General features: G+C 70.7%; 46 protein-coding genes (2 of these 46 running past the window's edge). 25 read left to right on the top strand and 21 right to left on the bottom strand.

Annotation, left to right across the window (positions count from 1 at the left end; all coding sequences use genetic code 11):
- Window positions 1–1,087 carry the 3' portion of an AMP-binding protein gene (locus AW273_RS01395; RefSeq protein ID WP_062344381.1) on the top strand. It extends 470 nt beyond the left edge of the window, so 1,087 of the gene's 1,557 nt are visible here — the last part of the coding sequence; its start codon lies off the left edge, out of view; the stop codon is at window positions 1,085–1,087.
- On the opposite strand, the gene AW273_RS01390 is transcribed toward AW273_RS01395, so the two are convergent.
- Window positions 1,060–2,424: an MFS transporter gene (locus tag AW273_RS01390; RefSeq protein ID WP_232327012.1), complete on the bottom strand. Its 1,365-nt coding sequence runs from the start codon at window positions 2,422–2,424 to the stop codon at window positions 1,060–1,062. The two genes, AW273_RS01395 and AW273_RS01390, sit on opposite strands and share 28 nt — an antisense overlap.
- Before the next feature lie 222 nt (window positions 2,425–2,646).
- Here AW273_RS01390 and AW273_RS38345 point away from each other — a divergent pair, with 222 nt between their 5' ends.
- Complete coding sequence (locus AW273_RS38345) at window positions 2,647–3,492, top strand: helix-turn-helix domain-containing protein (protein WP_062344376.1); 846 nt, start codon at window positions 2,647–2,649, stop codon at window positions 3,490–3,492.
- A complete protein-coding gene (locus AW273_RS38340) occupies window positions 3,489–3,701 on the top strand; it encodes a DUF397 domain-containing protein (RefSeq protein ID WP_062335698.1) in 213 nt (70 codons plus the stop codon). The genes AW273_RS38345 and AW273_RS38340 overlap by 4 nt, the downstream gene beginning before the upstream one ends.
- A 113-nt stretch (window positions 3,702–3,814) precedes the next feature.
- On the opposite strand, the gene AW273_RS01375 is transcribed toward AW273_RS38340, so the two are convergent.
- The 6 genes from AW273_RS01375 to AW273_RS01350 all read right to left on the bottom strand — a co-directional run bounded on the left by AW273_RS01375 (window position 3,815) and on the right by AW273_RS01350 (window position 13,612).
- Window positions 3,815–7,114, bottom strand: coding sequence for a PQQ-dependent sugar dehydrogenase (locus AW273_RS01375; protein ID WP_062344374.1), 3,300 nt, complete (start codon window positions 7,112–7,114; stop codon window positions 3,815–3,817).
- A 173-nt stretch (window positions 7,115–7,287) separates the two neighbouring features.
- Window positions 7,288–8,451: a sugar phosphate isomerase/epimerase family protein gene (locus tag AW273_RS01370; RefSeq protein ID WP_062344372.1), complete on the bottom strand. Its 1,164-nt coding sequence runs from the start codon at window positions 8,449–8,451 to the stop codon at window positions 7,288–7,290.
- A 1,374-nt stretch (window positions 8,452–9,825) separates the two neighbouring features.
- On the bottom strand, window positions 9,826–10,194 hold the full coding sequence (locus tag AW273_RS01365; RefSeq protein WP_062344370.1) for a DUF8711 family protein: 369 nt from the start codon (window positions 10,192–10,194) through the stop codon (window positions 9,826–9,828).
- A 111-nt stretch (window positions 10,195–10,305) separates the two neighbouring features.
- Window positions 10,306–10,731: a large conductance mechanosensitive channel protein MscL gene (gene mscL / locus AW273_RS01360; RefSeq protein ID WP_062344368.1), complete on the bottom strand. Its 426-nt coding sequence runs from the start codon at window positions 10,729–10,731 to the stop codon at window positions 10,306–10,308.
- 450 nt (window positions 10,732–11,181) lie between these two features.
- Window positions 11,182–12,621, bottom strand: coding sequence for a serine/threonine-protein kinase (locus AW273_RS01355; RefSeq protein WP_157555511.1), 1,440 nt, complete (start codon window positions 12,619–12,621; stop codon window positions 11,182–11,184).
- Window positions 12,608–13,612 (bottom strand): LacI family DNA-binding transcriptional regulator, encoded by a 1,005-nt coding sequence (locus AW273_RS01350; RefSeq protein WP_062335711.1) that lies wholly within the window; start codon window positions 13,610–13,612, stop codon window positions 12,608–12,610. The genes AW273_RS01355 and AW273_RS01350 overlap by 14 nt, the downstream gene beginning before the upstream one ends.
- A 286-nt stretch (window positions 13,613–13,898) precedes the next feature.
- Between AW273_RS01350 and AW273_RS01345 the strand changes: the two genes are divergently transcribed.
- Entirely contained in the window at window positions 13,899–14,564 is a 666-nt protein-coding gene (locus AW273_RS01345; RefSeq protein WP_062344364.1) for a DUF305 domain-containing protein, read from the top strand.
- Window positions 14,565–14,601: 37 nt separating this feature from the next.
- On the opposite strand, the gene AW273_RS01340 is transcribed toward AW273_RS01345, so the two are convergent.
- The gene (locus AW273_RS01340; RefSeq protein WP_062344362.1) at window positions 14,602–15,138 is read right to left on the bottom strand and encodes a hypothetical protein; all 537 of its coding nucleotides are present in this window, start codon (window positions 15,136–15,138) and stop codon (window positions 14,602–14,604) included.
- Between the two features lie 53 nt (window positions 15,139–15,191).
- Between AW273_RS01340 and AW273_RS01335 the strand changes: the two genes are divergently transcribed.
- From AW273_RS01335 to AW273_RS01320, 4 genes are all read left to right on the top strand, one after another.
- Window positions 15,192–15,872 (top strand): response regulator transcription factor, encoded by a 681-nt coding sequence (locus AW273_RS01335; protein WP_062344360.1) that lies wholly within the window; start codon window positions 15,192–15,194, stop codon window positions 15,870–15,872.
- Complete coding sequence (locus AW273_RS01330) at window positions 15,872–17,155, top strand: sensor histidine kinase (protein WP_062344357.1); 1,284 nt, start codon at window positions 15,872–15,874, stop codon at window positions 17,153–17,155. Before AW273_RS01335 ends, AW273_RS01330 begins: the two co-directional genes overlap by 1 nt.
- A gap of 24 nt (window positions 17,156–17,179) precedes the next feature.
- Window positions 17,180–20,254 (top strand): ATP-binding protein, encoded by a 3,075-nt coding sequence (locus AW273_RS01325; protein ID WP_062344355.1) that lies wholly within the window; start codon window positions 17,180–17,182, stop codon window positions 20,252–20,254.
- A gap of 62 nt (window positions 20,255–20,316) precedes the next feature.
- Window positions 20,317–21,015 carry an oxygen-binding di-iron domain-containing protein gene (locus AW273_RS01320; protein WP_062344352.1) on the top strand — a complete coding sequence of 233 codons (699 nt, stop codon included), beginning with the start codon at window positions 20,317–20,319 and terminating at the stop codon, window positions 21,013–21,015.
- On the opposite strand, the gene AW273_RS01315 is transcribed toward AW273_RS01320, so the two are convergent.
- The gene (locus AW273_RS01315) at window positions 21,012–21,926 is read right to left on the bottom strand and encodes an alpha/beta fold hydrolase (protein WP_232327010.1); all 915 of its coding nucleotides are present in this window, start codon (window positions 21,924–21,926) and stop codon (window positions 21,012–21,014) included. The genes AW273_RS01320 and AW273_RS01315 overlap by 4 nt on opposite strands.
- A 147-nt stretch (window positions 21,927–22,073) precedes the next feature.
- On the opposite strand from AW273_RS01315, the gene glgX reads away from it, so the two are divergent.
- From glgX to AW273_RS01295, 4 genes are all read left to right on the top strand, one after another.
- Complete coding sequence (gene glgX, locus AW273_RS01310) at window positions 22,074–24,170, top strand: glycogen debranching protein GlgX (protein ID WP_062345357.1); 2,097 nt, start codon at window positions 22,074–22,076, stop codon at window positions 24,168–24,170.
- A gap of 38 nt (window positions 24,171–24,208) precedes the next feature.
- Window positions 24,209–26,389 (top strand): malto-oligosyltrehalose synthase, encoded by a 2,181-nt coding sequence (gene treY, locus AW273_RS01305; protein WP_232327008.1) that lies wholly within the window; start codon window positions 24,209–24,211, stop codon window positions 26,387–26,389.
- A 3-nt stretch (window positions 26,390–26,392) separates the two neighbouring features.
- Window positions 26,393–28,075: a malto-oligosyltrehalose trehalohydrolase gene (gene treZ / locus AW273_RS01300; protein WP_062344348.1), complete on the top strand. Its 1,683-nt coding sequence runs from the start codon at window positions 26,393–26,395 to the stop codon at window positions 28,073–28,075.
- A gap of 66 nt (window positions 28,076–28,141) precedes the next feature.
- A complete protein-coding gene (locus AW273_RS01295) occupies window positions 28,142–29,149 on the top strand; it encodes an RNA-guided endonuclease InsQ/TnpB family protein (RefSeq protein ID WP_157555509.1) in 1,008 nt (335 codons plus the stop codon).
- A gap of 94 nt (window positions 29,150–29,243) precedes the next feature.
- Here the strand turns inward: AW273_RS01295 and AW273_RS01290 are convergent, their stop codons facing one another.
- The 4 genes from AW273_RS01290 to AW273_RS01275 form a co-directional block, all read right to left on the bottom strand.
- Entirely contained in the window at window positions 29,244–31,037 is a 1,794-nt protein-coding gene (locus AW273_RS01290; RefSeq protein WP_062344346.1) for an alkyl/aryl-sulfatase, read from the bottom strand.
- A gap of 38 nt (window positions 31,038–31,075) precedes the next feature.
- On the bottom strand, window positions 31,076–32,017 hold the full coding sequence (locus AW273_RS01285) for a YbgA family protein (RefSeq protein WP_062344344.1): 942 nt from the start codon (window positions 32,015–32,017) through the stop codon (window positions 31,076–31,078).
- Complete coding sequence (locus AW273_RS01280; protein ID WP_062344343.1) at window positions 32,014–32,502, bottom strand: RNA polymerase sigma factor; 489 nt, start codon at window positions 32,500–32,502, stop codon at window positions 32,014–32,016. Before AW273_RS01280 ends, AW273_RS01285 begins: the two co-directional genes overlap by 4 nt.
- Before the next feature lie 84 nt (window positions 32,503–32,586).
- Window positions 32,587–33,504 carry a MerR family transcriptional regulator gene (locus AW273_RS01275; protein WP_062344340.1) on the bottom strand — a complete coding sequence of 306 codons (918 nt, stop codon included), beginning with the start codon at window positions 33,502–33,504 and terminating at the stop codon, window positions 32,587–32,589.
- Window positions 33,505–33,588: 84 nt separating this feature from the next.
- On the opposite strand from AW273_RS01275, the gene AW273_RS01270 reads away from it, so the two are divergent.
- From AW273_RS01270 to AW273_RS01255, 4 genes are all read left to right on the top strand, one after another.
- A complete protein-coding gene (locus AW273_RS01270) occupies window positions 33,589–34,842 on the top strand; it encodes a cryptochrome/photolyase family protein (protein ID WP_062344338.1) in 1,254 nt (417 codons plus the stop codon).
- A gap of 71 nt (window positions 34,843–34,913) precedes the next feature.
- A complete protein-coding gene (locus AW273_RS01265; protein ID WP_062344337.1) occupies window positions 34,914–36,062 on the top strand; it encodes an inorganic phosphate transporter in 1,149 nt (382 codons plus the stop codon).
- Window positions 36,059–36,259: a hypothetical protein gene (locus AW273_RS01260; RefSeq protein ID WP_062344335.1), complete on the top strand. Its 201-nt coding sequence runs from the start codon at window positions 36,059–36,061 to the stop codon at window positions 36,257–36,259. Before AW273_RS01265 ends, AW273_RS01260 begins: the two co-directional genes overlap by 4 nt.
- A gap of 37 nt (window positions 36,260–36,296) precedes the next feature.
- Window positions 36,297–36,836, top strand: a complete 540-nt coding sequence (locus tag AW273_RS01255) for an MOSC domain-containing protein (protein ID WP_198167957.1) — start codon at window positions 36,297–36,299, stop codon at window positions 36,834–36,836.
- A 12-nt stretch (window positions 36,837–36,848) separates the two neighbouring features.
- Here AW273_RS01255 and AW273_RS01250 read toward each other — a convergent pair whose 3' ends face one another.
- On the bottom strand, window positions 36,849–37,136 hold the full coding sequence (locus AW273_RS01250) for a hypothetical protein (RefSeq protein WP_232327006.1): 288 nt from the start codon (window positions 37,134–37,136) through the stop codon (window positions 36,849–36,851).
- Between the two features lie 140 nt (window positions 37,137–37,276).
- On the opposite strand from AW273_RS01250, the gene AW273_RS39260 reads away from it, so the two are divergent.
- Complete coding sequence (locus AW273_RS39260) at window positions 37,277–37,384, top strand: helix-turn-helix domain-containing protein (protein ID WP_083949492.1); 108 nt, start codon at window positions 37,277–37,279, stop codon at window positions 37,382–37,384.
- Window positions 37,385–37,637: 253 nt separating this feature from the next.
- Here AW273_RS39260 and AW273_RS01245 read toward each other — a convergent pair whose 3' ends face one another.
- The 3 genes from AW273_RS01245 to AW273_RS01235 form a co-directional block, all read right to left on the bottom strand.
- Window positions 37,638–38,315 carry a uracil-DNA glycosylase gene (locus AW273_RS01245; RefSeq protein ID WP_062335744.1) on the bottom strand — a complete coding sequence of 226 codons (678 nt, stop codon included), beginning with the start codon at window positions 38,313–38,315 and terminating at the stop codon, window positions 37,638–37,640.
- A gap of 11 nt (window positions 38,316–38,326) precedes the next feature.
- The gene (treS, locus tag AW273_RS01240; RefSeq protein ID WP_062344333.1) at window positions 38,327–40,033 is read right to left on the bottom strand and encodes a maltose alpha-D-glucosyltransferase; all 1,707 of its coding nucleotides are present in this window, start codon (window positions 40,031–40,033) and stop codon (window positions 38,327–38,329) included.
- A 154-nt stretch (window positions 40,034–40,187) separates the two neighbouring features.
- Window positions 40,188–41,846, bottom strand: coding sequence for an asparagine synthetase B family protein (locus AW273_RS01235; RefSeq protein ID WP_062344331.1), 1,659 nt, complete (start codon window positions 41,844–41,846; stop codon window positions 40,188–40,190).
- Between the two features lie 145 nt (window positions 41,847–41,991).
- On the opposite strand from AW273_RS01235, the gene AW273_RS01230 reads away from it, so the two are divergent.
- Window positions 41,992–43,971, top strand: coding sequence for a CgeB family protein (locus tag AW273_RS01230; RefSeq protein ID WP_062344329.1), 1,980 nt, complete (start codon window positions 41,992–41,994; stop codon window positions 43,969–43,971).
- Here the strand turns inward: AW273_RS01230 and AW273_RS01225 are convergent.
- Window positions 43,921–44,751 carry a PP2C family protein-serine/threonine phosphatase gene (locus tag AW273_RS01225; RefSeq protein WP_063909800.1) on the bottom strand — a complete coding sequence of 277 codons (831 nt, stop codon included), beginning with the start codon at window positions 44,749–44,751 and terminating at the stop codon, window positions 43,921–43,923. The two genes, AW273_RS01230 and AW273_RS01225, sit on opposite strands and share 51 nt — an antisense overlap.
- Before the next feature lie 61 nt (window positions 44,752–44,812).
- Between AW273_RS01225 and AW273_RS01220 the strand changes: the two genes are divergently transcribed.
- The 5 genes from AW273_RS01220 to AW273_RS01200 all read left to right on the top strand — a co-directional run bounded on the left by AW273_RS01220 (window position 44,813) and on the right by AW273_RS01200 (window position 50,836).
- Entirely contained in the window at window positions 44,813–46,531 is a 1,719-nt protein-coding gene (locus AW273_RS01220) for an HsdM family class I SAM-dependent methyltransferase (protein WP_062344327.1), read from the top strand.
- Window positions 46,532–46,683: 152 nt separating this feature from the next.
- Complete coding sequence (locus AW273_RS01215) at window positions 46,684–47,571, top strand: serine/threonine-protein kinase (RefSeq protein ID WP_062344325.1); 888 nt, start codon at window positions 46,684–46,686, stop codon at window positions 47,569–47,571.
- Window positions 47,568–48,056, top strand: a complete 489-nt coding sequence (locus AW273_RS01210; protein WP_062344323.1) for a hypothetical protein — start codon at window positions 47,568–47,570, stop codon at window positions 48,054–48,056. Before AW273_RS01215 ends, AW273_RS01210 begins: the two co-directional genes overlap by 4 nt.
- Before the next feature lie 111 nt (window positions 48,057–48,167).
- Entirely contained in the window at window positions 48,168–49,550 is a 1,383-nt protein-coding gene (gene lysA / locus AW273_RS01205; RefSeq protein WP_062344321.1) for a diaminopimelate decarboxylase, read from the top strand.
- Entirely contained in the window at window positions 49,547–50,836 is a 1,290-nt protein-coding gene (locus AW273_RS01200; RefSeq protein WP_062344319.1) for a homoserine dehydrogenase, read from the top strand. Before lysA ends, AW273_RS01200 begins: the two co-directional genes overlap by 4 nt.
- On the opposite strand, the gene AW273_RS01195 is transcribed toward AW273_RS01200, so the two are convergent.
- On the bottom strand, window positions 50,805–52,061 hold the full coding sequence (locus AW273_RS01195) for a phosphotransferase family protein (protein ID WP_083949423.1): 1,257 nt from the start codon (window positions 52,059–52,061) through the stop codon (window positions 50,805–50,807). The genes AW273_RS01200 and AW273_RS01195 overlap by 32 nt on opposite strands.
- 52 nt (window positions 52,062–52,113) lie before the next feature.
- Between AW273_RS01195 and AW273_RS01190 the strand changes: the two genes are divergently transcribed.
- Window positions 52,114–53,454, top strand: coding sequence for a glycosyltransferase family protein (locus AW273_RS01190; protein WP_062344315.1), 1,341 nt, complete (start codon window positions 52,114–52,116; stop codon window positions 53,452–53,454).
- A 149-nt stretch (window positions 53,455–53,603) separates the two neighbouring features.
- Window positions 53,604–54,380, top strand: a complete 777-nt coding sequence (locus AW273_RS01185) for a polysaccharide deacetylase family protein (RefSeq protein ID WP_198167956.1) — start codon at window positions 53,604–53,606, stop codon at window positions 54,378–54,380.
- Here AW273_RS01185 and AW273_RS01180 read toward each other — a convergent pair.
- Window positions 54,377–56,779 carry an alkaline phosphatase family protein gene (locus AW273_RS01180; protein ID WP_157555508.1) on the bottom strand — a complete coding sequence of 801 codons (2,403 nt, stop codon included), beginning with the start codon at window positions 56,777–56,779 and terminating at the stop codon, window positions 54,377–54,379. The two genes, AW273_RS01185 and AW273_RS01180, sit on opposite strands and share 4 nt — an antisense overlap.
- 80 nt (window positions 56,780–56,859) lie before the next feature.
- A protein-coding gene (locus tag AW273_RS01175) for a DUF2079 domain-containing protein (RefSeq protein WP_083949421.1) crosses the window boundary here: on the bottom strand, window positions 56,860–57,671 show its 3' portion. Its footprint extends 622 nt past the window's final position; 812 of the gene's 1,434 nt are visible here — the last part of the coding sequence; its start codon lies beyond the right edge, outside the window; it ends in the stop codon at window positions 56,860–56,862.

Below are 57,671 nucleotides of genomic sequence, written 5' to 3'. Positions count from 1 at the left end.
GACCCCGTCGCCCGACGACCACCACGTCATCTACACCGGCGGCACGACCGGCATGCCCAAAGGCGTCGTCTGGCGGATCGGCGACCTGCTCGACGGCCCGGTGGGCGTGCGCCGCAGAGACGGCTCGCCGTTCCCGTCGCTGGCCGCCCTGGTCGAGCACGCCGCCGCCAGCCGCCGCCGCATCCTCCCCGCCGCGCCCCTCATGCACGGCACCGGCGTCTGGTTCACCCTCAACGGCTGGTGCCTGGGCTCGACCGTCGTCATCGCCGACCGCGTCGACCGCTTCGACGGCCCGAGCCTGCTGGCCACCCTCGAACGCGAGCGCGTCACCGGCACGGTCATCGTCGGCGACGCCTTCGCCCGACCCCTGGTGGAAGAGCTCCAGAGCCGGGTGTACGACCTGAGGCTCGGCATGATCGGCACGAGCGGGGCCTTCCTGGGAGAGGCCCTGCGCGCCCGCCTGGCCGAGCTGATCCCGGGCGTGCGGACCGTCGACACCCTCGGCTCCTCCGAGACCGGCAACTCGGCCGTGCGCATGGACGGCGGCAGCTTCGAGGCCGGCCCGTGGACGGTCGTGCTGAGCGCCGACCAGACCCGCGTCCTGTCCCCCGGCGACCCGGAGGAGGGCTGGCTGGCCCGCTCGGGCCCGATCCCGCTCGGCTACCTGGGCGACCCCGAGAAGACCGCCCGCACCTTCCGCACGGTGGACGGGGTCAGATACGCCATCCCCGGCGACCGGGCGGTCTGGCGGGCGGACGGCACCGTCGACCTGCGCGGCCGGGAGGCCACCGTCATCAACACGGCGGGGGAGAAGGTCTTCGCGGAGGAGGTGGAGGGCGTCCTGCGCGAGGTCGAGGGCGTGGTCGACGCCCTGGTGGTCGGGCGGCCCAGCGAGAGGTGGGGGCAGGAGGTCGTGGCCGTCGTACAGACGCGGGAACCCGGGGAACCGGACGACGCCGCGCTCAAGAACGCGTGCGCCGCCCGGCTCGCCGGGTTCAAGGTGCCGAAGGAGTTCATCAGAGCCGCCCAGGTGAGACGGCACGCCAACGGCAAGGCCGACTACGCCTGGGCGCGGTCGACGGTCTGAGCGCTGAGCGGCTCGGCGATGTCCTCCAGGGACCGCCGGGCCGCCTCGACGCCCAGGAACCACTGCACCAGACCGGCGGCGACCATCAGCCCCGCCCCGATCAGGTAGCCCACCGTCACCTGCCCGACCTGCTGGCTCTCCACCAGCCGGCCGAACAGCACCGGCCCGATGATGCCGCCGAGGCCGGTGCCGACCGCGTAGAACAGCGCGATCGCCAGCGCCCTCGTCTCCATCGGGAAGATCTCCGACACCGTCAGGTAGGCCGACGAGGCCCCCGCCGAGGCGAAGAAGAAGACCACCATCCAGCAGACGGTCAGCGTCGTCGCGTCGAGGACCCCGGCGTCGAACAGCAGGGCCGTGCCGACGAGCAACAGGCCCGACAACACGTAGGTGCCCGCGATCAACGGCCGACGGCCGATGGAGTCGAAGAAGTGGCCCAGCAGCAGCGGCCCCAGGAAGTTCCCGATCGCGATCGGGATCAGATACCAGGGGGTCGAGCCGTCGGGCACCCCGAAGAAGGTGGCCAGCACCAGGGCGTAGGTGAAGAAGATCGAGTTGTAGAGGAACGCCTGGCCGACGAACAGCGACAACCCGACGACGGTACGCCGCGGATAACGCCGCACCAGCGTCATCGCGACCTCCGACAGCGGGGTGTGGTCCCGCTGGTTGACCGTGATCCGCCGGTCGGCCTTCGGCAGCTCCCGGTGCACCGACCGCTCGATGCCGGCGACGATCCTCTCGGCCTCCTCGTCCTTGCCGTGGATGAACAACCAGCGCGGGCTCTCCGGCACCAGCCTGCGGATCAGCAGGATGCCGATGCCCAGGATCGCGCCCAGCCCGAACAGCACACGCCACCCGACGTCCTCGGGCAGCAGCTCCGGGTTGAGCAGCGGGATGGCCACCAGCGCGCCGAAGACCGTGCCCAGCCAGTAGGAACCGTTGATGATCAGGTCGATCCGGCCCCGGAGCCGGGCCGGGATCAGCTCGTCGATGGCCGAGTTGATGGCGGCGTACTCACCCCCGATTCCGGCGCCGGTGAAGAACCGGCACAGGAAGAAGTACCAGGGCTCGAACGAGAACGCCGTCGCCACCGTGGCGGCCAGGTAGAGGGCCAGCGTCGCCAGGAACAACTTCTTCCGCCCGAACCGGTCGGTCAGGTGGCCGAAGAAGAGCGCGCCGAGGCACGCGCCGAGCACGTAGACGCCCGCCGCGAGGCCCACTTCTGAGTCGGTCAGGTTCAGCCCGCCGGTGTCGCTCGTCAGCCGGGGCCCGATCACTCCGACGATGGTGACCTCGAGACCGTCGAGCACCCACACGGTGCCCAGCCCGAGCAGCACGAGCCAGTGGAAACGCGACCATGGCAGTCGGTCTAACCGCGCGGGAATGTCAGTCGTGATCTGCTTCATGCAAGGCCAGCTACCCCAAGAAGGACGTGGGATTCTCCGGCGGTGCAGAAATGTCCACCATCACTAATCCGCATTACCTGGAGTCCCTAACGCGGCGTGGCAGACTTCGTGACACCGGCATTACCAGGAAATCGGCTGGGGGTAATTCGTAAAATGGGAACTGGGCGACTGCCGACGATCCGGTTACGCCGCCTCGCCGGTGAGCTGACCCGCCTGCGCACCGAATCCGGCTACAGCCGCGAAGAGGTCGCGAGCCACCTCGGTGTCGCGTTCTCCACCGTCTACCGCATCGAGACCGGGCTCACCCGCCCCCGCGCCAGAACCCTTCGTGACCTGCTCGAACTGTACGATGCCGACCCCGCCCACCGGGCCGCCCTGGTCGCCCTCGCCCGTGACGCGGGGGACCGAGGCTGGTGGCACGCCTACGGTGACGTCCTCCCCGGGCCCTATGTGGGGCTCGAATGGGAGGCCGTGTCGGTGCGCAACTACGAATCGGTGGTCATCCCCGGACTCCTCCAGACCGCCGACTACGCGCGGGCCGTCATCAGCGCCGCTCTGGAGGAGACCCCGAAGGCCACCGGCCGCCGGGTCGCCCTGCGGCTTCAGCGGCAGCGCAAACTCGACCAGCCAGACTTCGCGATGTGGGTGGTGCTCGACGAGGGAGTCGTCTGGCGCCGCGTCGGCGGCCCGCAGGTGATGGCCCAGCAACTCCGCCACCTGCACGAACTGGCCAACCGCCCCAACATCACGATCCAGGTGCTCTCTCTGCGTGGTGGCGCCTATCTCGGCATGGGCAGTCCGTTCAGCATCCTCAGCTTCGCCGGGCCCGCCGACGGGGAGGTCGTGCTGCTCGAGAACCCGGGCGGCGAACTCTACCTGGAGGCTCCCGACCAGCTCAGGCGCTGCGCCCACATCTTCGACCACTTACGGGCCGCGGCACTCAGCCCGGAACGGTCGTTGGAAGTACTCGAATCCGCAGAGAAGGAGATGACCTCGTGAAGTTCACCGACCTCGACGTCTCGGCCGCGACATGGCGCAAGGCCGAGAAGTCCAACAGTCAGGGGGACCAGTGCGTGGAGGTGGCCCTGATGGGCCACGCCATCGCGCTGCGCGACTCCAAGAATCCGACCGGGCCCATCCTCGCGTTCACCCCGGGCGAATGGGACGCGTTCGTCCACGGGGTGAAGGGCGGCGAATTCGACCTGTAAATAGTGCCGCACAGGTGGTGGAAAGGCGCTTGTCCGCCTTTCCGCCGCCTGCCGGAATGGAAAAAGGTGGGGGGCCACGGGGGCCTCCCCACCTTCTTCCTGCGAGTTACCGGCTAGATCTCGGAGAGAAGCTGGTTGGCGTCCCTTTCGAGCGCCGCGCGGACTTCCGCGTCCTTGACGTAGTCACGCTGGGACAGCGTGCGGATGAAGCCGTTCAGCTCCGACCTGGCCGCGTTCGGCTTGTTCAGGCTGAGGCTGTGCTGCGCGTCGCGCAGGTGGTTCAGCAGCGCCGTGGCGCCGTTGGCGGTGATCTTGCCGGCGTCGCGGAGCCTGGGGATCAGCGTCTCCAGGTCCTCGTACGACGTCGTCACCGTGAACGTGACCTGGGCGGTCGCGGTGCGGCCGGCCTTGTCCTTCACCGTGCCGACGAGCGTGTGCTCGCCGAGCGACAACTTCCACAACTCGAACGGCTGGCCCGGGGTGATCGGGGCGCCGTCGATCGTGGCGGTCGTGGTGTCGACCCCCGAGTGGGCGTCGGTGCCGGTCACCACGGGGGTGACGACGTCGCCGGTGCCGTACTCGGTGGCGGTGACCCCGGTGACCGCGGCCGTCGGGTTGGTCTTGTCGATCCGCACCGTGAGCGTGCCGACCGGGGAGACGTTGCCGCCCGAGTCGGTGGCCCGGTAGAGGAACGTGGTCACGCCCTCGGCGGTGATGTTGACCGGGTTGTTGGCGTTGGCCCAGGTCTGGCCGCCGTTGGTGGAGTACTGGCGGCTGGAGACGGTGCCGTTGTCGGTCGCCGCGACGGTGACGCTGACGTTGCCGTCGTTCCACCCGTTGGCGTTCGGCGCCGGGTTCGGCGTCGCGGTCACGGTCGGGGCGGTGGTGTCGGCGACGCCGCCGCCGACGTAGGTGAACGAGTCCACCTCGACGCCGCCGGTGGAGGTGACGTAGAGCTGGCCGGTGCCCGTCGGGGCGTTGGCCAGCGACTGGGTGACCTCCTGCCAGCCGGCTCCGGCCGGGATGGTGACGCTGGCGAACGGCGTGGCCGTGGCCGAGTTCCAGCGCAGCGCCAGGGTGCCGGCGCCGGAGGCGCGGACCTTCACGCTGTCGATGCCGGCGAAGTTGATCGGGTCCCACGCGATGGAGTCGCCCGGGTCAAGCGAGGTGATCTTGCCGAGGCCCGAGGCGTTCGGGTCGTCGGTGTCGACCGCGCCGTTGATGATGTCGGCGTGCTCGGCCTGCTGGAGCTTGGGGTTGAGGATGACGCTGGCCTCGCCCAGCGCGGGCGGGAGGCCGTTGGCGCCGTTGTCCCGGTAGGAGATCACGATGACGCCGTAGATGTTCTCGGTCTCACCGTGCTCGGGGGCGTTGGCCGGGGTAGGCCAGGCGCCGGTGCAGCCCGTGCCCAGGGTCTCCGGGTGGGCGTGGAAGTCGTGGCCGAGACCGAAGTTCCACTGCATCCGGGAGCAGACCGCGTTCGGGCCGTCCTCGGCGTCGGTGGCCGACAGGTTGAACGGGATGGCCTGGCCCCAGTCGAAGAAGCCACCGTTCGGCGGGTTGTTGACCGACACCTCGGGGGCGGTGTTGCCGACCGAGATCTCGATCGACGTCAGCGCCGAGCGGCCGCCGGCGTCGGTGACCTTCAGCCGGGCGAAGTACAGACCCGTCTGGGTGTAGGTGTGGCTGACCTGGGCGCCGGTCTTGTCGAAGGTGCCGTCGCCGTCGACGTCCCACTCGTAGGCGAGGGCGTCGCCCTCGGGGTCACGGGAGCCCGTGCCGTCGAAGTTCACGGTCAGCGGCGGCTGGCTGGCCGACGCCTTGTCGACCTTGATCTTGGCCTGCGGGGTCTTGTTGTCCGGCGAGTAGTCGATCCGGTAGAGACCGGCGTCGGGGTTCGCGCGGAAGAAGCCGTCGCCGTAGTCGAGGACGTAGAGCGCGCCGTCGGGGCCGAACTCGATGTCGATCGGGCTGTCGGTGATCGGCATGGCCGCCTGGTTGAGCGCCCGGTTCGGGAAGAAGTGCTCGATCTTCGTCACGGGGCCGTCGGGGCCGGCGACGGTGAAGGCCGCCAGGTAGTCCTGCGAGAACTCGGCGAAGAACGCCTTGCCGTCCCAGTACTCGGGGAACTTGTAGGTCGACGGGTTCGAGGCGTCGTAGTGGTAGATCGGGCCGCCCATGGGGCCCTGGCCACCGGCGGGCTCGAAGTCCGTCAGACCGGCCCACTCGGCGGGCTGGTGGGTGTTGTTGTCGCCGTAGTAGAGGTCGGCCGGGACGGCCGGCGGCAACTGGGCCAGACCCGTGTTGTGCCGCGAGCCGCTGATCGGGCCGGCGGCGCAGTCGAAGAACTCACGCGGGGTGTTGGTCGCGAAGTTCCAGTTGTTGTAGTTGAAGTTGTTGCCGGTGCAGTACGGCCAGCCCGCGTTGATCGGCTTGTTCGTCGGCGTGGTGTTCCACTCGACGTAGCCCATCGGGCCGCGGTCGGGGTTGGGCGCGCCGGCGTCGGGGCCGTAGTCGGCCCACGAGAGGGTGCCGGTCGACGGGTCGACGTCGAGGCGGAACGGGTTCCGCACGCCGGTCACGAAGATCTCCGGACGGGTCTTCTCCGTGCCGGGCGGGAACAGGTTCCCCGGCGGGATCGTGTACGAACCGTCGGCCGCGACCTTGATGCGCAGGATCTTGCCCCGCAGGTCGTTGCTGTTGCCGGCGCCGCGACGGGTGTCCATGCCCGGGTTCACGCCGGGGGCGTCGTTGTTCGGCGCGTAGCCGTTGGCGCCGGGGGCGGAGGCGGGGGTGTTGTCGCCCGTGCCGAGGTAGAGGTTGCCGTCGGCGTCCCAGTCGACGTCGCCGGCGACGTGGCAGCACTGGCCGCGCTGGGTCTCGACCTTGATGATGACCTGCTCGGTCGTCAGGTCGAGCTTCTCGCCGTCCCACTTGAACCGGGAGAGCTGGTTGTAGCCCTTCCACTGGTCCCAGTAGGCGTCGGTCTGCCCCGCCGGCAGCGTGTTGGGCGCCGAGCCGGTCGGGGTGGTCTCGACGTAGGGCGGGGTCATCGTGCGGGGGGCGTAGTAGAGGTACACCCACTTGTTGGTCGCGAAGTCGGGGTCGATCTCGACGGTCTGGAGACCGTCCTCGGAGTTGTTGTACACCGGGATCGTGTTGATGATCTTGGTGACGCCGGTCGACGGGTCGGTCAGCCGGATGTCGCCGTTACGCGCGGTGTGCAGCACGCGGAGGTCGGGGAGCACGGCCATGTCGACGGGCTCGCCGACGTTCTTGGTGAGGGTGATCTTCTCGTAGTTCGACCAGGTGACGGCCGGGTCGTCGGCGGCCTGCGCCGGGACGCCGAGCATGCCTAACGGAAGCGCCAGGGTGGTCACGAGGACCCCCAGCGCCCTTCGGGTACGCTGCATGGAAGGTACTTCTCCTTGGACGAGGAGTATCGGTGACCGGACCGCCGTGCCCGCCGGGGCAACGGCGGATCCGCGCGGCGGTCCGGTGAGAAACTGGCCTGTGGCGGTGTTTCGAGGCAGATTCAGAGCGCGAGCCACAGCCGGCCTTCGGCCGTCCGCGTCTCGCTCAGCGGTTACTCGTAGTACCGGTCTTCACGCATGGCGGCCCAGTTGAGCCAGGCGAGCTGGGCGAGGTTCAGCGACTGCATCGGGTCGGCGCCCGGCGCGTTGTCCTGCTCGATCATCGGGTGGTGCTTGTCGCGGATCTTCACCATCTCGAAGAACTCGCGGTAGTCGATGTTGCCCTGGCCCAGCGTGGCGAACTCGTAGCCGTTCGGCACGGCCGGGTTGCTCTTGCCGTCCTTGATGTGGAACAGCGGGTAGCGCTTCTGGTTGGCGCGGATCAGCTCGAACGGCTTGAAGATGTTCTGCTGGACCGAGCCGTCGGCCGCCGTGTAGTTGCTGTACTTGTACTGCGCGACGTGCGCCCAGTACAGGTCCATCTCCAGGAAGACCAGGTGCTTGTCCGTCTGGCTGAGGAAGTACTCCAGCTTGCGGATGCCGGACGAACGGGTCGGCCGGCCGAGCGCGTCCAGCGGCCCGCTGTCGAGCAGGAAGTTGTACGCGGCGTCGTGGTTGTGCGTGTACAGCTTCAGACCGGCGGCGGTCGCCAGCTCGCCCAGGGCGTGCCACTTGGCGATGGCGACGTCCCAGTCGGCCTTGTAGTTGCTGCCGGTCGGGTCGGACCCGGTGCCGACGTGCTGCATACCGAGGGTGTTGGCGATTTCGAGGTGCAGCTTGAACCGGTCGATGTCGGCCTGGCTGAGCGGCCACGACGAGGGGATGAAGCCGTGGTTGCCCTGGGCCCGCAGGCCGTACTCGTCGAGCCAGGAGCGCAGCAGCTGGGCGCCGGCGACGGACTCGAGGGAACGGCCGCCTTCGGCGTTCGCGTGCTGGGTGTAGCCCGCGAACTCGATCTGCTTGTAACCGAACGTCGACAGGGTCTGGAGCACCTCGCGGAAGCCCGAGGGGGCGTCGTTGACGAGGGGGTCACGGCCCGTGGCGTCACGGACGGTGTAGAGGATGATGCCTCGCTGCGAGGCGGGAACCAGGGCGCTGCGGTCGTCGGGCAGCGCGGGATCTGCCGTGGGGACGGTGTCATCGGCCATGGCGGCTCCGGGCAGAGCGAGCGGCAGCGCCGTGGCCGCGGCCACGCCAGTGGTGGCCGCCATGAACTGGCGCCGGTTCAGGCGCAGCTTGCGGCGGAGGGAGTCGTCTTGGGCATGCGTGTCGCTCACGCTTACTCCTCTTCGGTGAGGGACGCGTGCGCCGATCACGTCTCTGTGACTCTGTGTCGACCCGCGGGCTGCCACCGCCCTTGAGCTGATCGATGACATTGTTACTACGGGATATGAGGAGGGTCAACGGGCCTCAACGCTGATTGTGATCCCAGGCCGGACCGTTCCCGTGCCTCGTGAGAGCGTGTTCTCGCTGGCAGATACAGGTTTGTGCAACGTCACATGGGCCTGGACGGGGGAATTAATCTCGTCGGTCGGCAGACTTCTGTTGACAAAAATCATAAGTCCCATCTATCGTCCCGAAACATGTAGGACATCTGTGGTTTCTCCTACAGAACGTCCCGATGTATCCCGGGTGACGGTTCCTCCAGAACCGGGCTCCCTCCCCCTCCCCCCGCTATTCCGTCTCCTGGTGGATTCGGTTCGGTCCCTCCCGTCGTCGCGCCGAGTCGACGGGGTCACCAGGGAATGCCACCCCGGTCTGGATCCCTCAGCCTGATTGTCCGGAAAACCACGAGATCGCCGTCCCTGTTTCTTGGGTACGGCGATCTCGGGTTGACCTATGTGAGTGCGGCCGACGGCCTGCCGGTTGGGTTCCACCCGCCGGCTGGTCGTCCGGCCGGATCTGTTCCTGCCGGGTTTTGGCTGGTGGGACTGCGTTATCGCTGGACGAGCTCCTACGAGAGCCTTTTCTGGCGGTTTTTGACTGAATGACCGATTTATCGTTCGCCTGGCCCTGGAGTTGCGGCCGGCGGACTCGCGTGGCCGCTGAATCTGGCGCGGCCCGACCTGTTCTCTCGCGGACACGTGCCCTGGCCTTCGCGGCCACATGAGGGTGGTCCGGGGCAGGCCCTCTCGTAAATCTCGGTGGCTCGCCGTGGTCCCGTGGGCCCTCGGCGGTGGGACGTGGCCGGTTCTGGCCTTGGGCGCCCCGACGTCGTTCCCTGTGGGCTTCGGCCCCGACGCGGTCGCCTGCCGGTCTTCGGTCCCGATGCCGTTCCAGGCCCCGAGGGGGTTGCCCGTGGGTCTTCGGCCCGACGCCGTGTCCTGTGGGCTTTCGGCTCCGGCATGGTCGCCTGCTGGTCTTCGGTCCCGATGTCGTTCCGGGTGGGTCTTGGGCCCTGACGCCGTTCCCTCTTGGTCTTCGGCCGCGGCGCGGTCTTCTCCGGCCGGGCCTGCTCGTGGGCGGGCTGATCTCCCCGGATCGCTCGGCCTCTTGTCGGGCAGGCGTTGCGGGGTGGGGGTGCGCGGCCGGTTGGCGCCGGGGGCGGTCAGGAGGGGGGCGGCGGGCGGTGCCGGGGTGGGCGGAGCCGTAACGGAGAGAAGGTTGTTCCCCGCCGGGCCGTCGTGGCGGCCCGGCGGTGCGGGTGGGCGTCAGCCGGCGCAGGCGACGCCGAGTTCCTGGGTGGCCTCGGAGGTCTTGGTGGCGAACTCCGTGATCGCCGAGGGGTTCGCCGGGTCGATCTTGAGGGCGGCCCACGTGTCGGCCATCTTGGTGAGCGACGACTTGAGGTCGCCGTCGGCCTTGTCGGCCAGGCCCTTCAGCTGGGTGGCGAGGGCCTGGGTCTCGGTGTTGATCCCGTCGAGGTTTCCGGCGGCCTGGCCGACCTTGGTGCTGTAGTCGGTGAACGCCTTCATGGCCTCGTTGCAGACCTCGGTCGTGTTCGAGCCACCGCCACACGCGGCGACGCCCATGAGGAGGGAGGTCGCACCGGCGACGAGGATGAGGCGAGCGGTCTTCATTGGGAGAGTGCCTTCCTAGTTGTCTTTGACGAGACGGGACACTAGGGAAGCCCACTTGCGGCGGCCTTTCACGCCGCTTACAACTTTTACGCCGGCCTTATGCCCGAACTCTTACATGGCCGGCCGCTCGGCCGCCGCCGGGGTCAGGTCACTCGTGCAGAAGGCACACCTGCGGGCCTCGACGGGTACGTCGCTCAGACATTCCGGGCACTTCTTCTCTGTGGCGACCTTGTCCTTCTCGAACATGGCGACCAGCCGGGTCATGGGGGTGACCACCAGCCAGTAGACGACCGCCGAGATGATCACGAAGCTCAACAGGGTGTTGAGGAAGTGGCCGTAGGCGAAGTCGCTGCCGTTGACGGTGAACTTGAGCTCGCCGAAGCTCTGCTCGGCGCCGCCGGTGATGGCCTTGACCAGGGGAGTGATGAAGTCGGCGACCACGGCCTGGACGAGACCGCCGAAGGCGGCGCCGATGACCACGGCGACCGCCAGCTCCACGATGTTGCCGCGGAGGAGGAATTTTTTGAATCCGCTCATGGGCCCGCAGGCTACCCAATGAAAGGCGCAGAATCCGTACGAAAGATTCGGCAGGCTTGCGGGAAGGTGAAGGGTGGGTCCGGCAACCGAGGCGATACGGGCATGAAACACACGCTTATTCTGGGAGCGCTCCCATTGACGGGAGCGCTCCCACGGGATATCGCGCGTTTTGCGCGGAGGGAATCGCGGATCGTGCGGACACGTGCGGGGGCCCGCACGATCTGGCTTTACTCTGCCGGGTCAGGACCGAGGTCCGCCAGCGGGTGTTCCACGGAGTGGACTCCGGAGGGCTTGCGGGGGCTTTTGGAGCGCGGCCCGGATGAAGGGCGGCCGGCGATTGAAACGGCCCGCCCGCCCCAGGGGAGTGAGCCTCCCGGGTGGGGCTGACATTTTCTGAGAGCGCGGCAACGTAGGTGGAAGACGCCCGAGGACTGTTCTGTGGGGCGTCGCTCAGGCGCCCTTCGCGGCGAAGGCCGCCGCCAAACGGTCGAGGGCCCCTTCCAGGCGGGTCTTGAAGGCCGGGGTGAGGACCTCCTCCCTCAGGCGGTCGTCGAGTTTCGTCCGCAGGTTCCCGATCGCGCCGGCGTCGTCGTTGGCGATCATGTTGCGCAGTTCCAGCCGCAGGTCGTCGGCCGCGTAGCCGATGATGTGGCCCGCCTTGCCGCCCTCGGCCACCAGACGGTCGAACTCCGCCGCCGCCTCCTTCACGGTCGGGACGCCGGGGGCGGGGCTGGCCAGCGGGATGGGGCCCAGCGTCGACCCGGGACGCGGGGTCGGCCGGGGCGGCGGGCTCTTCGGCGGCGGCTCCGGCTCGTCCTCCGTGATCGGGGGTGAGCCCGCGTCGGTGGCCCTGGGTTCGGCCGCCTCGGGGGCCGGGTCCAGCACCGGGACGCTGCGGTCGGCGGGGGTGCGGGCGGTGGCCTGGCTGGTGGGGGTCACGCTCAGGCTGATGTCGGCGGCCAGGCCGGCCGGGGTGCCCGGCTGCTGGACGAGCAGGACGCCGAGCGCCAGCACCCCGGCCACCGCGGCTCCCCACTTGACCCAGCCGGGCTCGCGTTCGGCCTCTCCGGGCATCAGGGCGGCGGCGACCTCACGCGCGCTCGGGCGTTCCGTCGGGTCGGGCGACAGACAGCGGCGGCAGAGGGCGGCGATCTCGGAAGGGAGGCCGGGCACGCCGTCGGGGCCCGGGGGCGGGCCGTCGCGGCGGGCCTGTTCGATGCCCTCCCAGGTCGTCTCGGGATAGGGCGGGCGGCCCTTGAGCATCTCGTACAGGAGGACGCCCAGGGAGTAGACGTCGACCGCGGGGGCGGCGGGCAACTCCCTGAGGCGTTCCGGGGCCACGTATGGCGGCGTGCCGAAGTCCTTGACCAGCTCGTCGTCGGCCTCGCCGGCGAACGCGGCGATGCCGAAGTCGAGCAGCTTGGCGCCCTCCGGGGTGAGGAGGACGTTCTCCGGCGTCACGTCGCGGTGCACGATGCCGCGTTCGTGGGCGGCGGCGAGCACCAGGGCCAGGCGGGCGGCCGTGGCCGCGGCCTCCTCCCAGGGGAGCGGGCCCTCGGCCAGGCGGTCGGCCAGGGACCTGCCCTCCAGGAGGCGCATGACGACGTAGGCGGCGAGGCGTCCCCGGGGGGTGACGGTCTCGCCGTAGTCGTAGACCTCGATGGCGTCGGGGTGGATCAGCCGGGCCGTCGCCCTGGCCTCCCGGCGGATGAGTTCCCGGCCGGGGTTGTCGCCGTCGAGGGACGAGTCGAGCAGCTTGATGGCGACGGTCCGCTGGAGAGACTGGTCGAACGCCTTCCAGATGACCGACATGCCGCCCGTCGCTATCCGCTCCTGGAGCAGATAGCGACGGGTCAGGACATCGCCTTCGGCCAGCTCAGGTCGATTCACGGACGATCAGTTCCGTGGGCAGGACGGGGTTCCCCTTGGGCGACTCGCCTTCGGCGAGGGCCATGAGGAGCATCCGGGCGGCCAGGGCCGCCTGTTCCTCTACGGGCTGGCGGACCGTGGTGAGCGTCGGCGAGGTGTGCCGGGCGATGGGGGCGTCGTCGAACCCGACCACCGCGACGTCGTCGGGCACCTTGCGCCCGGCCCGCCGCAGCGCCTGGATCGCGCCGGCCGCCATCACGTCGGACGCGGCGAACACCGCGTCCAGCCTGGGTGCGCGTTGCAGCAGCCATTGCATGGCGTGCGCGCCCGAGGCGTGGGTGAAGTCGCCGTACGCGACGGGCATGTCGGTGACCCCCGCGTCGCGGAGGGTCTCCCGGAACCCGTCGAGCCGGTCCCTGGCCGCCGGGAGAGTCGGCGGCCCGGCGATCGTGGCGATCACCCTGCGGTTGCCCAGCAGCAGGTGTTCGGCGGCCTGGCGGCCACCGTCGCGATTGTCCATGTCGACGTAGGGGAGGTCCACGCCGTCCGGTGGACGCCCGGCACTGCGGACCGGGATCCCCGAGGCGGCGAGCGTCACGGCGAGCGGGTGGCGGGCCCGCGCCCCGATCAGCAGCACCCCGTCGACGGCCCCCGCCACCAGTGGCGGAGCGGCGATCGCGGCGGTCGCCGGAGTGGCCGTCATGACCACGAGGGGTACCCCGTGGCCGGCGAAGACCTCTTCGGCGGCCGACAACAGTCGTGCGTAGTACGGCTCGGTGAACAACCGAGGCGTCTGTTCGCAGACCACTGCGGCGACGATCTGGTCCGTACGGCGCGCGGTGGAACCCCGGGGGGCTCTCCGGCGGACGTACCCCAGGCGCGACATGGCGTCGTGGACCTGTCGCCTGGTGCTTGTTGTCACTCTGACCGAGCCCGTCAGGACTCGGGAAGCGGTTGCCGGGGAGACGCCAGCAGCGGCGGCTACCTCTGCGAGGGTGGGAAGATCGGCCATCCGGTCTCCTCAGGCCCGAATTGTGTCACGCGGCGGCTTGGGAGCGCTCCCAAGAACGTATCACTGTTTCGTGCGTGTCAACAGAGGTTTCGAGTGGATGAAACCTTTCATCGATTTTCGGGCCACTTGCGCATGGTCGCAGGTTAGAACACGTGCTCCGGAAGCGCACCATGGTTTGACCGAAAGAGTTAGGAGAGTTCGCTGAGTGGCACGATTCAGGCGGTCTGTGGCCCTTCGCCCTTTAGCTGAACACTCCCTTATGTGGGTTTCGGTAGGGTCTCGCCCCATGACGACCTTCCGCCGGATCGCCCTGCCCGCCCTCGCGGCCGTGGCCCTGATCTCCGGGTGCTCCTCCGGGAGCGGCACCGCCGCCACGCCGCCCCCGGCCGCCCCTACCACCCCCGACGCCATCCCCACCGTGACGGCGTCGCAGGAGCCCCAGGCGACCGAGGCGGCCGAGGAGCCGACGCCCACCGAGGAGCCGGCCGTCGTCGCCGACGCCGCGCCCAACGAGACGGACAAGACCTTCGCCTCGACGTTGATCACCCACAACCTCCAGGCCTACGACCTGACCGGGCTGGCCGCGACCGCCGCCGGCGACCAGTGGGTGCGCGACTTCGCCGCCGAGATCCGGGCGGCGCGCGAGCCCGAGGTGCAGACGTTGAAGGCATGGTTGTCGGAGTGGGCGGTGGAGCCGCTTGAGCGCGGGAAGCCGATGCCGGGGCTCATCTCGGACAAGGACATGGCCGACCTGGCCGGGTCGGCCGGGGCCGCCTTCGACGAGCGCTTCGTGGCGTTGATGATCGAGCACCAGAAGGGGGCGCTGGCCCTGGCCGAGGAGGAGACGGCCGGCGGCGAGTTCGGGCCCGGGATCCAGATGGCCAACGCGATCATCGAGTCGGGCCGGAAGCACCTGAAGGAACTGCAGAAGTACCAGAAGTCGCTCAAGTAGCGATTCAGGCGAAAGGGGGCGGCCGAGCCGCCCCCTTTCACGTCTCGTAGGTGTCGAGCCTCGGGGGCAACGTGTTCCACGTGCAGAAGGCCGACGACTCCCGGCCGTCCTTCAGGAACGTGACGCGCAGCCAGTAGGGCTCCGTCCACGTCTTGAGCTCCCAGCCCTCCGCCGGGGTGGCCGACACGATCCGGCAGTCGCCCTCCCCGACGGCCACCGTCGCCCGGCCGCCCTTGAGGGTGAAGGTGTGCAGTCTCTCCGCCGCGGCCGGAGAGGGGACCGGGCTCTTCCGCGTGGGCGTCGGGCGGCTGCTCGCGGTGGGCTTCTTCCTGGGCCGGGGGGCCGGGGTGGGCGTCGTGCTCGGAGCGGGAGGTGGCGCCGCCTTCTCGTCCGGTGCGGGGGGAGGTTCGCGCTGGACGCCCGACACCAGGTTCGGGGCCGCGACCACCAGCGGGGTCAGCGGCTCTCCGTCGCCGAGAGCCGTGCGCAGGACGCCGCTCACGCCGAACCAGGCCACTCCGACGGCGAGGGCGGTGGCCCCGCACCACGCCACGGTGTACCCGATCGCACGCATATGGCGGCATTATCCCCGAAAGACCATCGAAACGTGTCGTAACGTGTGGGGCCATGGCGACGGTTCTGGTGGTGGAGGACGACGAGTTCGTCCGGTCGGCGATCATCCGCGATCTGGGGGGCCGCAGCCACGCCGTGCGCAGCGCGGGCGGCGCTCTCGACGCGCTGCGCGACATCGCGCACTTCCCGCCCGACGTGGTCGTGCTCGACCTGGGCTTACCCGACCTCGACGGGGCCGAGGCGCTGAAGATGTTGCGGGCCATCTCCGACGTGCCGGTCATCATCGCCACGGCCCGCGACGACGAGGCCGAGATCGTGCGGCTGCTGCGGGACGGCGCCGACGACTATCTCGTCAAGCCGTTCTCCGGCGACCATCTCAACGCCCGCATCGAGGCGGTGCTGCGGCGGGCGCGGACCGCCCCGGCGACGGCGCCGATCCGGATCGGCGGGCTGACCGTCGACCCGGCGCGGCGCGAGGCGGCGCTCGACGGGAGACCGCTGGAGCTGACCCGCCGGGAGTTCGACCTGCTGGCCTATCTGGGGGCGCGGCCCGACCGGGTGGTCTCGCGGAAGGAACTGCTGACCGAGGTGTGGCGGCAGTCGTACGGCGACGACCAGACGATCGACGTGCACCTGTCGTGGTTGCGGCGCAAGCTCGGCGAGAGCGCGTCGAGTCCCCGGTACATCCACACGGTGCGGGGGGTCGGCGTCCGGCTCAGCGCGCCCGGCGTCTGATGCGCCGGAGCTTGGCGCTCGTCGCCGTGGCCGTGACGGCGATGGTGGCGCTCGCGTTCCTGATCCCGCTGGCCGCCGCCGTCAAGCAGGCCGCCGAGAGCCGGGCGCTCAACGACGCCGAACGACAGGCCAGCATGATCGTCCCGGCGCTCGTCGTCACCACCGATCCCGGCCGCCTCGAACCGGCGCTGGCCAGCACCGCCGCCGGGGGCGCGAGCCGGCTGGCCGTCCACCTCGACGGGGCCTCGGTCGGCGTGTCGCGGGTCGGCGGCGTCGACCTCGCCACCGTGCGGGCCGAGACCATCAAGGTCGCGGGCGGGTTCGCGGTGCTCCGCCCGGTCGCGCTCGACCGGGGGAGAAGGGCGGTCATCGAGGTGTACGTGCCCGACGCCGCCCTCAGCGAGGGAGTCGCCGCCTCCTGGGCGGTCCTCACCGGGGTGGCCGTCGCCCTGGTCGCGGGCTCGGTGGGGGTGGCCGACCGGCTCGGATCCCGGATGGTGAAGGCGACCCGGTCCCTGGGCGAGGCCGCGGGCGCGCTCGGCGCCGGGGACCTGTCGGTCCGCATCACCCCCGCCGGGCCGCCCGAGCTGGTCGCCGCCGGGCAGGCCTTCAACACCATGGCCGACCAGGTCGCCGGGCTGCTCGCGGCCGAGCGGGAACTGGCGGCCGACCTGTCCCACCGGCTGCGCACCCCGCTCACCGCCCTGCGCCTCCACGTCGGCACCCACGGCCCGGCCGCCGAGCAGGTCGACCGGCTCGAACGCGAGGTGGACGCCATCATCGAGACCGCACGCCGGCCCTCCCGCCCGGTGCAGGGCTGCGACGCCGCCGCGGTGCTGAAGGAGCGGCTCGCCTTCTGGTCGGCGCTGGCCGAGGACCAGGCCAGGCCGTGGGATCTGTACGGCACCGAGGAGCCCGCCAAGGTCCCCGTCGCGGCGGCCGATCTGAGCGCCGTCATCGACGCCACCCTCGGCAACGTGTTCCGGCACACCCCCGAACGGACCGCGTTCACCGTCACCCTCCACCAGGGGTCCGGCATGGTCGGCATCCTCATCGCCGACGCGGGGCCCGGCATCGACGATCCGGCGGGCGCGCTGAAGCGCGGCCACAGCGGCGCGGGGTCGACCGGTCTCGGGCTCGACATCGCCCGCCGGCTGGCCGAGTCGACGGGCGGCCACCTCAAGGTCGACCGGTCGCCGCTGGGCGGCGCGGCCATCCAGATCTGGTTGCGCACCACCGGTCCTCGACCGGCACGCCGGTTGTTGCGCAGAGCCGGACATTAACCCTTTTTTCGGTAGCATCCCCCAATGGAATTCCGGGTGCTCGGGCCCATCGCGGTGATCGGCGCGGACGGCGTCGCCCTTGACATCGGACCGCTCCAACAGCGGTCGGTGCTGGCGCTCTGCCTGCTGGCCTCACCCCGTCCGGTGACCGTGACGCGCATCATCGACGCCCTGTGGGACGAGGAGCCGCCGACCAGCGCGGTCAACACCGTCCAGGCGTACATCTCGAAGTTGCGGCGGGTGCTCGAACCGGGCCGGTCGCGCCGGGGGGCCGCGGCCGTCCTGGTCGGGCGGGCCGGCGGCTACGCCCTCGACATCCCCGACGGCGACGTCGACCTGCGCCGGGTGGCCGGGCGGGTCGACGAGGGGCGGCGGCTGCTCGCGGCGGGCGACGCCGGGAAAGCGGCCCGGGAGTTCCGGCTGGCCCTGAGCGAGTGGCGCGGCGACGCGCTGACCGGGTTCGAGAACCTCCCCTGGGCGCGCGAGGAACGCGTCGCGCTCGACGAGCTGCGGCTCACCGTCGTCGAGGAGGCCAACGAGGCCGACCTCGCCCTCGGCCGGGGCTCCGAGCTGGTGCCGGAGCTGGTGCGGCTGGTGGCGGCGTATCCGACGAGAGAACGTGTCAGGAGACACGCCGCGCACGCCCTCTACCAGGCGGGCCGCCAGGCCGACGCGCTGGCCCTGCTCGCCGAGGGGCGGCGGATGCTCGTCGACGAGCTCGGTCTCGACCCCGAGCCGCGCACCCGCGAGCTGGAGGCGCGCATCCTCGCCCAGGACGCCGCGCTCTCCCCGTCGGCTCCGGTACGCCTGGCCGCCCCGCCCCCGGAGGCGGAGATCCTGGGCCGCGCGGCCGAACTGGCCCGGCTGGCCGCCGCCGTCGAGGCGCCGGGGCACCGGGTCGTGCTGGTCGCCGGGGAGCCCGGCATCGGCAAGACCAGCCTGGTGGAGGCCGCCGCCCATCGCGCGACCGGCGCGCGGGTGGTCGTGGGGCGGTGCTGGGACGGGGGAGGCGCGCCGCCGTTCTGGCCGTGGGTGACGGCGCTGCGCGAACTGACCGGCCGCGACGGCGAGCTCGCCGAGATCACCGCCGCCACCGGCGAGTTCCCCATGTACGAGGCCGTCGCCCGCCTGGTCAACGCGGCCGGTCCGACGGTGGTCGTGCTCGACGACCTCCAGTGGGCCGACCCCTCCTCGCTGCGCCTGCTCGACTTCCTGGCCACCACGCGGTCGTGCCCGGGGCTGACCGTGCTGGCGACGTACCGGGACACCGAGGTCGGTGAGCCGCTGGCCCGCGTGCTGGCGGCGCTGCGCCGCCTGTCCCACGTCGAGGGCGTGACCCTGGGCGGGCTGCCCGAGGAGGCGGTGGCCGAATACCTGGCCCGCTCGGGCGGCGACCCGCTGCGGGCCGGGGTGGAGCTGCGGCGGACCGGCGGCAACCCGTTCTTCCTCGGCCTGGGCGACACTCCGGGCGCGATGGCCGAGGTGCTGCGCGGGCGGCTGGCCGCGCTGCCGCTGGGCGCCCACGACGTGCTGAGCGCCGCCGCCCTGATCGGCCGGGAGACCGAGTTGGGCGTGCTGCTCGACGTGCTCGACCTGCCGCAGGACCAGGTGCTCGACGTGCTCGACGCCGCGGTGCAGGCCCGGCTGCTGACCGAGCGGTCGCTGAGTTACACCTTCAGTCACGACATCGTGCGCGACGTGCTGCGCGACGGCCTGGCCCCATTGCGCCGCCGCCGGATGCACGCCAGGGTCGCGGCCGTGCTCGAAGGCCGGGGCACCCAGCCGGGCGAGCTGGCCTACCACTACCGCGAGGGCCTGGTCATCTCGGGGATGGCGGCCAAGGCCATCACCTACGCCCGCGCCGCCGCGCGGCACGCCTCCGGCCAGTTCGCCCACGAGGACGCCGCCGTCCACCTGGAGCACGCCGTGGCCCTCACGGACCAGTTGCCCGTCACCGACCTGACGCTCAAGTGCGACCTGCTGATCGAGCTGGCCGAGGCGCTGACCGTGGCCGGGCTCAACTCCCGCGTCCACCCGGTCCTGGACGAGGCCGTCGCGGTCGCCGACGACCTGGGCGACGGCGAACGCCTCGCCCGCGCGGCGCTGGGCTTCTCCGACCCGCTCGTCTGGGCCATGTACGAGGAGCTGAACGCCACCGCCGTCCTGGTCGAGCGGATCGACCGGGCCCTGAGCGGGGCGGGCGCGCGCTGGCGCTCCATGCTGCTGTCGGCCTCGGCGATCATCGGCGCCTTCACCCGCCCGATGGACGAGAGCCGCGCCCTGGCCGCCCAGGCCATCGAGGAGGCCACCGACGACCGCTCGCTGCTGCGGGCGCTGAGCGCGGCCGAACTCCTCTCGCGGGGCGTCGCCCCCGTCGAGGAGCGCGCGGCGCTGCTCGCCCGCATGCGCGGCGTCGGCGTCGACCTGGTCGACGAGTGGCTGGTCCAGGAGGCCTGGTATGTCGAGCTGTTCACGCAGGGACGTTTCGACGAGGGCCGGCCGATCCTCGACTGGCTGCGCCGGACCGCCGCCGAACTGCGGCGCCCCGCTCTCGTGGGCCTGGCGGCCTGGCAGGCGGCGATCAGGGCCTACATGCTCGGAGACCTGGCCCTGGCCGAGGCCGAGGCGGCGGAGGCGGCCCGCGCCCACCCGGAGGGCGGCCGGGGCCCGAAGTCACGCGCCGACCTGATGCGCGCCCTGCGGCTGCGCGCCGAGGGCGACTCGGCGGCGGCACTGGAGATCGACCACCCGGAGCAGATGTGGACGATCCTGCGCTGCGCCCTCCTGCTCGACGTCGGCCGGGAGGAGGAGTCGAGGGAGATCTTCGCCGCCCTGTCGCACGACGGGTTCGCCGTGCTGGTCGGCGACCTCGCCTACCGGATCGTCCCCGACGTGCTCACCGAGCTCATCGTGGCCTTCGACGATCGGGAGGCGGCGCGGGCCCTCTATCCCCACCTGGAGGTCTGTGCCGGGCGCGTCCTCGGCTGGGCGGTGGCCGACCGCTGCCTGGCCCGCCTGGCCGACGTGCTGGGCCGTGACTCCGCCGCGCTGCGGAAGTCGGCCGACGAGTTCGCCCGGAGGGCCGGCATGCCGCACTGAGCGGTCCGGCGGCCAAGTGCCCGGCAAGAAACGGCCAAGCCGGAGCCGCGACGCTGGACCTCATGCTCGAACCGCATCGCATCGCCCCCGACACCGTGCTGGTCCCACGCCTCGTCCCGGCCGCCGACGGGTTCGGCTTCGTCAACACCATGGTGATCACGGGCCGGGAGCCGGTGCTGGTGGACACCGGCTCGGCCGTCCACCGCGACCAGTGGCGCGAAGACGTGTTCTCCGTGGTCGATCCGGCGGACGTCCGCTGGATCTTCGTCAGCCACGACGACGCCGACCACGTGGGCAACCTGACCGCGGCCCTGGAGACCTGCCCCCGTGCCACCCTGGTGACCGGCCGCCTGCGCCACCCGCCGCTCGACCCGCGCCGCCGGATCCGCCACATCCGCGACGGCGAGGCCTGGACGGTGGCCGACCGCACCCTGACGGCCGTCCGCCCGCCCCTCTTCGACGCCTCGGCCACGCTTGGCCTCTACGACGGCCGCACCGGCGTCTACTGGTCGGCCGACTGCTTCGGCGCGGTGGTGCCGCACCCCACGGCCGACGCCGCCGACCTGCCCGCCGACGAGCACCTGGAGGCGGTCGACCGCTTCGCGACCGGCCTGAGCCCCTGGCGGGCGTGGCTCGACCCGGTGGTCTTCGGCGGGTACGTCGACCAGCTCGCCGCCATGGAGCTGACCGCCCTCGCGACCGCCCACGGCCCGACGATCACCGGCCGCCGGGTCAGGCTCGCCTTCGACGTGCTGCGCTAGCTGCCGCTGGAGGTCTCCGGGGGGAAGGTGTGGCCGGTGCGGAGGAACTCGCGCCACTTCTCCTGGTCGTATCTCTGGGGGTGGGTCGACTTGACGAAGTCGACGACCGTCTCGACGAAGCGCTCGGGCTGGTCGTGGTGGGGGAAGTGGCCGGTCCGGGGGAAGACGGCCAGCCGGCTGCCCGGCATGGCCTGGTGGGCGACGGTCGCGTGGGTTGCGGGGATCACCGTGTCGTTGGCGCCCCAGATGATCAGGGTGGGCATGCCCGCCGTCAGGTAGCAGCGGTCGAGCATGGTGATCACCTGGCCGTGCATGTCGACGCCCGCCCGCAGGGTCCGCATGAACGCCCGGCGGGCCGTCATGCTGGTCAGCCCCTGGTAGCGGGCCAGCACGTGGTCGAAGTCGGGACCCATCCGCAGGGCCCGCTTCAGGACGGGCGCGGCGAGGCGGACCAGGTGCTGGACGGGGGCCGAGGTGGCGACGGCGAGGCCGGTCTCGGCGGCGAGGGGGCCGGTGGCCAGGCGGAGCAGGGGGTGGACCTCGCGGCCGACGCCGCCGCTGCTCACCAGGACCATGCGCTCGCAGCGCTCGGGGAACTGGTAGGCGAACTGCATCGCGATGCCGCCGCCGAGGGAGTGGCCGATCACGGTCACCTCGTCGACGCCCAGCACGCCGAGCAGGTCGCGCATGCCGCAGGCGTAGGCGGCCACCGAGTAGTCGGCGCGGGGGCGGTCGGAGTCGCCGTGGCCGAGGAGGTCGGGGGCGATCACGGTGTGGTGCTCGGCCAGCATGCCGATGACGGGCTCCCACGTCTCGGAGCTGTCGGCGATGCCGTGGATCAGCAGCAGAGGCGGCCCCGCCCCGGCTATCCGGTAGGCCCGCCTGTATCCGTGGACTTCAAGGAAGCGCACCTCGCTACTGTCCATACAAGATTGTTCTGCCAGGTTGTTGCTGGTTTGTAACGCGTCCGTTTCCCGACCAAACCGAGGTTTTCCCGGCCCGTGGGAGTAACTCGCGATATGCGGGCAAAGAGAGTTCCCGCGATGGAGCATATGAAGATGCGAGAGATCTGGCCGGGGGATCCCTATCCCCTCGGCGCGACATATGACGGCGCGGGCACCAACTTCGCGATCTTCTCCGAGGTCGCCGACCGGGTGGACCTCTGCCTGTTCGATGACGAGGGCGAAGAGGAGGGCGTGACCCTCTCCGAGGTGGAGGGCCACGTCTGGCACTGCTACCTGCCGGGCGTCCAGCCGGGGCAGCGCTACGGCTACCGCGTCCACGGCCCCTACGACCCGAAGCAGGGCCTGCGCTGCAACCCGCGCAAGCTCCTGATCGACCCCTACGCCAAGGCCATCGAAGGCGCGGTGACCTGGGACCAGGCGGTCTACGGCTACACCTTCGGCGACCCGGCCAGCCGCGACGACAGCGACTCGGCGCCCTACGTGCCGCGCAGCGTCGTCATCAACCCGTTCTTCGGCTGGGGGCACGACCGGCCGCCGCAGACCCCCTACCACGACACCGTGATCTACGAGGCCCACGTCCGGGGCCTGACGATCCGCCACCCGGGGGTGCCCGACCGGATCAAGGGCAGCTACGCCGCCATCGGCCACCCGGCGATCATCGACCACCTGACCTCGCTGGGGGTCACGGCGATCGAGCTCATGCCGATCCACCAGTTCGTCACCGACCACATCCTGGAGAAGCGCGGCCTGTCGAACTACTGGGGCTACAACACCATCGGGTTCTTCGCCCCCCACAACGCCTACTCCTCCTCGGGGCAGCGCGGCGGGCAGGTCCTCGAATTCAAGGCCATGGTCAAGGCGCTCCACGAGGCCGGCATCGAGGTCATCCTCGACGTCGTCTACAACCACACGGCCGAGGGCAACCACCTCGGGCCGACGCTCAGCATGCGGGGCATCGACAACGCCAACTACTACCGGCTGGTCGAGAGCGACAACCGCTACTACATGGACACCACCGGCACCGGCAACAGCCTGCTCATGCGCTCGCCGCACGCGCTCCAGCTCATCATGGACTCGCTGCGCTACTGGGTGACCGAGATGCACGTCGACGGGTTCCGGTTCGACCTGGCCTCGTCGCTGGCCCGTGAGCTGCACGACGTCGACCGGCTGTCGGCCTTCTTCGACCTCGTCCAGCAAGACCCGGTGTTGTCGCAGGTCAAGCTGATCGCCGAGCCCTGGGACGTCGGGCCGGGCGGCTACCAGGTCGGCAACTTCCCGGCCCGCTGGACCGAGTGGAACGGGCAGTACCGCGACACCATCCGCGACGTCTGGCGCGGCGAGCCGGCCCGGCTGCCCGAGTTCGCCTCCCGGCTCACCGGGTCGAGCGACCTCTACCAGCTCGACTCCCGCCGCCCGGCGGCCTCGATCAACTTCGTCACGTGCCACGACGGGTTCACGCTCGAAGACCTGGTCTCGTACAACGACAAGCACAACGAGGCCAACGGCGAGGAGAACCGCGACGGCGCGAACGACAACCGGTCGTGGAACTGCGGGGTCGAGGGCCCCGCGACCGGCCCGGTCGCGCAGCTCCGCGAGCAGCAGAAGCGCAACTTCCTGGCCACGCTGTTCCTGTCGCAGGGCGTGCCGATGCTCTCGCACGGCGACGAGCTCGGCCGCACGCAGGGCGGCAACAACAACGCCTACTGCCAGGACAACGAGATCGCCTGGGTCGACTGGACCGAGAACTGGCTGTTCCTCGACTTCACCCGGCGGGTCTCCAAGCTGCGCCGCGAACACCCTGTCTTCCGGCGGCGGCGGTTCTTCTACGGCCGCCCGGTCCGCGGCTCCGGCGACCCCCTCTCGGACATCGCCTGGCTGACCCCGTCGGGCACCGAGATGACCGACCAGGACTGGAACAACGGCTACGCCAAGGCGCTGGCGGTGTTCCTCAACGGCGAGGCGATCACCGAGCCCGACAGCCGGGGCCGGCGGATCGTCGACGACTCGTTCCTGCTGCTCTTCAACGCCCACTACGAGGCGATCGAGTTCACCATCCCGGGCGACTACGGCGAGATGTGGGAGACCGAACTCGACACGGCGATGCCGATCGCGACCGGCACCCGGATGTGCCGGGCCGGCGAGGCGGTGCCCGTGGCGGGACGATCGGTGCGGGTTCTGCGCCGCTTGTGACGTTTCTGCCCGCTGAGGAGCGGGGTAAGGGGCCCATCGTGACGTCGACCTACCGTGTCCAGCTCACGCCTGAATTCGGCTTCGGCGAGTTGTCCGAGCTGACCGGTTACCTGCGCCGTCTCGGCGTCGGCGGCCTCTACCTGTCGCCGACGCTCCAGGCGGTCGCCGGGTCGCGGCACGGCTACGACGTCACCGACCACTCGCGGGTCCGCGCGGAGTTCGGCGGCGTCGACGGGCTGCGGAAGCTGGCCGGGCAGGGTTTCCGGATCATCGCCGACATCGTGCCCAACCACATGACGGTGCCGGTGCCCGAGTCGGGCAACGCCCAGCTCTGGTCGGTGCTGCGGTTCGGCCCCGAGTCGCCGTACGCCGACTGGTTCGACCTCACCTTCCCGGTCGCGCTGCCGGTGCTGGGCGAGAACCCGGAGTTCACCGTCGACGGCGACGTGCTGCGCTACTGGGACCACGAGTTCCCGATCCGGCCCGGGACCGAGCACCTCCCGCTTGAGGAACTGCTCCGGGCGCAGCACTACCGGCTCGTGCCGTGGACCGAGCCGCCGGGCTACCGGCGGTTCTTCGACGTCTCCTCGCTGATCGGCCTCAGGGTCGAGGACGGCGAGGTGTTCGAGGCCACCCACCGGGTCACCCTCGACCTGATCGACGAAGGGATCATCGACGGGCTTCGGGTCGACCACCCCGACGGCCTGGCCGATCCGCGCGGCTACCTGCGGAGACTGCGTTCCTTCACCGACGTGCCCGTCTGGGTGGAGAAGATCGTCATCGGCCACGAGCGGCTGCCCGCCGACTGGCCCTGCGAGGGGACCACCGGCTACGAGGCGCTCAACGCGATCACGCGGTTGTTCGTCGACCCGGCCGGCGCCGACAAGCTGATCAGGACCTTCACCCAGCGCACCGGCGTCTCCGCCGACTACGACGCGGTCCGCCACGAGGCGAAGAAACACGTGTTGTCGCTGTTCTTCACGGGTGAGGTCGACCGTCTCGAAAGCGCCCTGGGCGAACCGGGCCTGCGCGACGCGGTGGTCGAGTTGCTGGCCGCGATGCCCGTCTACCGCGCCTATGTGAACCCCGGCGAACCCCCGTCGGCCGAGTCGGTCCGGATCGTCGAGTCGGCCGCCGCCGAGGCGGGCCGCCGCACCGACCCCGGCGCCGTCGCCCGGGTCGCCCACCAGGTCCTGTACGGCCCCGCCGAGGCCGTGACCCGCTTCCAGCAGACCTGCGGCCCGGTCATGGCCAAGGGCGTGGAGGACACCGCCCTCTACCGCTGGTTCCCGCTGGCCTGCCTCAACGAGGTCGGCGGCGAGCCCGACCACTTCGCGGTCACACCGGAGGAGTTCCACGCCTTCTGCGCCGTGATGACCCCGACGACCATGACGACCCTCTCGACCCACGACACGAAGCGGTCGGAGGACGTGCGGGCGCGGCTGGCCGTCCTGTCGGAGCTGCCCGACGTGTGGGCCGACGCGGTCGAGTCGTGGAGCGGCCAGGTCAGTTTCGACCCCGCCCTCGACTACCTGGCCTGGCAGTCGCTGATGGCGGCCTGGCCGATCGACGTCGGCAGGTTCACCGACTACCTGCTCAAGGCCGCCCGCGAGGCGAAGACCTCGATCTCGTGGGTCAGCCCCGACCCGGTCTACGAGGCCGGGCTGCGTGACTTCTGCCGCAAGGCCGTCGAGGTCTGCGGCTTCTCGGTGGCCTCCTTCACCGCCGTGGTCGACCGCTACGCCCGCGCCAACTCGCTGGGCCAGAAGGTCGTGCAACTGCTGATGCCGGGCGTGCCCGACCTCTACCAGGGCAACGAGACCACCGACTTCTCCCTCGTCGACCCCGACAACCGCAGGCCGGTCGACTACGGTTTCCGGCGCGCCCTGCTGGACGACCCCGACGACACGTGGGACGGGCAGAAACTCCAGACGGTGACCGCCTGCCTTCGCGCGAGAAAACGGTTCACGGCGGACGAACCCTATGTGCCGATCGAGGCCGGGAGTAACGCGATCGCCTTCGCGCGCGGTGACAAGGCGGTGGCCGTGGCGACGCGGCTGCCCGCCGCACTGGAGCGGCGTGGCGGGTTCGGCGGCGACACGCTGATGTTGCCGCCGGGGCGGTGGCGGTGCCTGCTGACCGGGGCCGAACACACCGGCCGGGTGCCCCTGGCCCACCTGCTCTCCCGATTCCCCGTCGCCGTCCTGGAAGGCAGCTGAAACATGTTCGAGGTGTGGGCCCCCACGGCGCGACGGGTCGAGATCGAATGCGACGGCGACCGCCGCGACCTGACGGCCGACGGCGAGTGGTGGCGCGGCCCCGACCTGCCGCACGGCGCCGACTACACCCTGTACGTCGACGGCGAGGGCCCCTACCCCGACCCGCGCACCCGCCGCCAGCCCTACGGCGTCGAAGGCGCGAGCCGGGCCTACGACCACGACCACTTCCTCTGGGGCGACCAGAACTGGCGCGGCCGAGACCTGCGCGGCGCGGTCGTCTACGAGCTGCACATCGGCACGTTCACCCCCGCGGGCACCTTCGAGGCCGCCGTCGCCAAGCTCGACCACCTGATCGACCTGGGCGTCGACTTCATCGAGATCATGCCGGTGGCGCCCGTACCGGGGAAGCGGAACTGGGGTTACGACGGGGTCGACCTGTGGGCGGTGCGGGAGGACTACGGCGGCCCCGACGGGCTCAAGACCCTCGTCGACGCCTGCCACCGGAACGGCATCGGGGTCATCCTCGACGTCGTCTACAACCACCTGGGCCCGTCGGGCAACTACCTCGGCAAATTCGGGCCCTATTTACACGACTACAAGGGCTCCTACTGGGGCGACGCGGTCAACCTCGACGGGCCGGGCTCCGACGAGGTGCGCCGTTACTTCATCGGCAACGCCCTCCAGTGGCTGCGCGACTACCACATCGACGGACTGCGGCTCGACGCCGTGCACGCCCTGCACGACAAGCGGGCCGTGCACTTCCTGGAGGAACTGGCCGGCGAGGTCGAGCTGCTCTCGGCCGTGCAGGGCCGCCCGCTCACGCTGATCGCCGAGTCCGACCTCAACGACCCCGGGCTGATCACCCGCTTCGGCCTGCACGCCACCTGGAACGACGACGTCCACCACGCCGTCCACGCCAACGTGACCGGCGAGACCCACGCCTACTACACCGACTTCGCCGGCCCCGCGTCGCTGGCCAAGGTGCTGACCTCGGCCTACTTCCACGACGGGTCCTACTCCTCGTTCCGCGGCCGTTCCCACGGACGCCCGGCGACCGGGCTGCCCGGGTGGCGGTTCGTGGTGTGCGCGCAGAACCACGACCAGATCGGCAACCGCCCGGCCGGCGACCGGATGACCGTCGACCAGCTCTGGGTGGCGGCGGGGCTGGTGCTGACCTCGCCCTTTACTCCGATGCTCTTCATGGGCGAGGAATGGGGCGCCTCGACGCCGTTCTATTTCTTCACCGACCATTTCGACCCGGCCCTTTCCTCGACCGAGGGAGAACGCCGGGAAAAGGAGTTCGTCGATTTCGGATACGACTGGAAGGCCCCCGATCCGCAGGACGAACTGACCTTCCAGCGGTCGAAACTCGACTGGGCCGAGAACACCGAAGAGGAACACGCCGCCCTGCTGGGCTGGTATCGCGACCTGATCGCCCTGCGCAAGTCCCACCCCGACCTGGCCGACCCCCGCTTCGAGCTGGTCAGGGTCGACTACGACGCCGACCGCCACTGGGTGGTGATCGAGCGCGGCTCGATCCGCGTCGCGGCCAACCTGGGGGAGACCTCGGTGCCGATCCGGGTGCCGGCGGGCCGGATCCTGCTGGCCTCCGACGAGGCGATCATCCTGACCGGCCAGGACCTCTACCTGCCGCCGCTGTCGCTGGCCGTCATCCAGGCCTCTTGAGGAAGTTTGGCGTCACAGATTCGAACGTCTGTACGATTCTCGACCGCCCGGGCTGAATTATGCGCTGTGGCGCAGATCGTGAAGCGGGCCTACAAGTACCGCTTCTATCCGACTCCCGGGCAGGCTGAGCAACCGTCGCGGACGTTCGGCTGCGTGCGTCTGGTTTACAACAAGGCCTTGGAGGAGCGGACCCGTGCCTACAAGGAAGGCCGGAGAGTCTCCTACGCGCAGACCTCGGCCGCGCTGACGGAATGGAAGCGGACGACGGAGTGGGGTTTCCTCAACGAGGTGTCATGCGTGCCGCTACAGCAGGCGTTGCGGCATCTGCAGGCCGCGTTCGCCAACTTCTTCACCGGACGGGCACGGCATCCGGTCTTCAAGTCGCGCAAGAAGTCGCGGGCTCTGCCCGACGGGGCGCAACCGTCCACAGTCACCGTGTCCAGAGACGCGGCAGGACGCTGGTACGCGTCCATCCTCGTGGAGGAGAAGATCGTTCCACTGCCTCCGGCCGAGGCTGTGATCGGCGTGGATGTGGGAATCACTGCCCTGATGACGCTGTCCACGGGGGAGAAGATCCTCAACTCCAAGCAAGAGCGGGCCGACCGCGGGAAACTCGCCCGAGCTCAGCGAATACTTGCTCGCAAGACCAAGGGCAGCGCCAACCGGGCCAAAGCCAACCTCGTCGTCGCCCGGATCCATGCTCGAATCACCGATCGCAGGCGAGACCATCTGCATAAGATCACGACACGGCTCGTTCGCGAGAATCAAGTGATCGCCGTGGAAGATCTGGCCGTTCGCCATATGGTCAAGAACCGGTCCCTGGCTCGCGCCATCAGCGACGCGAGCTGGCGGGAATTGCGTTCGATGCTGGCGTACAAGGCGGCCTGGTATGGGCGCGAGCTGTTGGTCGTCGACCGATGGTTTCCCTCCGGCAAGTTGTGCTCGGCGTGTGGCGCTCGCGCTGCTTCCATGCCGCTGAGCGTCCGGGAATGGGTGTGCGCGTGCGGCGCATCCCTTGACCGAGACGCGCCGCAGGGCTTGCGGAGAAGTGAAACGCCTGCGGAGCCGATGTAAGGCCCTGATGAGATCTCTCTGACGGGCAATTGGCGGTGAACCAGGAATCCTCATGGGTGACCGTGAGGTCCCCTTCCCTGCGGGGCGGGGCATGTCAATCAGGTGTGATGATCGCGAACCCGGGGTCGGGGTCGTCGAGCAGGCTCAGCAGCCGGGTGAGTACGCCCAGGTCCCCTTCGTGGTCGGCCGGCTCCTGACCGTTCAGGACCGCGAGGAACTCGGGTCTGGTCAGGCGCAGGCGGAGGTCGGCCGGGCCGCCGGGGCCGATGATCAACGCCCCGTTCGACAACGTGGTGCGGCGCAGTTCCCCGGTGTCGGTGAGGTTCCAGTCGATCGACAGGGTCTCGTTCCACGCCTTCGGGCCGTTGACCCGGATCGCCACCGCGTCGAGGAGCTGGTCGAGGGTGAGCGCGCTCAGCACGTCCGGGGCGGCCGTGTCGGCGCCCGACGGGAAGGTGCGGCGGGCGGTGAGTTCGAGCGCGGCGGTCAGGTAGAAGTTGCGCCAGACCCCGTTCTCCGCGTGCTGGCCCAGCCGGGTGTAGACCTCGGTCAGCCTCCGGCGGGCCTCGGCGTGGCCGGGAGAGGCGAAGACGGCGTGGTTGAGCAGGGTGGCGGCGAACCGCAGGTCGCCGTCCTGGATGTAGCGGGTGGCCATCGCGACGGTGGCCGAGGGGCCGCCGAGGCACTCGACGTAGCGCCGTGACTGCTCGACCGGCGGGTGCTCCCACAGGTGGGCGGGGTTGCCGTCGAACCAGCCGAGGTAGCGCTGGTAGATCGCCTTCACGTTGTGGCTGGCCGAGCCGTAGTAGCCGCGGGTGTTCCAGGCCGTCTCCAGGCCGGGCGGCAGTTCGATCCGCTCGGCGATCTCGGCCCCGGTGAGGCCCTGGTTGATCAGGCGCAGGGTCTGGTCGTGGAGGTAGGCGTACAGGTCTCTCTGGTCCTGGACGAACTTCGTGATCCGCTCGCGGCCCCAGGTGGGCCAGTGGTGGGAGGCGAAGGCGACCTCGGCGTGCGGGACGAACAGGTCGAGGACCTGGTTGAGGTGGCGCGACCACATGCGGGCGTCCCTGACCTGGGCGCCGCGCAGCGTGCCGAGGTTGTGCTGGGTGTGGGTGGCGTTCTCGGCCAGGCACAGGGCGTGCCGGTCGGGGAGCAGGAAGTTCATCTCCGCCGGGGCCTCGGTGCCGGGGGTGAGCTGGAAGACGATCCGCACCCCGTCGACAGTTTCGAGCTGGCCCGTCGTGGTGACGTCGACCGTCGGCGGGAGGAGGCTGACGGTGCCCTGCGAGGCGGTCAGGCCCAGGCCGCAGCCGATCTGGCCCTCGGGGGAGGTCGGGAGGGCCAGGCCGTACATGTAGACGCCGCGGCGGACCATGGCGGTGCCCGCGTAGACGTTCTCGGCGACGGCGTGCTCCATGAATCCGGCCGGGGCGATGATCGGGATGCCGGCGCCGTCGGTGACGCCGCGCACGCCGCCGTAGTGGTCGGCGTGGGAGTGGGTGTAGATCACGCCGGTGACCGGGCGGTCGCCCCGGTACCCCCGGTAGAGCGCGAGGGCCGCCAGGGCGCATTCGGTGGAGAGCAGCGGGTCGACGACGATCACGCCGCGCTCGCCCTCGATCAGGGTCATGTTCGACAGGTCGAGCCCGCGGACCTGCCAGACGCCCTGGGTCACCTCGTAGAGGCCCTGCCGGGCGCACAGGCGGCTCTGCCGCCACAGGCTCGGGTCGGCGGAGCCGGGAGTGTCGTGGTCGAGGAACCGGTAGGCGTCGGCGTTCCAGACGATCCGGCCGTCGGCCGACCTGATCAGGGCCGGATCGAGGCGGGCGGCGAAGCCCCGGTCGGCGTCGGCGAAGTCGGTCTGGTCGTGGAAGGGAAGGTCGGCCATGAAGGCGGGCGTTCCCTGACAAAAGTAACGCTAGTGGTTCAATTTGGTACGTGGTTGCGGAGCCGCAGCTCCGCCGGGAACGGGGCGAAGAAGGTCTGGTCGCGCACGTAGTCGGCGGCCTCGCCCTTGGCGTGGTGCAGCAGCAGCGTCATCGGCACGGTGATCGCGACCTGGTGCTCCTGGTAGGCCGCGATGACCTCACGCAGGTCGGCCCGCCGGGCGTCGTCGAGCGCGTGGCCGACCATGCCCAGGCAGTGGTGCAGGGCGTTGACGTTGCGGCCGATCGAGGCCTTCCTGGCCAGGGTGCTCTGGAAGGCGGTCGTGTAGTCGCGCTCCAGCTCCTCCTTCGGGGCGCTGCCCGCCCGGGATACCACCCGCCCGGCCACCCGGTAACCCCCGGGGTCGTGGGCGAGCAACTGCATCTTGTGGCACGAGTGGAAGGCGACCAGGTCGCGCGGCTTCCAGTCCGACTCGAACAGGGCACGCAGCCGGGCGTGCGCGAAGATCCGCTCGACGAACTGCTCGCGGAGCACGGCGTCGTTGAGGCGGCCCTCGTCCTCCACGGGCAGCAGCGGGTAGGCGTCGATGATGCGCTGCGCGAAGACGCCTCTGACCCGGCGGACGGGGTGGTCGTCGTCGTACACGGGGATGCCGTGGATGCCGCACGACGGGCTCTTCGACTTGAAGACGTAACCGTCGACCTCAAGGGTGGCGATCCGGCGGCCGGCGACCTCGCGCATCGTCGCGGTCAGGTCGACGCGGCTCTTGCGGAGCATCAGCCGCTCGCCCCCGCCGGGACCGAACTCCAGGCGGAGCGTCTCCCGCGGGGTGCCCAGACCCGCCTCGACCTCGGGGCAGAACGGCACCCAGTCGACGTGGTCGGTGAGCTCGCCGGCCAGGAACCGGTCGCGGCTGTGCCCGCCGTTGAACCGGACCGGCTCCCCGATGAGGCAACTCGACACGCCGACGCGGGGTCTCATGCGGCCTCGGTCAGCACGGACGAGAGCGTGTGCAGCGCCCGCGCGGTGCGGGCCTTGACGGTGCCGAGCGGCACGTCGAGGTGTTCGGCGATCTCGCGCTGGGTCAGGTCGCCGTAGTAGGCCAGCGTGATCGCCTCGCGTTGCACCTCGGGCAGGTGCCGCAGGGCGCGGCGTAGCTGGTCGCGGTCGTCGAGCCGGCGGGCCGCGTCGACGTGGTCGCGAGGCTCGGGCACCCCGTCGAGCGGCACCGTCGCCGGGTGGCGGGCCCGCAGGTAGTCGATGGCCCGGTTGCGGGCGATGCCCAGCACCCAGCCTTCGAGGCTGCGGCGCGGGTCGTAGCGCCGGCGCGATCGCCAGACCTCGCCGAACACGATCTGGAGCACGTCCTCGACGTCCTGCTGCGGGATGAAATGCCGGAGATACCCGCGGACCAACGGCGCGTGGCTCCGATAGCACTCCGTCACCGCGATCTCCTCGCCGTCCATGCGACCTCCCCGATCTGTGAACTTACTCAAAACCTATTCACACTCGGGCGTGGACGCAAGTGGTTCGACGGGAATATGCCCTGCTCAGCGCAGGACAGCGCAGATCGACGTGATGGCGTCGTCAAGAGATCGCAGGTGGACGACACCCGCGGGGAGATCACGCCAGCCGGGCCCGCCCGTGAAGACGGCGGACGCGGGGCGTAGCCGGGGCAGTCCGGCCAGCGGCGCGGGGTCCCCGGTGTCGGCCTGCTGCGACCACAGGAACACCGCGGCCGGGGCCAGCCGCCGGATGGCGTCGGCGAGGGCGTCGTAGGGCATCCGGGCCCCCATGACCCGGCACTCCACGTCGTGCTCCATCGTCAGCGCGGCGGCCAGCGCGAACAGCGGCAGGCTGTGCTGCTCCTCCTCGGCGCAGGCCAGCAGGACCGGACGCGGGTGGACCGGCGTGCCAGGACGCTCGACCAGCGGCGCGAGGGCGGCCAGCACCCGTTCGGAGAACAGGTGCTCCAGGTCGATCCCGGCGCCGGTGTCGTCCTGGCGGCGCGAGATCGCGGCGAAGACCGGGATGACGAGGTGGTCCCAGGTGCTCGCGACCCCCCGGTCACGCAGCCAGTTCTCCAGCGCGGCCCTGACGAACCAGGAGTCGAGGGAGAGCGCGGCCCGCGCGACCTGGGCGACGGAGTAGACGGGCTCGTCCCACCCGGCGGGCGATCGGCCCTTCTCCGCGCGCGGCTCTTTCCGCGCCGGGGTCGTGAGCCGCAGGATCTTGAGCGCCGTCTCGGCCGCCTCGGCCGCCGGCGCGCCCGCTCGCACCAGGCGGTGCATCTCCTCGATCCGGCGCACGTCGAGCTCGGTGTAGCGCCGGTGGCCGCCCGCCGTGCGCAGGCTCGGCCCCAGGCCGTAGCGCTGGTCCCACGTGCGGAGGGTGGGCGCGGGCAGGCCGAAACGCCGGGCTACCGCGCCGATGCCGTAGCTCGGGGCCGTCGATTCCGGTTCCGGCACAGTCCCGTACCTCCTCACCCGTGCTTTCGAGGGTGGTCGACGATCGGATGCAACCGGTCACAATGCGTTCACGAAAGAACGGTCGTGCCGGAAGTCATCATTGTCCTCTTCAACCGCGATCTGCGGATCACCGACCATCCCGCGCTGCACCAGGCCTGCCAGGACGCGCGCCAGGTGGTGCCCCTGTTCGTGGTCGACCCGGCCATCCCTCCGCGCGGCCGGGCCGGGTTCCTCGTCGAGTGCCTCCACGACCTGCGCGAATCCCTCCGGGAAAGGGGCGCCGACCTGGTGGTCAGGCGCGGTGACGTGGTCGAGGAGACGATGAGGGTGGCGGCCGAGACCGGCGCCACCGCGATCTACGCCAGCGGCGACGTCACCCCGCGCGCCAGAAGGCGGGAGAGCCGGTTCGCGCGGGAGGCCGTCGGCTTCCAGACCTTCCCCGGCATCACGATCGTCCCGCCCGCCAGGCTCAAACCCGCCACGGGCGACCACTACAAGGTCTTCACGCCCTTCTACCGCGCCTGGTCGGAGGCCCGCTGGCGGCCGCTCGTGGCGGCCCCCGAAACGGTCTCCATGCCCGAGGTGCGGCCCGGCGACATCCCCGGCGTCCGCCACAGGCCCCACCTGCCCGGCGGCGAACGCGAGGTGCGCCGCCGCCTCGACCTCTGGCTCCGCCACCGCCTGCGCGACTACGCCGCCGGCCACGACGACCTGGCCGGCGACCACACCTCCCGGCTCAGCCCCTACCTGCGGTTCGGCTGCGTCTCGCCGCTGGAGCTGGCCACCCGCTCGGGGGCGTCGGAGGAGTTCGTCCGCCAGCTCTGCTGGCGCGACTTCTACGCCCAGGTCACCTTCGCCTTCCCCGGCATCGCCCGCGACGACTACCGGCCCGGCCGGAGAGACTGGCACCACGACAAGGAGGCCGAGGACGCCTGGCGCGAGGGCATGACCGGCGTGCCCATCGTCGACGCCGGGATGCGCCAGCTCATCGCCGAAGGGTGGATGCACAACCGGGCCCGCATGATCGTCGCCTCGTTCCTGACCAAGACGCTGCGCCTCGACTGGCGCGTCGGGGCCGACCACTTCGAGGAGCTGCTGCTCGACGGAGACGTGGCCAACAACTACGGGAACTGGCAGTGGGTGGCCGGCACCGGCAACGACACGCGGCCCAACCGGGTGCTCAACCCGGTCCGCCAGGCCAAGAAGTTCGACAGGGACGGCGAGTACATCCGCCGCCACGTGCCCGAGCTGGCGAACGTGCCGACCACGATGCTGCACGAGCCCTGGCGGGCGCCGTCGCCGATCCTTGGATATACCGCTCCGATCTGGCGCGGTTGACACCTGATGAATAAGCGGCCGTTGACTGTCTTTGACGAATAAATCGCACTGCTCGGCATATATGTCGGACTATGACTGGTGACCTGGTTCTTCTGATCGTGGTCGTGATCACCGCGCTGTCGTTCGACTTCACCAACGGCTTCCACGACACCGCGAACGCGATGGCTACCTCGATCGCCACCGGCGCGCTGAAACCCAAGATCGCGGTCGGCCTGTCCGCGGTGTTGAACTTCGTCGGCGCGTTCCTGTCCCTGAAGGTGGCGGCCACGATCGCCAACGGGATCGTCGACAGCGGGGCGATCACCCTCACGGTCGTCTTCGCCGGGCTGGTCGGCGGCCTCGCCTGGAACCTGGTGACCTGGTACTTCGGCATCCCGTCGAGCTCCTCGCACGCCCTGATCGGCGGCGTCGTCGGCGCCACCCTGCTCGCGTCGGGCATCAAGGCCGTCAAGGGCGAGGGCCTGGTGTCCCACGTCATCATCCCGGCCGTGCTCGCCCCGATCGCCGCCGTCGTCGTCGCCACCGTCGGCACCTATCTCGTGTACGTCCTGACCAGGAAGGTCGAAGAGAGAACCCGGACCAAGGGTTTCAAGATCGGCCAGATCGGCTCCGCCTCGCTGGTGTCGCTCGCCCACGGCACCAACGACGCCCAGAAGACGATGGGCATCATCACCCTCGCCCTGATCGCCGACGGCACCATCACCCAGAACGCCGGCACCCCGTTCTGGGTGGTCGTGTGCAGCGCCACCGCCATCGCGGCCGGCACCTACGTCGGCGGCTGGCGGGTCATCCGCACCCTCGGCAAGGGCCTGACCGAGATCGAGCCCCCGCAGGGCTTCGCGGCCGAGGCGTCGTCGGCGACGGTCATCCTGACCTCGACCCACTTCGGCTTCCCGCTCTCCACCACGCAGGTGTGCACCGGATCGGTGATCGGCGCCGGCCTCGGCAAGCGCCTCGCCCAGGTCCGCTGGGGCGTCGCGGCCCGCATGGGGGTCGCCTGGCTGATCACCCTCCCGGCGGCGGCGCTGGTCGGCGCCGTCGCCTTCGGCGCGGCCCAGTTGATCGGCGGCGCCCTCGGGGTGATCGTGGTCTTCGCGGCGGCCGTCATCTTCGCCGCCCTGCTCTTCCTGGCGTCCAGGAAGACCGCCGTCAACGCCCGGAACGTCAACGACGAATGGGTCGGGCGGGGCACGCCCACCCAGGTGAGGACTCCGGTATGAGCTACATCGACGTCGACGCGCTCTGGCGGGTGATGGTCGCCTCCCTCGTCGGCGGCGTCGGCATCGCGGCGTTGTTCTCGGTCGGCCTGATCGGCGTCTCCTCGGGCCGGACGGTGGGCCGCGTCGCGGGCGGCCTCGCCTTCGCGGTCGTGGTCGCCGGGATCATCCTCGGCGTGTACGTCATGCTCGACAAGTAGGAGAATGCGACAAACGGTCTTTCAAGGGGGATGCCGGGTGGGTCTCATCGAAGCGGTCAGCAGATCGGCGCAGTACACCTTCAGCAAGCCCAACGAGGGCGTCATCAGGCTGATCGCCGGGCTCGGCGTCGAGGGCGACGCCCACTACGGCGAGAAGGTGCGCCACCGCAGCCGGATGGCCCGCACCCCCGACGCGCCCAACCTGCGCCAGGTCCACCTCATCCACGCCGAACTCTTCGACGAGCTCGCGGGCCGGGGCTTCACCGTGGCGCCCGGTCAGATCGGCGAGAACGTCACCACGCGGGGCGTCGACCTGCTCGGCCTGCCCGCCGGCACGCTGCTGCACCTCGGCCCGGAGGCGGTCGTGGAGGTGACCGGGCTGCGCAACCCGTGCGTCCAGATCGACGGGTTCCGGCGGGGCCTGATGAAGGCGGTGCTCGGCCGGGACGACGACGGCGAGATCGTGCGCAAGGCGGGGATCATGAGCGTCGTCGTGACGGGCGGCGAGATCCGCCCGGGAGACGAGATCGGGGTGACCCTGCCCGACGGGCCCCACCGGAAGCTGGAGCCCGTCTGACAGGTGGGCGGCTCACACGTGGTCGTGGTCGTGCTCTTCGTCTTCCTCGTCGTCGAGGGCGCCGTCTGACGGCTCGACACCCAGCATCGCCTCACGCGGCTCGACCTCGTCGATGTGCTCGACGAGGCTGAGCACGTGGTCGGGCTCGATCAGCCACTGCAGGGCGGCGGCGCCCGTCTCGTCCGCGTTCACCAGGTCGATCTGCTCCTGGCGCTCGGACTCTTCGAGGTCGGACTCCGGGCTGCGGATCTCCTTCAGCGCGGCGGCCTGCAGGGCGCCGACATCGGTGACTTCAACCACGAGATCCACCGTGAGACGGAGATAGCGTGCGGCATCCGTAAGGTCGGTCATGGGAACTCCTAAAGGTCTTGTGTCAGGCGGGATTAGAACAAACGCACGACGCGTGACTGATCGTACGCTATAAGTGACGCAAGGCGCGGATTGTCAAGCGGGCCTACAAGTACCGCATCCACCCCACCCCCGGGCAAGCTCAAGTGCTCACCCGGACGTTCGGATCCGCGCCTATCGGATCGACAAAGAGCGGCTGACCTGCGAAGCGACGTCGAAGGCGTTGACCGCATGGAAGAAGACCCCCGAGTTCGTTTTCCTGAAAGAGGTGTCCGCGATTCCGCTCCAGATGGGACCGCGGAATCTGGAACGGGCCTACACCGACTTCTTCGCCAAACGAGCCGGCCATCCCGCATTCAAGTCCCGGAAGGGCAGGGAGAGGCTGCCGGTGATGAAACAGGAAAGCTCACGGGTGACCGTGGGAGTCCCCTCCTCCTGCGAGGAGGGGCGAGGTCAGGGGAGTTTCCAGTCGACGGGCGTCGCGCCCTGCCGCTCCAGCATCTCGTTGGCCTTGCTGAACGGCTTGGAGCCGAAGAAGCCGCTCCGGGCCGACAGCGGGCTCGGGTGGGCCGACTCGATGCACGGGACCTGGCCCAGCATGGGGCGCAGGTTCCGCGCGTCGCGGCCCCACAGGATCGCCACCAGCGGGCCGCCGCGCTCGACGAGCGCCTTGATGGCCTGTTCGGTGACCTCCTCCCAGCCCTTGCCCCGATGGGAGGCCGGCTTGCCCGGCATCACCGTCAGGACGCGGTTGAGGAGCAGGACCCCGTTCTCGGTCCACGGGGTCAGGTCGCCGTTGGAGGGCTTGGGCAGGCCCAGGTCCTCCATCAGCTCGGTGTAGATGTTGCGGAGGCTTCCCGGGATCGGCCTGACGTCTTCGGCCACCGAGAAGCTCAGCCCGATGGGGTGCCCGGGGGTCGGATAGGGGTCCTGACCCATGATGAGCACCCGCACGTCGGCGAAGGGCTGTTTGAAGGCCCGCAGGACGTTCTCGCCCGCGGGAAGGTACTGCCTGCCTTCCGCGATCTCATTCCGGAGGAAGTCGCCCATCTCGGCGATCTTGTCCGCGACCGGTTCGAGGGCCTTCGCCCAACCGGGTTCCACCAACTCGTTTAAGGGACGGCCTGCCATGCCGCGAAAGCCTAGTCCTCCCGCTCGGTGAGCGAGAACCAGAAGAAGCCGTGGGAGGGCAGCGTCAGCAGGTAGGGCAGGTCGCCGATCACCGGGAACGGCACGCCGCCGCGGCATTCGACGGGCGTCATGCCCATGAAGCGGCGCAGGTCGAGCTCGACCGGCTGCGGGTGGCGGGACATGTTGTTGACGCACAGCACCCGGTCGTCGCCGTCCTCCCGGAGGAAGGCCAGGATGGCGGGGTTGTGCGACCACAACTCGATGTACTCGCCGGTGCCGAAGACGGGGTGCTCGCGGCGGATCTGCAACATCCGGCGGGTGAAGTGGAGCAGCGAGCTGGGGTTCTTGAGCTGGGCCTCGACGTTGACGGCCTGGTAGCCGTAGATCGGGTCCATGACCGTCGGCAGGTAGAGGCGGCCCGGGTCGGCCTTGGAGAAGCCGGCGTTGCGGTCGGGGCTCCACTGCATGGGGGTGCGGACGGCGTCGCGGTCCTCCAGCCAGATGTTGTCGCCCATGCCGATCTCGTCGCCGTAGTACATGACCGGGGAGCCCGGCATCGACAGCAGCAGGGCGGTGAACAACTCGATCTGGTCGCGGTCGTTCTCCAGCAGCGGGGCGAGGCGGCGCCGGATGCCGAGGTAGGCGCGCATGCGCGGGTCCTTGGCGTATTCGGCGTGCATGTAGTCGCGCTCCTCCTCGGTGACGGTCTCAAGGGTGAGCTCGTCGTGGTTGCGGAGGAAGATGCCCCACTGGCCGGTCTCGGGCAGTTTGGGGGTGCGCGACATGATCTCGGAGATCGGCTCGCGGGACTCGCGCCGCACGGCCATGAAGATGCGCGGCATGAGGGGGAAGTGGAAGGCCATGTGGCACTCGTCGCCGCCGACCGACGGGTCGCCGAAGTATTCGACGACGTCCTCGGGCCAGCCGTTGGCCTCGGCCAGGAGCACGCGGTCGGGGTAGAGGCGGTCGACCTCGGCGCGGACCCGCTTGAGGTAGGCGTGGGTCTCGGGCAGGCCGGAGCACTGGGTGCCCTCGCGCTCGAACAGGTAGGGCACCGCGTCGAGGCGGAAGCCGTCGACGCCGAGGTCCAGCCAGAAGCGCAGGACCTCCAGCATGGCCTCCTGGACGGCCGGGTTGTCGTAGTTGAGGTCGGGCTGGTGGTGGAAGAAGCGGTGCCAGTAGTACTGGCCGCGGACCGGGTCGTAGGTCCAGTTCGACTCTTCGGCGCCGACGAAGATGATCGGCACGCCCTCGTACGTCGTCGGGTCGTCGGTCCAGACGTAGAAGTCGCCGTAGGGGCCCGTGGGGTCGTGGCGGGAGGCCTGGAACCAGGGGTGGCGGTCGCTGGTGTGGTTCATCACCAGGTCGGTGATGACGCGCAGGCCGCGCTCGTGGGCCGCCTCGATCAGCTTCACGAAGTCGGACAGGTCGCCGAACTCCGGGAGGATCTTGAGGTAGTCGCTGATGTCGTAGCCGCCGTCGCGGAGCGGGGACTCGTACAGGGGGAGGAGCCAGAGGCAGTCGACGCCGAGCCACTGGAGGTAGTCGAGTTTGCCGGCCAGGCCGCGCAGATCGCCGGTGCCGTCGCCGTTGGAATCGTGGAAGCCGCGGACGAGGATCTCGTAGAAGACGGCCTTCTTGTACCAGGCGGGGTCCTGTACTTCGAATTCCTCAATGGGCTCTGACACGGGTTCAGGGCAGGGCGCAGCCGCAGTCATCAGACCTCGCTCCACGGGGAAAGAAAATTGGGTATGTCCGCAGCTCAGCGCGGCCTTCCGGAGAAGGTACCACCCGGTAGCCCCTGACAAAGAACGGTTACGTAGCCCTTACTGCGGGCTTTCCGTCGGTTGTCAGACGGCTACTCGGCGTGATCTAACGGGCGCTCCACGGAGGTGTGAGATCACCGAGCACCTCGTCGTAGTCGGTGAGCCAGGCGCCGAACAGCACCAGCCCGCGCAACCAGAACCGCGAGTTCCACGACCCGAACCCGGCCAGCGCGTCGGGCCCGGCCTCGACCACGTCGGCCATCTGGGGCGAGAGCAGTCCCGGGACCCGGGCCACCCGGCGGAGCATCGTGTGGTTCCACTCGCGCGCCCAGGCCGAGGCCGAGCGCAGCGGCACGCGGCGGTGCGGCAGGCCGCCGTTGGTCGACGGCAGCGAGGCGACCCGGGGGTTGGCGGCCCACAGGATCTCCCGGTAGAACTTGCCGCCCTCCTTGCGGCCGACCGGGACCGACAGGGCGGCGTCGAAGAAGCCGGGGTGCAGGAACGGGAAGACCGGGGTGGCCTCGGGGCCGACGAGGTTGACGGGGGAGCGGGCGATGCCCCGGGCGGTGCGGGTGTGCAGCACGCTCAGGGCGAGTTCGCTGCGGTGGCCGTTCAGCATCGAGGTGGCCTGCGCGAAGGTGGTCTCGACGACGTCGTCCATCCAGGCCAGCGCGCCCTCGCCGAGCACCGGGATGTGGGCGTCGCCGGTGGTCATCGACCTCAGCAGCGCCTGACGGCGTTCCAGCGGGGTGGTGGCCGCCGCGGCGGCCGACATCAGGAAGTTCTTCATCAGCGGGCCGCCGGCCAGGCCGTCGACCACGGGACGGCCGCCCTCGTGGACCTCGCGGGCGAACGGCGAGTACCAGGCGTGGTGGCTGGTCAGGAACTCCAGCCTGCGGGCGGCCCACAGGGCCTCGGCCGGGAAGTCGGCCGCGTTCTGCTCGATGACCCGGTGGGGGATGCCGAGCTCGCGGGTGACCGCGATCGCGAAGTCGATGTCGTTGTCGAGGCCGTCGTCGGGGCTGGTCGTCCACGAGACGACGTCCTTGCCCTGCGCCACGGCCACGCTCGCCAGCAGCCGGGAGTCGTAGCCGCCGCTGACGGGCACCAGCACCTTCTCGTACGGCTTCAGCGACTCGTGCAGCAGGCTGACGATGTCGTGGGCGGTGACGCCGTGGTCGAAGGGCTCCTCGCGAACCCATCGGGGGGCCCGCTTGTCGACCGACAACCGGCGCCGGTCGCGCGACCACGACAGCGCGGTCGCCCCCGGGAGGCGCCTGACCTCGGCGTAGGGGGTGTCTTCGAGCAGCGGGTACGTCAGCTTGAGTATCGCCGCCCAGGCGTTCCAGTTCACCACATGGGGCTTGCGCGCGAGGGCGAGCAGCGGCTCGATCAGGCCCGAGAAGTAGACCGCGTCGCCGTCGGTCAGGTAGTAGACGTCGATCAGGCCGAACGCGCCGGTGTGCAGGGTGACCGACGACGGCTCGTCGATGAAGCCGGGCGCCTCGTAGTGCTCGGCCACGTGGAGCCAGTCGCCGCCCGCGATCGGGGTGCGGTCGCCCCACGAGAAGGCGGCCATGGTGGGCGAGGAGTCGTACATGGTGAGCGGGCCCGACGACAACACGGCGGCGTCGCGGGTGACGTAGGCCGTCTCCACGGTGGGCCCCGACCGGGCCAGCAGGTCGAGCCGCTCCTGGGAGAACGGCCCGAAGGCGCCACAGACGTACGGCCTGGCCCGGAACGACGGCCACTCTCCCTTGCGCACCTCAGGTCCCTCCCCGATCGGTGGTTTTCCGACGAGTTTACGGACGTCAGATGGACTCTTGGTGCCTTAATGACGGTTTCACTGCAGGTAGACCATGATCTGCGAATATGGTGACTGTCGCCGTTACCTGGAGGAGTGGGCGTTTATGAGTGAGCTGGAGAGCCTGCGGCGGGCGCTGGCACAGGCGGTCGAGAAGGCCGAGGGCGCCGCCGAGCTGGCCCGTCTGCTCGCCGACTACCAGACCCGGCTGGACGAGGCCGCCCGCACCGAGGCCGAGGCGCTCACCAGGGCCCGCGACGCCGAGGCGGCCCGTAAGGCGGCCGAGAAGCAGGCCGACCGCCAGATCACCCAGCTCGCCAGGCAACTGGCCGAGCAGAAGTACCAGACGGCCGTGGCCGAGTGGAAACTGGCCAAGCTCCAGGGCAACCGCTGGATCAAGATAGGGGAGGCCGTCCAGGCCAAGAAGCCCGGTTCGGTCGCCCGCGCGGTGCGGGCCTCGGCCCCGAACGCGGGCAAGGCCCCCAAACGCACCGACTTCCCGGTCGAGAAGCCCTCGGTCCAGCCCGCCGCCGCGGAGGCCAAGGCCCCGCCGGTCGAGCCCGACCCCCGCGCGCCCCTGTTCTCCACCCCGCTCACCGAGTACTTCGCCGTGCCGAAGGGGCCGCTGACCCGGCCGTACATGACCGTCGCGGCGATCGTCGACCGCCGCACCGAGGCCCTGCTCCGGTACGAATGGCGTCAGGTCACCAACTTCGGCCCGGAGAACTGGGCGACGATGCTGGACAACTACCGGCCCTCGATGTTGTTCGTCGAGTCGCTGCACGCCGGGCCGCGCCAGGGCAACGGCGGGCGCTGGCTCGACTCGATGGCCGGGAAGGACCGGGCGCTGCGCGACCTGGTGGAGGCGTGCAAGAAGCGCGGGATCAAGACCGTCTTCTGGCACTCGGGCGGCTCGCTCGGCAAGGCCGTGCCGGTCGCCGAGCTGTTCGACCTGGTGCTGGCCACCACCGAGCAGCGGGCCCGCGAGTGGCGGGCGGCGCTGCGGCACGACCGCGTGCTGGTGCTGCCGCACAGCGTGCAGCCCCGGGTGCACAACACCTTCCGCGCCGAGGGCGGCCGGACCGGCGGCGTGGCCACGCTCGGCACCGCCGAGGGCGGCGACCCGCTGCCCGCCCAGGGCGACGACAGGACCGGCTACGACGACTTCCTGACCGCCGTGCGCAAGGTCGAGGTGGTCGTGGCCGGGCCCGACGCGAGCGACCGCGAGATCGCCGAGATCGAGGCCTGCGGCACCCCGGTCGTCGCCACCGGGGCCGCCGAACTCGCCGCCGACCCGCAGGAGCGCGACCGCCGCGCCCATCTGGCCTGGCGGGCCACCGTCCCGGTCACCGGCCGCCTGGAGCCGGTGTTCTCCGCCGTCGGGCTGCCCGACGTGCGCAACACCCAGGTGGTGACGGCGCTGGTGGCCGTACGCGACCAGATGGAGCTCGACCAGGCGGTGACGCAGATCATCGGCCAGCGCCGGCGGCCCGACCAGCTCGTCATCGTGGCCGAGGGCGTCGACGCGGAGGTGGTCGAGAAGACCGCCAGGCAGGCCGTCGGAGCCCGGGAGGAGGGCTACAACAAGGGTGTGCTGCCCGAGCTGGTGGTCCGGTCGGCCCCGATGTCGACGCGGGGGGCGGCGCTGGCCCACGCGCTGCTGCTGGCCGACGGCGACTACGTGGCCGTCATCGACCCGCGCGACCTCTACGGCGAGCACTACCTGGCCGACTCGCTGCGCCGGTTCGCCGAGGTCGAGACCGAGATCGTCGGCAAGGCCGCGTTCTACGCCCACGCGGCCGGGGCGACCCTGCTGCGCCAGCCCGACGCCGAATATCGTTTCCTGCCCGAACTCGGCGGCGGCACGATCGTGTCCCGCCGGTCGGTGCTGGTCGACCTGGGGATCGCCGACCTCAGCGAGGAGTGGGACGAGACGCTGATGCGGCAGTGCCGCTCCGGCGGGATCCGGGTCTACTCGGGCGACCGCTTCTCTTACGTGTGCGTGCGCGCCCGCGCGGAGGGCCGCCTGTTCGGCTCAGCTCGTCTGGAGGGGTACGTCCCCGCCGGTCCCCTCGCCCTGATCTAGCCGCGTGTCTTGATCGGCCGACGCCGACCCGACCATGATGGGGTGTCCGTCGCCGCTCCAGCCCGCCACGACGTCGGCCACGACACAGGTGATGTTGTCGGGGCCGCCGCCCCGGTTGGCCAGGTCGACGAGGGTCGTGACGAGCTGGTCGAGGTCGGCGACGGAGGTGAGCAGCTCGTGCAGCGTCTCGGGCGAGACCACGCCCGCCAGGCCGTCGGAGCACAGCAGGTAGCGGTCGCCCGCGAAGGCGGCCCGGTGCGACACGTCGGGGCTCACGTTGCCGGTGCTCTCCAGCGCCCGCATCAGCATCGACCGGCGCGGGTGCTCGGCCGCCTGCTCGGGGGTCATCCGGCCGTCGTCGACGAGCGACTGCACCAGCGTGTGGTCGTGGGTGATCTGGTAGAGCACGCCGTCACGCAGCATGTAGCCGCGCGAGTCGCCCACGTGGGCCAGCGCGAAGCCGCTGCCGTCCCACAACATCGCGGTCAGGGTGGTGCCCATGCCGTTGAGGGCGGGGTTGGCGTCGGCCATGCCCTTCAGGGTCTGCGCCGCCTGCTGGATGGCGCCTTCGAGCGCGACCACGGGGTCGCCTTCCAGGTGCGCGCCGGACAGCACGCGGATCGCGGTCGCGCTGGCCACCTGGCCGTAGTTGTGGCCGCCCATGCCGTCGGCGACGACGAGCAGGCGAGGGCTCGCGTAGGCGGCGTCCTCGTTCTCCGGGCGGCGCCGGCCGACGTCGGAACGGGCGGCGTACCGGAGGCCCAGCGTGCTGTGGTTCATGTCCACAGTAAAACATTGGTTGAAGCACTTCACAAGTGGACGCTTCGTGTAGAGTGACCACGTGACTTACGTGAACGCCGGTGACATCGCCCGCCTCGCCGACGTCGGCCGGGCCGCGGTGTCAAACTGGCGTCGCCGTCACGACGACTTCCCCCAGCCGGTCGGCGGAACCGCCGCCAGCCCGCTGTTCTCCCTGACCGAGGTCGAGGAATGGCTGCGCCGCAACGGCAAGCCGTTCTCCCTGTCGGCCGCCGACCTGGCCTGGCAGCGCCTCCGGGCCAGCGGCGATGACCTGAGGCTAGGGGAGCTGGTGGCGGCCGCGGGCGATTTCCTCGAAGGGCGCCCGTCGGCGTTGCCCCGCGAGGTCACCCAGCTCGTCGCCGGGCTGGCCGAGGAGCGCGGGCGGCTGGAGGCCTTCGAGTTCCTCTGCGAGCGCTACGCCGAGGCCCACTCGCGCCAACTGGCCATCACCCCGCCCGACCTGGCCGACCTGATGGTGCGCCTGTCGGGCGGCGGGGTGCTGCTCGACCCCGCCTGCGGGCTGGGCACGCTGCTGCTCACCGCCAAGGCCGCGCGCGGCCAGGACGTCTCCTATTCCGCGGCCCGCATCGCCGCCACCCGGCTGCGGATGCGGGGGATCGCGGCGACCGTCCACACCGGCGACTCGCTGCGCGCCGACCGGCTGCCCGGCGGTGCCGACGCGGTCGTCTGCGACCCGCCCTTCAACGAGCGGACCTGGGGCTATGAGGAGCTCACCGCCGATCCCCGCTGGGAGTTCGGCCTGCCGCCGCGCGGCGAGCCCGAACTGGCCTGGGTGCAGCACTGCCTGTCCCGGGTCCGCCCCGGCGGCACCGTCACCCTCCTGATGCCCCCGGCCGCCGCCGCGCGCCGTCCGGGCCGCCGCATCCGGTCGAACCTGCTCCGGGCCGGCGCGCTGCGGGCTGTGATCGCAGCCGGGACCAGCGACGTCTGGTTGCTGCGCCGTCCCGAGCCCGGCGAGCGCGCGCCCTCGCGGGTGCTGCTCTTCGACGCCGCGGGCGACCTCGGCTCGGTCGAACCGGCCTGGCGCGAGTTCCTGCGCACCGGCAGGGGCGGCACGAGCGTGCTCGACCTGCTCGACGACGAGGTCGACGTCAGCCCGCTGCGCTTCGGCCTCACCGCCGGGCCGCCCGACTACGCGGGCGCCCGCGCCCGCTTCACCGCCGCCGTCGACGGCCTGACCGGCGCCCTGCCCGAGCTCGCCCCGGTCGACCCGCCCCGCGAGCCGCCCATGACGACCATCGCCGAGCTGGCCAGGGGCGGCTCGCTGGCCATCCACCACTCCTCGGCCCGCCTCGGCGCGGGCGACCAGCCCGTCCTGACCGCCGACGACCTGGCCGGCGGCGGCCCGCCCACCGGCTGGGCCGAGCCCGCCCCCGGCCTGGTCCTGATCGAGCCCGGCGACGTGGTCGCCACCCCGACCGGCCTGGTCCGGGTCGTCCACGAGACCGGCTGGGCCCTCGGCCCCCAGCTCACCCTCTACCGCGTCGACCCCGCGCGCCTCGACGCCGACTTCCTGGCGGGCTTCCTGCGCGCCGGTTCGAGCCTGTCCCGCGGCGCCAGCCGCCTCGACGCCCGCCGCACCAAGGTCCCCCGGCTGCCCCTGGCCGACCAGCGCGAATACGGCGCCTCCTTCCGCCGCCTCGCCGACCTCGACACCGCCCTCCACGAGGCGGGCAGAAGAGGCCAGGAACTCATCCGCCTCGCGCTCGACGGTCTGGCGGCCGGACATCTGCGATAGAACGGGTGCGGCATTGTCCGGGCATCCGTGCCGCGGTGAAGACGGGTCGAGTGACCGGACATCTGCGATAGGACGGGTGCGGCATGGTCTGGGCGTCCGTGCCGTGGCGAAGACGGGGCTGAGTCGCCGGACATCTGCAATAAAGTTGCCGCATGGTCATCGGTGACCGCTATGAACTGGACGACCTCCCGCTCGGCCAGGGCGGGATGGGCGCCGTCTACGGCGGCCACGACAGACATCTCGACCGCAAGGTGGCGGTCAAGTTCCTCCGTCCCCCCAGCGGGCCCGACCGGGAGCTGGAGCGCCGGTTCATCCGCGAGGCCCGCATCCTGGCCCGGCTCGACCACCCGGGCGCGCCCGTCCTCTACGACTTCGGCCACCACGAGCAGCGGCTCTTCCAGGTGATGCAGTTCATCGAGGGCGTCACCGTGGCCGACGTGGTCAGCGAGCACGGGCCGCTGCCGGTCCCGTGGGCGGCGGCCATCGCGGCCCAGGCGTGCGCCGTCCTGTCGGCCGCCCACGCGTTGTCGATCTGCCACCGCGACCTCAAGCCGACCAACCTGATGCTCTGCCCCGACGGCACGGTCAAGGTCCTCGACTTCGGCCTGGCCATCCTGCGCGAGGCCGACGCCGGGCAGTTCACCCGGACCGGCCAGATCCTCGGCACGCCCGCCTACATGGCCCCCGAGCAGATCAAGCGCGGCGTGGCCGACCCCCGCAGCGACCTCTACGCCCTCGGCTGCGTGCTGCACGAGATGCTCACCGGCCGCCAGCTCTTCACCGGGCCGACCGACTACGCCGTCTACGAACGCCAGGTCAAGGAGCGCCCGCCGAGGGTCCGCGACATCCCGGCCGGGCTGGCCGACCTGGTCGGGGCGCTGCTGGAGAAGTCGCCCGACCAGCGCCCGCCGACCGCCGACGCGCTCTACACCGACCTCCAGCGCTACGCCGTCGACCTCCCCGCCCTGCCGGGCTTCCTGACGGCCGTGGTCGCGCCGACCCGGATGTACGCCCGCGTGGTCGGCCGGATCCCCGGATGATCCCCGTCGGCGACTGGGCCACCGAGGCCACCTATCTCGTCAGGGGCGAGCTGGTCGTCGGGGAGTATCCCTGGGACCAACTCGCCGAGGTTCCGGGAAATCTGGCCGCCGAGACCTGGCCCGACTTCCCCCGCACCTGGGCCAACCCCGGTTTCGTGGTCCGCTACGCCCACGCCCGCGCCCGCTGGGCCCGCCGGTGGGCCGGGACCGCCGACCCCGACTGGGAGTCGCTGCCCGCCGAGTGGCGGGCCGTGGTGCGGCTGCTCGCGGAACTGCCCAGCCGTGGGCGGAGCCGTAAAGGAAAGTGGAAGACCTTCGCCGAGCACCTCGCCGCGCGATATCACGACGCGTTCGAGGCCGCGAACCCCCTGCCAAGGGGGGACGCGGCGTTCACCGGCGCGTCGGCGGCACGGGTCGCGACCGGTGACGCGGTCGCCGCCGTGCTCTCGGCGATCAGCGCGGAGCGGCTGCCGGAGAGGATCTAGGAGATCTTCCGGTCACGATGACATCAGACGACCGTATTTCCACTTTTCGTCACGTCTCGCTACGTGAGCACCTGTCTCGGGAGACACCCCGAGTCGGATAGCCTGCTTCGGGTGAGTCGATTCGCCCATCCCGCCGGTGACCGGCATGCCGAGGTGCTCCCGGAGGACCGTCCTCCCCATGCGCCCGCCGACCTGAACTCCATCGACCCGGTCATCTGGCCGCGAACGTCCGAACGGATTGCGGGATCGCTCACGATCGGCGGGCTCGACGTCCGTGACCTGGCCAAAGAGTTCGGAACACCGCTCTACGTCCTCGACGAGCACGACTTCCGGGCCCACGCCGTCGACTTCCGGCAGGCCTTCCACGACGGCGAGGTCCACTACGCCGGCAAGGCGTTCCTGTGCCGCGAGGTCGCCCGGTGGATCATGCAGGAGGGCCTCGGCCTCGACGTGTGCAGCGCCGGTGAGCTCGCCGTCGCGCTGAGTGTCGGCTTCCCGCCCGACCGGATCACCATGCACGGCAACAACAAGTCGATCGCCGAGCTCGAGAAGGCCGTCACGGTCGGGGTCGGCCACGTCGTCGTCGACTCCTTTGAGGAGATCGCCCGCCTCGGCTATCTGGCCGAGAAGCACGGCGCGCGGCCCAAGGTGCTGATCCGCGTCACGGTCGGCGTCGAGGCCCACACCCACGAGTTCATCGCCACCGCCCACGACGACCAGAAGTTCGGCCTGTCGCTGAGCAGCGGCGCCGCCGCCGAGGCGGCCCGCCGGATCCTCGCGATGCCGTCGCTGGAGCTCGTCGGCCTCCACAGCCACATCGGCTCCCAGATCACCGACACCGCCGGTTTCGAGGTCGCCGCCCGGCGGCTGGCCACCCTGCTGGTGCAGATCCGCGACGAACACGGCGTCGAGCTGCCCGAGCTCGACCTCGGCGGCGGCTACGGCATCCCCTACGTCGACGGCGACGAGTCGCCCGACATGAAGGTCATCGCCGACGCGCTGCGCGAGATCGTCGCGACCGTCTGCCAGAGCAAGGGCCTGCCGGTCCCGCGCCTCACCGTCGAGCCGGGCCGCTCGATCGTCGGCACCGCCGGGGTGACGCTCTACGAGGTCGGCACGGTCAAGGACGTCGAAGGCCTGCGCACCTACGTCTCGGTCGACGGCGGCATGAGCGACAACGTCCGCACCGCCCTCTACGGCGCCGACTACACCGCCCGCCTGGCCTCCCGCGAGAGCACCGCCGCGCCGATGTTGTCGCGCCTGGTCGGCAAGCACTGCGAGAGCGGCGACATCGTGGTCCGCGACCTCTACCTGCCCGCCGACCTGGTGCCCGGCGACCTGATCGCGGTGGCCGGCACCGGCGCCTACTGCCGGTCGCTGGCCAGCAACTACAACTACCTGCCCAAGCCCGCGGTCGTCGCGGTCGCCGGCGGCAAGGCACGAGTCATCGTGGCGCGCGAGACCGAAGAAGATTTGCTCAGGGGGCAGTTGTGAGTAAACCCGTCAAAGTGGCGCTCCTCGGCTGCGGGGTCGTCGGGTCCCAGGTCGCCCGCCTGCTCCAGGAGCAGGCCGACGACCTGGCCGCCCGGGTGGGCGCCCCGTTGGAGCTCGCCGGGGTGGCCGTCCGGAAGATGAGCCGCAAGCGTGACGTCGACCTCGACCCCGAGCTGCTCACCACCGACGCCCACGCCCTGGTCACCCGCCCCGACGTCGACGTCGTCGTCGAGGTGATCGGCGGCATCGAGCCCGCCCGCGCCCTGATCCTGGCCGCCATGGCCGAGGGCAAGTCGATCGTCTCGGCCAACAAGGCCCTGCTCGCCGAAGACGGCGCGACCCTCCACGCCGCCAACCGGGCCGACCTCTACTTCGAGGCCGCCGTGGCCGGGGCGATCCCGCTGATCCGCCCGCTGCGCGAGTCGCTGGCCGGCGACCGGGTCCACCGGGTGCTCGGCATCGTCAACGGCACGACCAACTACATCCTCGACAAGATGGACTCCACCGGCGCCTCGTTCACCGACGCGCTGGAGGAGGCCCAGTCGCTCGGCTACGCCGAGGCCGACCCGACCGCCGACATCGAGGGCTTCGACGCCGCCGCCAAGGCCGCCATCCTGGCCGGGATCGCCTTCCACAGCCGGGTCACCGCCGCCGACGTCCACCGCGAGGGCATCACCGGGGTCTCCGCCTCCGACGTGGCCTCGGCCAAGGCCATGGGCTACGTCATCAAGCTGCTGGCCATCTGCGCCCGCTCCGACGACGGCCGGTCGATCGGCGTGCGCGTCCACCCGGCGATGATCCCGCGCAGTCACCCGCTGGCCGGGGTCCGCGAGGCCTACAACGCCGTGTTCGTCGAGGCCGAGTCGGCGGGCCGCCTCATGTTCTACGGCGCCGGGGCCGGCGGCGCGCCGACCGCCTCCGCCGTCCTGGGCGACATCGTCGCGGTCGCGCGCAACCGCATCGCCGGCACCCGCGGCCCGTCCGAGTCCGTGTACGCCGACCTGTCGGTCCACCCCATGGGCGAGACGGTGACCCGCTACCACGTGTCGCTCGACGTGGCCGACAAGCCCGGCGTGCTCGCGACCGTGGCCGAGATGTTCTCCCGCCATGACGTGTCGATCCAGACCGTCCGCCAGGAGGGCCGGGGCGACGACGCCCAGCTCGTCCTGGTCACCCACCGGGCCTCCGACGCCGCGCTGTCGGCGACGGTCGAGGGCCTGCGCGAGCTCGACATCGTGCGCGCGGTGGCCAGCGTCATGCGCGTCGAAGGCGACGAAGCGCCCTGACGGCGTCGACCAGCGCTTCTTCGGGGTCGCCGGCGTGATAGCGGCGTTCGGAGGGTTCGATGCCGTCCAGGAACTCCTGGTACCGCACGGCCCGCCCGAGCGCCGCCAGCGGCGCGGCGACCTCCAGCGCCCTGCGCGGGTCGGCGCCCGGGAGCGACCAGGCCCCGACCCATGCCTCGGCGTCCCCGGTCCACTCCTGGAGCCGCAGCCCGTCGGCGGCCGGATGCCCGAAATGGGCGTCGGCGAAGTCCAGCACCACCGCCGGCCCGCCGGGGACCGCCCGCCAGTTGCCGGGGTGGAAATCCCCGTGAACCAGCGTGTACGGAATCCCGCAGGCCGCCAGCTCCTCTTCCAGGGCGGGAACCTCGGCGAGCAGCTCGGCCGACCCGGGGACCCGCGGGAGCCGCCCGGTGGCCGCGATCATGCTCCGCCGATCGACCAGCCCCGGCGGGGGTGAACCGGGCACCGCGGCGGGAAGACCGCGCTCGCCGATCGCCTCGCGCGGGCCGACCGTCCAGGGCCGAGCCGCGGGGGCGCCGACGGTCTGCTGGGCCCGGGCGAACCGCCGGACCGTCTTCGCCACCAGGTCCGGGCCCGCCTGCCAGCAGTCCTCGCCCGGGATGTGCTCCAGCAGCATCCAGCCGCGATCGGGATCGGCGCCCAGCACCTTCGGGACCAGCGTCGGATCGGCCTGCGCCAGCGCGGCGATGACCGACGGCTCGCGGGCGGCGAACGGGGGAGTGGTCTTCAGCCAGGCGTCGCCACCGGGCAGGTGGAAGAGCCCGGCCAGGTTCCAGGTCTTGACCTGGCGGATCTCGCTCGGCCCGGTGACGGCCAGCGCCCAGTCGAGGGCAGCGCGCAAGCCTTCGCGGGTCGCCCAGGAAGCACGGAGCGGTTCCTCGTCGGAGGGCGCGGGCACCCCGGCGGCAGCGAGGCCTTCTCGCATGCCGGCCTCAGGTGAACCGGTTTCCGCCTGGAGGGCAGGCGTCGACGGGTGCGGCGGTTGTTCCAGGGCCTCGGCGTGGTAGGTCACGTGGCCGTCGCGCATGCGGGCGCCCCCCTCGACGTCGATCAGCCGCAGGACCACCACCGGAACCCCCAGCAGCCCGGAGAGCCAGGCCACCACGGGGGCGGCGTCGTTCCACCACGGGGAGGGCATCTCCACCGGCCCGAACCGGCCGTGGACCGTATCGCCGCAGGTCACCACGGCGCTCACCTGACGCATCCGGACAGTGTGCCATTTGCGCCGCTTGTGGCGGGTGCGCCAAGGTAAGACGATGCTCGCCCGTCCCGTCCCCCTGCTCGGCCTGGTCGCGCTGGGATACCTCGCGCTGCAGGCCCTGCTCGTCCCGGCGGACATGACCCTCGAATGGGACGAGGCCGTCTACACGAGCCAGGTCGCCCCGGGGGTGCCCGACGCGGTCTTCTCCGCTCCCCGCGCCAGGGGTGTGACCTGGCTGGTGGCGCCGGTCGTGCAGGTCACCACCGATCCGGTGGCGATCCGCTGGTGGATGATGATCCTGGCGTCCGCGGGGTTGTTCCTGGCGTTCCTGCCGTGGACGCGGCTGCTCAGGCCCGCCACGCTCGTCCTGGCCGCCGGGTTGTTCGCCACGCTCTGGGTGACCGTCTGGTACGGCCCCCAGGTCATGCCCAACCTCTACGTCGCCTACGGCGCGGTGCTGGCGATCGGATCGTTGCTGGTCGTCAGGGAGTCGCCGGCCGCGTGGGGTCACGCGGGGCTCGCGGCCGGGTTCGCCGGGGTGGCCGTGTTGCGGCCGAGCGACGTGCTCTGGCTGGGGGTCGTGGCCGGGCCGGCCGCGCTGCTCTGGCGGAGGTGGGCCGCCGCCGCGACCATCCTCGTCGCGGCCGCGGCGGGGTCGGTGCCGTGGGTGGTGGAGGCGTACACGAGCTTCGGGTCGCTGCTCCAGCGGTGGGCGGCGGCGGGGGAGGTGCAGGGCGGGATCGCGCCCGCGCCCGGGTTCTGGTACGAGTTCAAGGCCGCCAACGGGCCCGCCTTCTGCCGGCCGTGCGACATCCCGCTGGAGCGGCCCTACCTGCTGATCTGGTGGCTCGCCCTCCCGGCGCTGGCGGTCGTCTCGGCCAGGCGGCACCCCGTCCCGCTGCTGGCGGGGATCGCGATGGCCGCGCCCTACCTGTTCCTGGTCGACTACGCCGCGCCCCGGTTCCTGCTCCCGGCCTACGCCCTGCTGATGATCCCGGCCGCCGTGACGGTGTCCCGGTTCAGGCCGCCGTTCGCGGTGTTGCTGGCGGCCTATCTGGCCGTACAGTTCACGGCGTTCGCCGGGGTGCGGGGGCAGGACTATCCGCTCCGGCGGTTCCAGGCCGCGTTCGTGCAGAAGATGATCGACGCCGGGGTCACCCGGCCGTGCACCCTCGTGGGCGTCTCCGTCAATCCGGCCCACCAGTTCCTGACCGGGTGTGAGGTCCGGATCGTGAAGCCCGGCGAGTCGGTCGCCGAGGCGGCCGAGGACGTCCCCGGCGTCGTCGCCACCCTCAGCCGGCGGACGCCGCCGAAGGGCGCCGAAGAATGGGACCGGCACGTTCTGGCCAGTAACAACGGCGAACCGACCTGGATCGCCATGATCCGCCCGAAGTGATGCGTGTGTACCGATTGCGTCTAGCACCCGGTTTCCAGGGCATTAGCCGCTAGCCTGGTCACCCCCCACCACATTGATGACAGGAGTCGGTCATGCGGTCTTCGCTCCGGTTAGGAGCAGTGGGCGTCCTGTTGGGAACGCTCCTTCCGATGCTGCTGGTCACCGCACCCGCGCAGGCCGCTCGCCCCAAAGCCAAGGTCAAGACGGTCGTCGCCCTCGGATTCGACGACGGGGACGCCACCCACTTCGCCGCCGCGAAGATCCTCAATTCACACGGTGTACGCGGAACGTTCTACATCAACAGCGGCGACCTGAACACCAGGGGAAAACTCAGCGTCGGCCAGGTTCGCGCGCTCGCCCGCCAGGGCCACAAGATCGGCGGCCACACCCTCCACCACGTGCGGTTGACCGACCTGACCGCCATCGACCAGCGGGTCGACATCTGCGCCGACCGGGCCGCCCTCCTCAAGCTGAAGATCCCGGTCACCACGTTCGCCTACCCCTTCGGCGCGAACAACGGCGACTCCCAGCAGGCCGCCCGCTTCTGCGGCTACAACGCCGCCCGCACCGTCGGCGGCCTGGCCGTCGTTCCCTGCGACTACTGCGCTCCGGTCGAGTCGATGCGGCCCGCCATGCTCTACTCGATCCGGACCCACGGCTCGGTCAACTACGACACCACCCTGAACGCCCTCAAGAAGCAGGTCACGACGGCCGAACGGGCCGGCGGGGGGCTGCTCCCGGTGGTGATCCACAAGGTCTGCGCCCGCGTCTGCGGCGACTACTCGACCACCGAGAAGCTGCTCGACGACTTCCTGACCTGGCTCGACTCCCGCAAGAAGCACGGCACGACCGTTCGCCCGCTCGAAGACGTCGTCGGCGGAAAATCGCGCCCGGTCCCCGACGAGTCGACCTGGGAAGAGTTCTAAGAGATCCCTTCGGTCAGTTCGCCGGGCAGGTCGCCTGAGCCGGCGGCGTCTCCGAGTTCGGCCGCCCTCTCCTGCGCGGTCTCCGCGATGCGCCGCTCCCACCACCCCGGAGCATGGCCGTCGGCCTGGGCGGCCTCGGCCACGGCCGTCCGCTCTCCCTCTGCCAGGGCCATGAGGTCGATCTGACGCGGAGTGGGCCGGTGGCCGTCCGGCCCGGCCGGTGCGGCGACGGGTTCGGGCAGCACCGGCGTGTCGGTCCGGGGTTTGGTCCGGGTCAGCACCGGCCAGACCGTCGGCGCGCGCCTGATGCGTTCGTTCGGGCCGAGCATGTCCGACCGCGCGCCGACCCAGTCGCGGATCGACGCGAGGATCGACGTGTGATCGAACTCGGCGCCCACGGTCAGCGCCTCGGGCGCCAGGTGGCCTGCTCCCTTCTGTCGCAGCGCCACGCCGAGCATCGCCCCCGGCGGCCAGGTCAGCGGGTTGGTGTCCACGTCGAAGGTGCCCAGGCCGCCGTTGGCCGGCACGTAGTCGCCGTTCCAGTCGGCGTTCTCCAGCCACTGGGGGTCGGAGCCGTCGGGGTTGGCGTGCCGGAGGGCCAGCGCGATGCGGTTCCCGGTCGACGGGTCGTGGCCGGGAGGCGCCTTCTGGCGGAAGGCGAGGCCGGTGACGACGCGGCCGGGCGGGCAGACCAGCGGGTTGGTGTCGGCGTAGAAACCGCCCAGGCCGCCGTTGGCCGGCACGTAGTTGCCGTTCCAGTCGGCGTTCTCCAGCCACTGCGGGTCGGAGCCGTCGGGCCGTGAGTGCTGCAGCGACAGCGCGACCCGGTTGCCCGCGGACCCGGGGGGCGCCTTCCGGCGCAGGGCCATGCCGGTGACGACGCGGCCCGGCGGGCAGACCAGTTCGTTGGTGTCGGCGTAGAAGTCGGTGAGGCCGCCGCTCGCCGGGAAACGTTTGCCGTTGTCGTCCTCGTTTCGGAGCCACGCCTCGGCCGGTGCCCGGAACACGGTGCCCGCCTCGATGTAGGGCGAGACCAGGATGGCCGGCACCCTCGGCCCGTAGACCCGGAAGGGATTGATCTCCCCGACGCAGAACTGGGGCACGTAGCCGTCCGGCGGCATGGCGGCGGGCGGGGGCACGTGGTCGTAGCAACCGCCGTGTTCGTCGTGGGTGATGACGAACAGGATCCTGTTCCACCGGGGGCTGGTCGACAACGCCCGGTAGATCGTGCCCACCAGGGCGTCGCCGCTGGAGACCTTGTGCGGCGGATGCTGGTCGTTGTTCTCCAGCCAGTACGACGGCTCGACGAAGATGTACTCCGGCGGGAACTGGATCCGGAATCCCGGCTTGAGGTCGGGCGCGATGTACATCGCGTGGTGGGCCTGCCGTTTCAGCTTCTGCGGCACCGTCCAGAACTGGGCGCTCAGCAGGGTGCCGAGCACGGCGGCGTCCTGGTAGAGGCGCCAGCGGATGCCCAGATCGTCGAGAGTGTCGAAGATGGTGCGCTTCCCGGCGTACGGGAAGAAGTTCGGAACGCAGTCCTCCTGGTCGGGGGCGTCGCAGTTGTTGAGGCGGCCGAACGACGTCCCGGCGTGCAGGAAGGAGCGGTTGGGCCAGGTCTCGCAGGGCGCCGAGCCGAACCAGCGGTCGCAGACGGCGAACTGCTTGGCCAGCGTGCTCATGTTCGGCACCTGGTCGGGGGTGAAGCAGTCCATGATGACCGACCGGTCGGGCGGCCGGGTGTGCGCCTCGTAGTTGGCCAGGAACCCCCACATGTTGGGCTGCTGCCCTGCCCTCGGCATCTTCGTGCCGTACATCTGCTCCACGAACGACCAGCAGATCTCGCTGGGGTTCGGATCGGGTGTGGTGTCGGTCCGCGCCCCCTTGCGCGCGTAGGTGCGGCCCTCCTCCGGGGCGGTGTCGTGCGCGCCGGCGGCGACGGTGTTCCAGTACGCCTTCTCCTTGAGCCCCAGGAAGTAGGGCTTGCCGTCCGGCGGCGCCGGGACGTTGCGCGGCGGCACGTTGCCGGTGTCGGCATAGAGCCAGCCGAGCAGGTTGTCGAACGACCGGTTCTCCAGCATCAGCACGACGAAGTGCTCGATCCGGTCCATCGGGGCGGGGTCGCCGAGATGGTTGTAGACGAAGCAGCCGTCGGCGTCCTGGTCGATGGAGATCTCGGTGGTCCTCAGTGAGCGCGGGACGTGCAGCATGTCGCCGAGGGCGCCGGTGTTCCAGAAGACCACCTGCTGGCGGTCGGCGGCCGGTGAGAACTCCTTCCGCTGGCGGGGGCCGAGTTTCTGGCGGGCGCCCCACGGAAACGTGGTGGCGAGATAGGCCCTGTCCTGCAAGGTGTACAACCCGAGCCAGACCGTACGGTCCGTCCTGTTCTCGACCAGCATGATGCGAACCCCCACTTATCGCACAACCCGACAAATGGCGTTTTCCCATGTCAGATAGCCACAAAACGGGCGTCGATTTCCTAGGGTCTGCGCAGCACGACGAAGCCGCCCTCGTCGAAGACCGTCACGTAGCCCGCGGAGCGGAGCCGCGCCACCTCGGCCACCTGGTCTTCGATCCGGTCGAACGGGGTGGTCTTCCAGCGGGTGAAGGCCACGATCCACGGCGGGGTCTCGTAGTCGGGCCGCGGCTCCCACAGGATCACCGGGTTGCGCGCCGTCAGGCTCGCCCCCACCGGCAGCGCCGCCGCGACCATCGGCCCCGGCGGCACCGCCGCGACGGCTCTCCGCGCGATCGCCACATAGGCCGGCCCGGGCGAGAGCTCGGTCTTCACGATCGTCCCGTACGCGAACATCGGCGCCGTGACCAGCCCGGTCACCAGCACCCCGGCCGCCCACGTCACCCGGATCCGGGGCCCGAACCGGGCGATCCCGTCGACGGCGGCCAGGAACAGCGGGATCGCCAGGAACGCGTTGTAGTGGAACGGCACCCCCCACCAGTGGGGATAGGACGACAACATGCGCTCGGCCAGCAGTGGCAGTGACAACAGCGCCAGCGGCGACAACAGGCACGCCCCCAGCACCATCAGCAGCAACCAGCCCATCGTGATCAGCTTCTCCGACGGGCTGCCGAACAGGGCCAGCGTCTGCAGCGGATGCGTCACGACGTGGACGAGCGCGTCGAACGGGCCGTCGCCGAGGTCCTCGTAGCGCCAGTAGAAGCCGTCGCGTCCGCCGAAGAACGGGATGAGCACCTTGGTCGCGACCAGCACGGCCGCCACCCCGCCGACGACCAGCACACCCCCCGCTCGCCACCGGCCGCGGGCCGCCAGAT

This window comes from Herbidospora yilanensis (genome assembly GCF_001570565.1).
In the GTDB taxonomy this organism is placed as follows: domain Bacteria; phylum Actinomycetota; class Actinomycetes; order Streptosporangiales; family Streptosporangiaceae; genus Herbidospora; species Herbidospora yilanensis.
Note: the sequence above shows the minus strand (reverse complement) of the source record. Positions and strands in the feature narration are given on the sequence as shown.

Coding starts and splice junctions, on each gene's coding strand:
- AW273_RS38345 (WP_062344376.1), top strand. CDS start 2,647: ATGGGAACTGGGCGACTGCCGACGATCCGGTTACGCCGCCTCGCCGGT.
- AW273_RS01330 (WP_062344357.1), top strand. CDS start 15,872: ATGCGCCGGAGCTTGGCGCTCGTCGCCGTGGCCGTGACGGCGATGGTG.
- treZ (WP_062344348.1), top strand. CDS start 26,393: ATGTTCGAGGTGTGGGCCCCCACGGCGCGACGGGTCGAGATCGAATGC.
- mscL (WP_062344368.1), bottom strand. CDS start 10,731: ATGAGCGGATTCAAAAAATTCCTCCTCCGCGGCAACATCGTGGAGCTG.
- glgX (WP_062345357.1), top strand. CDS start 22,074: ATGCGAGAGATCTGGCCGGGGGATCCCTATCCCCTCGGCGCGACATAT.
- AW273_RS01180 (WP_157555508.1), bottom strand. CDS start 56,779: ATGCTGGTCGAGAACAGGACGGACCGTACGGTCTGGCTCGGGTTGTAC.
- AW273_RS01350 (WP_062335711.1), bottom strand. CDS start 13,612: ATGGCCGATCTTCCCACCCTCGCAGAGGTAGCCGCCGCTGCTGGCGTC.
- AW273_RS01365 (WP_062344370.1), bottom strand. CDS start 10,194: ATGAAGACCGCTCGCCTCATCCTCGTCGCCGGTGCGACCTCCCTCCTC.
- AW273_RS01340 (WP_062344362.1), bottom strand. CDS start 15,138: ATGCGTGCGATCGGGTACACCGTGGCGTGGTGCGGGGCCACCGCCCTC.
- AW273_RS01320 (WP_062344352.1), top strand. CDS start 20,317: ATGCTCGAACCGCATCGCATCGCCCCCGACACCGTGCTGGTCCCACGC.
- AW273_RS01195 (WP_083949423.1), bottom strand. CDS start 52,061: ATGCGTCAGGTGAGCGCCGTGGTGACCTGCGGCGATACGGTCCACGGC.
- AW273_RS01210 (WP_062344323.1), top strand. CDS start 47,568: ATGATCCCCGTCGGCGACTGGGCCACCGAGGCCACCTATCTCGTCAGG.
- AW273_RS01280 (WP_062344343.1), bottom strand. CDS start 32,502: ATGGACGGCGAGGAGATCGCGGTGACGGAGTGCTATCGGAGCCACGCG.
- AW273_RS01215 (WP_062344325.1), top strand. CDS start 46,684: ATGGTCATCGGTGACCGCTATGAACTGGACGACCTCCCGCTCGGCCAG.
- AW273_RS01265 (WP_062344337.1), top strand. CDS start 34,914: ATGACTGGTGACCTGGTTCTTCTGATCGTGGTCGTGATCACCGCGCTG.
- AW273_RS01230 (WP_062344329.1), top strand. CDS start 41,992: ATGAGTGAGCTGGAGAGCCTGCGGCGGGCGCTGGCACAGGCGGTCGAG.
- AW273_RS01285 (WP_062344344.1), bottom strand. CDS start 32,017: ATGAGACCCCGCGTCGGCGTGTCGAGTTGCCTCATCGGGGAGCCGGTC.
- AW273_RS01345 (WP_062344364.1), top strand. CDS start 13,899: ATGACGACCTTCCGCCGGATCGCCCTGCCCGCCCTCGCGGCCGTGGCC.
- AW273_RS01185 (WP_198167956.1), top strand. CDS start 53,604: ATGCTGCTGGTCACCGCACCCGCGCAGGCCGCTCGCCCCAAAGCCAAG.
- AW273_RS01245 (WP_062335744.1), bottom strand. CDS start 38,315: ATGGCAGGCCGTCCCTTAAACGAGTTGGTGGAACCCGGTTGGGCGAAG.
- AW273_RS01335 (WP_062344360.1), top strand. CDS start 15,192: ATGGCGACGGTTCTGGTGGTGGAGGACGACGAGTTCGTCCGGTCGGCG.
- AW273_RS01290 (WP_062344346.1), bottom strand. CDS start 31,037: ATGGCCGACCTTCCCTTCCACGACCAGACCGACTTCGCCGACGCCGAC.
- treS (WP_062344333.1), bottom strand. CDS start 40,033: ATGACTGCGGCTGCGCCCTGCCCTGAACCCGTGTCAGAGCCCATTGAG.
- AW273_RS01225 (WP_063909800.1), bottom strand. CDS start 44,751: ATGAACCACAGCACGCTGGGCCTCCGGTACGCCGCCCGTTCCGACGTC.
- AW273_RS01260 (WP_062344335.1), top strand. CDS start 36,059: ATGAGCTACATCGACGTCGACGCGCTCTGGCGGGTGATGGTCGCCTCC.
- AW273_RS01375 (WP_062344374.1), bottom strand. CDS start 7,114: ATGCAGCGTACCCGAAGGGCGCTGGGGGTCCTCGTGACCACCCTGGCG.
- AW273_RS01325 (WP_062344355.1), top strand. CDS start 17,180: ATGGAATTCCGGGTGCTCGGGCCCATCGCGGTGATCGGCGCGGACGGC.
- AW273_RS01190 (WP_062344315.1), top strand. CDS start 52,114: ATGCTCGCCCGTCCCGTCCCCCTGCTCGGCCTGGTCGCGCTGGGATAC.